Below are 55,390 nucleotides of genomic sequence, written 5' to 3' on the forward strand. Positions count from 1 at the left end.
TCACCGGCATTCCGCACTTCGCCCCGGAGCTGTTCAAGCGTGTGCAGCTCAGGGATCCGCTCAAGCTCAAGGCGCTGCAGAAGGGGCTCCAGCAGCTCTCCGAGGAGGGCGCCACCCAGCTGTTCCAGCCGCTGGACAACAACGACCTGATTCTCGGCGCCGTGGGCACCCTGCAGTTCGACGTGGTCGCCCACCGCCTCAAGGAGGAGTACAAGGTCGATTGCGTCTATGAGCCGGTCAACGTACAGACCGCGCGCTGGGTCTACTGTGACGACGCCAAGAAGCTCGACGAGTTCAGGCGCAAGGCGAGCGCCAACCTGGCCCTGGATGGCGGTGGCTACCTGACTTATATTGCCCCCACGAGGGTCAATCTGCAGATGACCCAGGAGCGCTGGCCGGAGATTCGCTTTGCGGCAACCCGCGAGCACTGAGTCGAGCAGGCCAGGTGGCGACTCAGTGTGAGGTTGGGGAGAGATTCCATGGCATCGAAGATGCTGAAGGAGTTCCGCGAGTTTGCGGTCAAGGGGAACGTGGTCGACATGGCGGTGGGCATCATCATCGGCGCCGCCTTCACCTCCATCGTCAACAGTCTGGTGCGGGATGTGTTCACCCCGCTGATCAGCCTGGCGACGGGTGGAATGAACTTCACCAACCAGTTCCTGGTGCTGCGTGACGGTCCTGGCGACGGGGTCTACCACACCCTGGAGCAGGCCCAGGCGGCCGGTGCGGTGACGCTCAACTACGGTCTGTTCCTCAATGCCGTACTGTCGTTCCTGATCGTTGCATTCGCCACCTTCCTGTTGATCCGCAACATCAACCGGCTCAAGAACCTCGCCTATACGCCCGAGACGGCGGCGGCGCCTACGGTCAAGGATTGCCCTTACTGCCTGAGCAAAATCCCCATACCGGCCACCCGCTGTCCGGCCTGCACCTCGCAGTTGCCTGCGATGCAACCCGAGTCGGAGTGACTCGGGCTTAAGCGTGGCCATTATCATGCAAGGGAGCACGACACGGATGTTGATCGACGCCCACTGTCATCTCGACTTCGAGGCCTTCGACGACGACCGCGAAGCAATGTTCGACCGCGCCAGGGCGGCCGGTGTCGGTCACTTCATGGTGCCGGGTACCACTCGCGAGCGCTGGCCCGACGTGCTGGCGCTCGGCCGGCGCGATGACGTCCACGTCAGCCTGGGTCTTCATCCCTATTTCATGCACGAACACGGCGAGGGCGACGTCGAGGCGCTGGCGCAAATGCTGGATGACCATCCCGAGGTGCGGGCGCTGGGCGAATGCGGCATCGACGCGCGCTTCGAGAAGACCCTGGACGACCAGTGGGAGCTGTTCAATGTCCAACTACGTCTGGCCAAGGCGCGCCACCTGCCGGTGGTGATCCACTGCGTGCACGCCAACGACAAGGTCTCGAAGCGGCTGCGCCAGCTCGATCTCCCGGCGGGCGGTTTGATTCACGCCTTTGCCGGTTCGCCGGATCAGGCCTGGAAGTTTCTCGACCTCGGCTTCGTGGTGGGGCTGGGTGGTGCGGTCACCTACCAACGCGCCCAGCGCCTGTGGCGCACGGTGAAGAGTCTGCCCGAGGATGGCTTCGTGCTCGAGACCGATAGCCCCGACATGCCGCTGTGCGGTTACCAAGGGCAGCGCAACGAGCCGGCACGCATCGTCCAGGTCTGCGAAATGGTGGCGACGCTGCGCGGCGAGACCACGGAGGCGGTCGCCGCCCAGAGTACGGCGACCGTCAAGCGGGTGTTCGGACTGCCTGACGCCTAGACCTGCGCCTGGGCCAGATTCTCCGGGTCGAGACGTTCGATGGGGTAGGGCAGCTTCAGCAATTTGACGGCCTGCCCATCGACGCTGAGCGGTCCGATATCCTCCCGGGTGGTGAGTACGGCAAGAATTTCGGCCTGACCGTAGGCATCGAGCTCCGCTGCCACGACCTCGCCTGCTGCCTTGCCATCGGCATCGACCACGCTGGCGCCCAGCGCGGGCAGCCGGCTTCCTTCCAACTGGGCGCGGGCCAGGCGCTTCTTCACCTGGCCGCGGAAGTGGGCACGTGCCACCACTTCCTGACCGGTGTAGCAGCCCTTCTTGAAGCTGACGCCACCCAGCGCCTCCCAGTTGATCATCTGCGGCAGCAGGGCGTCCTGATGGGCTGGCGTCAGCCAGGCGAGCCCGGCCTGGATGTCCTGCAGGCACCACACGGCGTTGCCAACCGGAGCCGCCTGTTCGCTGAGCCGAGTGGCGACTTCCCCGGCCTGCTCCAGCGGCAGGCAGGCCAGCAGCCGATGCTGTGGCCCGGGGTGGGCCAGCAGTTGGGTCTTCTCGTCCCCCGCCTGGTGCCAAACGGCGGGAGGGAGCACATCGAAGCGCACTTCCGCCAGTGCCTGGGCCTCCTTGCCGATCAGTCCCAGCAGCACCAGGTCGTCGCGTATGGTGAGTTCGCTCTTGTAGAACGGCGCGAACTTCTTCAGGTGGTCGCGCAGCGGTGCGAGCAGGCCGCGATGCAGGATCAGGCGGTAGCGCTCGGCATCGATGCGCAGCAACTGAGCGTTGGCCAGCATGCGCCCCTTGGCGCTGCAGAAGCAGGTCAACGGGGCAAAGCCGCCGTCGGCGAGATCGACCTGGGCGCTGGTCTGGCCTTGCAGCAGCTTGTCGGCACCAGGGCCGCTGAGATCCAGCACGCCAAGGTGAACGAGTGGGGTGATGACGGTACGCTCCATGGCCTGGCGGGCGGGCTCGGAGGTGTCGAACCTCACCCGCTCGTCGCTCAGGTATCGCCCTCCCAGGGCGGTTATCCAATCGTTCATGCCTATATGGCTCCGGGTCGTCATGTCAGGGATATGGCCAATGGTATGCGGGCAGGGCGGCGGGAATGCAAGCGGCTGCCGCTTCAGGGTTGCCATGTTAGACTGGTGCTTTCCTATTCCATGCCCCAGGAGTCAGGCAATGCCACAGCAGTCGCTTAATTTCAGTGGCGTGGAGAACGCCGACCAGGTCAACCGCATTACCACGGCCCTGATGATGGTGAATGGCGTGGAGAGCGCCGAGGTAGGGCGCCATGGGGCGGAAGTGGAAGGGCGCGTCAGCCGCGAGGCGCTGATTCGTGCCGTCCAGGCTCTCAAGCTTCCCATTGAGGTCAAGTAACCGGCGGAATCGTTCATGCACAAATCCATCGAGATCGTCAGCGAGCGCAACAGCATCTTTCGTCAGCGGATCCATATCGAAGGGTTCGAGGATCTCTACTCCGATGTGCCCGTGGCCTTCGGCGGCGAGGGTAATGCGCCGGATCCGCATGACTACTTCGACCTCTCGCTTGGTGCCTGCAAGGCGATCACCGCCCAGATGTACGCCCGGCGCAAGCAGTGGCCGCTCGAGGGGATCAGCGTCAGGATCAACCGCGACGACAGCGAGGAACGCAAGGGCGTTTACCGACTCGAAGTGGTGATGACCTTCCATGGCATCGGGGATGCCGAGCAACGGGCACGGCTGGAGGAGATCAGCGACAAGTGCCCCATCCATCGCCTCATGACCAGTGCCACCGTGGAGGTCACCACGCGCAGCGCCGCTATCGCCGGGGCGTAGCCTTTCTGCCTCACGCTGCGATACCGGTTACATTGGACGTTGACATCAGGCGCCCTTCGGCGCCTGAGCCTGTTGGGAGCTGCCATGAGCAAGCCGTTTCGCCTCAATGCCAACTTCAAGCCCGCTGGCGATCAGCCTTCCGCCATAGATGGCCTGATTCGGGGGCTCGAGTCCGGGCTGGCCCACCAGACGCTGCTCGGCGTGACCGGTTCGGGCAAGACCTTCACCATGGCCAACGTGGTGGAGCGGCTGCAGCGGCCCACCATCGTCATGGCGCCCAACAAGACCCTGGCCGCACAGCTGTACGGGGAGTTCAAGTCTTTCTTCCCCGATAACGCCATCGAGTACTTCGTCTCCTACTACGACTACTACCAGCCGGAAGCCTACGTTCCCTCGTCGGATACCTTCATCGAGAAGGACGCCTCGATCAACGACCATATCGAGCAGATGCGGCTCTCGGCCACCAAGGCGCTGCTTGAGCGCCGCGATGCGCTGATCGTGGTGTCGGTCTCGGCAATCTATGGCCTCGGCGATCCCGACCAGTACCTGAAGATGCGCCTGCACTTCACCCGCGGAGAGCTGATCGACCAGCGCAGCTTCCTGCGCCGCCTGGCTGAGCTGCAGTACACCCGCAACGACATGGATTTCAAGCGTGGTACCTATCGGGTGCGTGGCGACGTGATCGACATCTACCCGGCCGATTCCGAGGAAGAAGCGGTGCGGGTCGAGCTGTTCGATGACGAGATCGATTCGATCCGACTGTTCGACCCGCTTACCGGTGAAGTGCGCGGCCAGGTGCCGCGCATGACCATCTATCCCAAGAGTCACTACGTGACGCCGCGGGAGACGATCATCTCTGCCGCCGATGCGATCAAGGCCGAGCTGGTCGAACGTCTGGAGTGGCTGCGCAAGAACGACCGCCTGGTGGAGGCCCAGCGGCTGGAGCAGCGCACCCTCTACGATCTCGAGATGATGAACGAGCTGGGCTACTGCAACGGTATCGAGAACTACTCGCGCTATCTTTCGGGTCGCAATCCCGGAGAGCCGCCACCCACCTTCTTCGACTACCTGCCGGACGACGCGCTGCTGTTCATCGACGAGTCCCACGTCAGCGTTCCCCAGGTCGGCGGCATGTACAAGGGCGATCGCTCGCGCAAGGAGACCCTGGTCGAATACGGCTTCCGCCTGCCCTCGGCGCTGGATAATCGACCGATGACCTTCGAGGAGTGGGAGCGCATCTGCCCGCAGACGATCTTCGTCTCGGCCACCCCGGGGCCCTATGAGGCCGAGCACGCCGGGCAGGTGGTCGAGCAGGTGGTCCGTCCCACCGGGCTGGTCGACCCCGAGATCGAGGTGCGTCCAGCCTCGACGCAAGTCGACGACCTGCTCTCCGAGATTCGCGCCCGCGCCGAAGTGGGCGAGCGGGTGCTCGTCACTACCCTGACCAAACGCATGGCGGAAGACCTCACCGAGTACCTCGACGAGCACGACGTGCGGGTGCGCTACCTGCATTCCGACATCGACACCGTGGAGCGGGTGGAGATCATCCGCGACCTGCGCCTGGGCAAGTTCGACGTGCTGGTGGGCATCAACCTGCTGCGCGAGGGGCTCGACATCCCCGAGGTTTCACTGGTGGCAATCCTCGATGCCGACAAGGAGGGTTTTCTGCGCAACGAGCGCTCGCTGATCCAGACCATTGGCCGGGCGGCGCGCAATGCTCACGGCAAGGCGATTCTCTACGCTGATCGCGTGACCGACTCCATGCGCCGTGCCATCGACGAGACCGAGCGGCGCCGTGCCAAGCAGATCGCCCACAACGAGCAGCACGGCATCACGCCTACCACCGTGACCCGCTCGGTGGCCGACATCATGGAGGCGGCTCAGGCCCCGGGGCGCAAAGGCAAGGGACGGCGCAGCGAGCGCAAGGTGGCCGAGGGCGCGGCGATCTACGATCTCGGCGAGCTCTCACCGACCGATCTGGCCAAGGAGGTTTCACGGGTCGAGGATGCCATGTTCGAGGCGGCCCAGAACCTGGAGTTCGAGGAGGCGGCCAGGCTGCGCGACCGGCTGCATGAGCTGAAGGAGCGGCAACTGGCTCTTGGGTAGGCTCGTTGAGTGCCTGCTGCTCCCGCCATGTCCCATCTGAGGCCATGACAGTGGCAGTCGCCGTTGCGTCTCGCGCTTGAACGCTATTTCTTGCGCTTGAAAAACGAGCGTCCCATCTGCTTGGCCGACAGCTTGGCGCTGTGCAGGCCGCTGGAGTCGCCCTTGAGTATCGAGGCGAGATAATTCTTGGCCTGCTCGAGTTCGATATGGGGGGGTAGGGGGGCGATGTCGCCATCGGTATAGGCATTGATGACCACCGGGCGGTCGGCGGTGAGCGCCTCGTTCCACACCCGGGCGATGTCGTCGGGGGCGCGCATGACCAAGCCCTTGAAACCGAGTAACTCGGCGTACTGGTCGTAGCGGAACTCGGGCAGGTCCTGGGAGGCGTCGAACTTTGGGTCGCCCTCCATTACCCGCTGCTCCCAGGTCACCTGGCTCAAGTCGTGGTTATTGAGCACCAGCACGATGCAGCGGGGGTCTTCCCACTCCTGCCAATACTTGGCCAGGGTGATCAGTGCATTGTTGCCTAGCATCTGCATGGCGCCGTCGCCCACCATGGCGATGGCGGGGCGGTTCGGATGGCAGAACTTGGCGGCGATCAGGTAGGGCACGCCGTTGCCCATCGACGCTAGGCCGCCCGAGACCGAGCCCAGCATGCCCTGGCGGATCTTTAGGTTGCGTGCGTACCAGTTGGTTGCCGTACCCACGTCGCAGGTGAGCATGACGTTCTCGGGCAGCCGGGGCGAGAGGCTCTGGAACACTAGCTGGGGGTTGATCGGTGTGGCCTCCGTGGCGGCGCGGGCCTCGGTCTTTTTCCACCAGTCGTCGATCCAGCCCTGCACCTGCTTGCGCCACTTGTCATTGGCCTTTGGCTCGAGGCGTTCGGCCAGGGCGGCCAGGGTGGCGCCGGCATCGCCATGCAGGTTGATCTCGGTGGGATAACGCACGCCCAGCGCTTCCGGTACCACGTCGATCTGCACTGCGCGAGCCTGGCCTGGTTCGGGCAGGAACTCCACGTAGGGGAAGCGCGTGCCTACCATCAGCAGGGTGTCGCACTCTTTCATCATGCGGTCGCTGGCTTCGGTGCCGAGCAAGCCGATGGCTCCGGTCACGCCGGGCAGATCGTCGGGCACCATGGTCTTGGCCAGTATCGCCTTGGCAATCCCGGCGCCGGTGAGGTCGGCCACTCGGATGAGCTCCTCGACGGCGTGCTTGACCCCGGCGCCGGCGAGAATGGCCACCTTCTCGCCTTGGTTGAGTATCGCGGCGGCGGCGTCCAGGTCGGCTGGCTCCGGCAACTGCTGCGGGAAGCGATAGCCGACGCCGGAGAATACGGCGCCATGCTCCATGGGCGGATCCTCCATGGGCAGGTCCTGCACGTCGTTGGGCAGGATCACGCAGGTCACGGTGCGACGGGCGAGGGCGATGCGCATGGCCTGGTCGATGACATGGCGTGCCTGGGCCGGCTCGGTGACCATCTGCACGTATTCGCTGGCCACGTCCTTGAACAGCGCCATCAGGTCCAACTCCTGCTGGTAGTCGGTACCCAGGCTCTTGCGCGCCTGTTGGCCGACGATGGCCATTGTCGGCATGTGGTCCTTGCGCGCATCGTAGAGCCCGTTGAGCAGATGCACCGCACCGGGACCGGAAGTGGCGACACAGACGCCGACCTGGTCGCTGAACTTGGCATGCCCGCAGGCCATGAAGGCGGCCACTTCCTCGTGGCGCGGCTGAATCAGGCGTGGGTTGCCTTCGACACGGCGCAGGGCAGACATGAAGCCATTGATGCCGTCGCCAGAGTAGCCATAAAGGCGCTCCACGCCCCATTCGCGCAGGCGGGAAACGAGGAAGTCGGAAACGGTGGGTTGCATGATCGGCTCCTTGATCGTTGCGGGTTCGAATCCATGGTCGCGCTACAGGCAAGCGTAGAGCCGGCTCGGGAGGCAGACAAATGGAAACTTTTATACCGTTATCTATCGTGGCTGCTGCCACAGGAATTCGACCTTGGCGGCAAGACCTGTCTAGCAGGCTGCGATACGGTATAATTCGCCCCGTTCGAGCCCGCCGCTTCGCGCTCGCGAATCAGAAGCGGGCATGCCGACATTGCCGAGGAGTTCCTTGCACATGACCGTGATCCGCCAGGACGATCTGATCCAGAGCGTCGCCGACGCCCTGCAGTACATCTCCTATTACCATCCCAAGGATTTCATCGACGCCATGGCGGCGGCGTACGAGCGGGAAGAGAATCCGGCGGCCAAGGATGCCATCGCTCAGATCCTGATCAATTCGCGCATGTGCGCCATGGGCCATCGCCCGATCTGCCAGGACACCGGTATCGTGACCGTGTTCGTGCACGTCGGCATGAACGTGCGCTTCGAGGCCGACATGAGCCTCGACGACATGATCAATGAGGGCGTGCGTCGCGCCTACAACTACCCGGACAACGTGCTGCGTGCCTCGGTGCTGGCCGACCCGGACGGCAAGCGCAAGAACACCGGCGACAACACGCCGGCGGTGATCCACCACAAGCTGGTGCCGGGCGATACCGTCGAGGTGCACGTCGCGGCCAAGGGCGGCGGCAGCGAGGCGAAGAGCAAGTTCGCCATGCTCAACCCCTCCGACAACGTGGTCGACTGGGTGCTCGAGCAGCTGCCCAAGATGGGCGCCGGCTGGTGTCCGCCCGGCATGCTCGGCATTGGCATCGGCGGTACCGCCGAGAAGGCCATGGAGATCGCCAAGGAAGCGCTGCTCGATCCCATCGACATTCAGGAATTGCAGGCGCGTGGCCCATCCAACCGCGCCGAGGAGCTGCGCCTGGAACTGTTCGACAAGGTCAACAAGAGCGGCATCGGCGCTCAGGGCCTGGGTGGCCTGACCACGGTGCTCGACATCAAGGTCAAGGACTATCCGACCCATGCCGCCAACAAGCCGGTGGCGATCATTCCCAACTGCGCCGCTACCCGCCATGCGCATTTTACCCTGGATGGCAGCGGCCCGGCGGCACTGCCGGCGCCTAAGCTCGAGGACTGGCCCGAGATCACTCGCGAGGCTGGAGACAACGTCAAGCGCGTCAACCTGGATACCGTGACCCCGGAAGAAGTGCAGACCTGGCAGCCGGGTGACACCCTGCTGCTCAACGGCAAGCTGCTCACCGGTCGCGATGCCGCCCACAAGCGCATGGTCGACATGATCGCCAAGGGCGAGGAACTGCCGGTCGACCTGAAAGGACGCTTCATCTACTACGTCGGCCCGGTGGACCCGGTGCGCGACGAGGTGGTCGGCCCGGCCGGTCCTACCACCGCCACGCGCATGGACAAGTTCACTCGCACCATGCTGGAAGAGACCGGCCTGCTGGGCATGGTGGGCAAGGCCGAGAGGGGCCCGGCCGCCATCGAGGCGATCCGCGACAACAAGGCGGTCTATCTGATGGCTGTGGGCGGTTCCGCCTATCTGGTAGCCCAGGCAATCAAGAAATCCCGCGTGGTGGGCTTCGCCGATCTGGGCATGGAAGCGATCTACGAGTTCGAGGTCGAGGACATGCCGGTCACCGTGGCGGTGGACAGCCAGGGCACCTCGGTGCACCAGACCGGCCCCGCCAAATGGAAGGAGATCATTGCCGAGCGGGCTTGACGGCGCTCGAACCTAGGCCGGGAACAGGGTTGTTCCCGGCGCTTTTGTGAACCTCGATGGCCCATGATGCAAGCGGCTCCGCCAACTGGCGGGGCCGCCTTCGTCTGGGGTATGCTGTAGCGTGCTGTTTTTTCAGGGAGAGGTCATGGCATCCTGGCTGTTCGGCCTGGCGATTTTCCTGCTACACCTGCTGGGTTTCCTGTCGGCAATCCTGGCGCTGCTCTCGAGTCGTACCTCGCAGGGCGCGGTGGCCTGGATCATCTCTCTGGTCACTGTTCCCTACCTGGCGGTGCCTGCCTACTGGATCTTTGGCCGGCCACGCTTCTACGGCTACGTTTCCGCCCGCGGCGAGCGCGACACCGTACTGCGACGCATCCTGGCGCGCTATCGCGAGCGCCTGGAGCCGCACTTGGCGGATGCGTGCAATCCCAACATCCGCGCCGTGGAGCAGCTTGCCATGATGCCGCTGACCAGTGGCAACCAGGCTGAGCTCCTGATCGACGGCAAGGACACCTTCGACAGCATCTTTGCCGGTATCGATGGCGCCCGGGAGTACGTGCTGGTGCAGTTCTTCATCGTACGCCACGATGCGCTGGGCCATCGCCTCAAGGAACACCTGATTCGAGCGGCAGAGCGGGGCGTGCGGGTCTATTTCCTGTTCGACGAGATCGGCAGCCGCAAGCTGGCCGAAGGGTTTCTGCGCGAATTGAGCGACGCAGGCGTCGAGGTGAGCCCGTTCCGTTCCTCCCGTGGTTTCAAGCATCGCTTTCAGCTCAATTTCCGTAATCATCGCAAGATTCTGGTGGTGGATGGCCGCGAAGGTTGGCTCGGTGGCTTCAACGTCGGTGTCGAATACCTGGGCCAGCATCCCCGGCATGGCCCCTGGCGCGACACACACCTGAAGCTCACCGGCCCCAGTGTGCTGGGGCTGCAGGAGGCATTCTGGGAGGATTGGCACTGGGCCACTGGCGAGGTCATCAACCTGTGCTGGGAGCCACAGATCACCTGCGAAGAGTGTCAGAACGTAATCATCGTGCCCTCGGGGCCGGCCGATCGTCAGGAGACCGCCAGTTTGCTGGTGCAGCAGGCCATTCACAGCGCGCATGATCGACTCTGGGTCACCAGCCCCTACTTCGTACCCGACCAGGGCGTTCAGGATGCCTTGCGCCTGGCCGCCATGCGTGGGGTCGACGTTCGTATCATGATGCCCGAGCATCCCGATCATCTGCTGATCTATCTCTCCGCTTTCTCTTTCCTGCCCGACATGGTGCGTGCCGGGGTCAAGGTGTATCGCTACCAGCCGGGTTTCCTGCATCAGAAAGTGATCCTGATCGACGATGCCGCGGCAGCCGTTGGCACGGTGAATCTCGACAACCGCTCGTTTCGCCTCAATTTCGAGATTACGGCTTTCATTCCCGACCGCCACTTCGCTGCCGAGGTCCGCCTGATGCTCGAGCGCGACTTCGCCGACTGCCGCCGGATCAGCTACGACGAGCTGCAGCGTCGTCCGCTGTGGAGCAAGCTGGTGTCACGGGCGGCCTATCTCACCGCGCCGATCCAGTAAGGCGTGAATTCCTTGGGTTCAATGAGCGGCTGGGGTACATTAGGCGCTGCCTCAACAAGATGTCCTGGGGCACGATGAATTCCTTTCGAATCGTGATTGCTGGCAGCGGGAGTCCCGGTGAACCTCGAGACAAAGTGGCTGGAAGATTTCGTGGCCCTGGCCAACACCCGTAGTTTCTCCGCCTCCGCTCGGCAGCGCCATGTCACCCAGCCGGCCTTCAGCCGCCGGATTCGTGCCCTGGAGCAGGCCGTGGGCGTGACCCTCGTCGACCGCTCCACCACGCCCATCAACCTGACGCCGGAGGGGCAGCTGTTCCTGGTCACGGCGCGCAATCTGGTCGAGCAACTCAACGAGTGCCTGGGGCATTTACGCGGCGTCTCCATGGCACGGGAGGCGCTGGACATCGTTGCCGCCCATTCGCTGGCACTGAGCTTCTACCCTGAGTGGATATCACGCCTGCAGGAGGGGCTGGGCGAGCTGCCGACGCGCCTCGTGGCCATGAACGTGGGCGAGGCGATCCATGTGCTGCGCGAAGGCAACTGCGACTTGATGCTGGCCTATCATGACCAGTACGCCACCATGCAGCTTGATGCCGAGGTGTTCCCTTCGTTCTCCATCGGCCAGGTCAAGATGCTGCCGGTGAGCCTGCCGGATGCCAAGGGCAAGCCGCGCTTCAGCCTCGAGAGCAAGGATGCGATTCCCTACTTGGCCTATACCCAGGGCGCTTTCCTCGGCCGCAGCGTGCGCATGCTGCTCAAGAACGACCCGTTGCGCCTGCGCCTGCGTACCGTTTACGAGACCGCCATGGCCGAGGGCCTCAAGGGCATGGTGCTGCAAGGCGTGGGGTTGGCTTGGATACCGGATTTCTGCGTTCGCGAAGAGCTCAAGAGCGGGCGCCTGGTACGCGCTGGCGACGAAAAATGGGACGTGCCGCTGGAGATCCGTCTGTACCGCTGCTCACTGGTACACAAGCCGGGAGTCGAGAAGCTGTGGCGGCAGATGATGAAGCTTCCTCGGGACTTCCTCCAAGCCTGAAAAGCCTGGCTTTCCTGCTGCGCTCGCCAGGCCGCCCCCCGGCGGATCGTCGCTATCCTCATGTAGGCCACTACACTCCGGTAGCTCCGCTCCGGCGGTGACCGGCCTGCCTTCGCTCGCGACGGAAATCCCGTTCTTTTCCAAGCAAGAGTTTTAACGATCCCTGGCTTGGATATCAGATCCCGCCGAAATCGGCCGGCAGGCCGAGAAAGTTCTGGATGATGAAGAAGTGGTCCTCGAACAGGCTGTCGGGTTCGAGTTCGGCCAAAGGCACCCAGCGCGCGTGGTCACCGCCCTTGACTGGCTTGAGCCGGGGAAGCTGTTGGTCGGGGCGCAGGGCGAAGTAGAACGCTTCGGCCAGGGTGCGGCCGCGCCAGCTGCGGTGAGGTTCGTCGAACAATCGCTGGCCGCGTAGCGAGCCCTTGAGTACCGGCTCCGGCACTTTGAGGCGGACGCGCTCGCGCAGCTCGCGAAGGCAGGCGTCGAGCAATCGCTCGTGGGGGTTGATGAAGCCGCCGGGCAGGGCCAGTAGCCCCTTGCCGGGGGCGGCGGTGCGGCGTACCAATAGCACGTGGCCGGACTGAACCACCACGGCGTTGACAGTGACGAAGATCGGCGGGTAGGGGGCATTGCCCCACGCTTGGCGATACTGCTCGAGCAGCCGCTGCTCTTCCATCAACTGCTGGTGAGCGTCGCTGCCGGAAAAATCGCGTAGCGTCTCGCACACGCCTGGCGGCAGGTCATGGGTCGCACCGGTGCTGAGGTAGTCTTCGGTGGAAGAGGGCGAGCGGAACAGCCGCTCACGGATCTGGCTGGCGGAGATGCCATCGACCAGCGGTACGCTGACCGATTCCCACTGGGGGAACAGCGAAAGGTAGTAGCTCGATTGGCCACGACTGGCACCGATCAGGCCGATGCGAGGCAGGCGGGCATGGTGATGGCCAGCGATGTCGCGGACCTTGCGTTGCACATCGCGCACCCAGACGTCATCGTTGTAGAGCGCGTCCAGCAGCGGCACAATTTCCAGCCGTGCATTCTCTTCCTCGTCGAAGCAGCTGCGCAGCATCTCCTGACGCTCGTCGAAGCGCCATGGGTTGCGCAGTGAACGTGCCTGCCAGGCCGAGCCTACCAGCACGATCACCTGCCGCGCCTGACGCAGGGCTTGGTTGATGACGGCCAGGTGGCCCAGGTGAGGTGGCTGGAAACGCCCGATGAAGACGAGACAGTCGAATTCGTGAACGGCATCGCTCATCGGCGAATCCTTCGCTGGTGGCTCGAGGGCCTTATTATGGGCATCGCCCGGCGCCGTCGCAACGCATCCTGGCGGCAGCGCCCGCAGCGCGCCCGGGGTTTGATATGCTGATAAGCGCAACGAACCACGAACAAGGAGACACCGTGCGCCGATTCTCGATCCGCTTCTGGTGGAATACGCTCCAGGCGGCGATCAAGCTATGGCTGGAACGCAACGCTTTCAGCTATGCCGGATCGTTGGCCTTCTATACGCTTTTCTCGCTGGCTCCGACGGTGATCATCGCCGTCACCGTGATCGGTGTGGTGCTGGGCGAGGATGCTGCCCAGGGACAGATCGTCGCGCAGTTGCAGGACACCATGGGCCAGGATGCCGCGGTGGCCATTGAGCAGGCCGTGGCGCAGTCGCGTATCGAGGAGTCTGGCATCCTGCCGACCCTGATCGGGTTCGGTACCCTGCTGGTCGGTGCCACCACGGTGTTCGCTCAGATGCAGTTCTCGCTCAACACCATGTGGGGCGTGACAGCCAAACCCAGCCGTAACAGCCTGTTTCTGTTCCTCAAGCAGCGCCTGCTGTCGCTCACCGTGGTGCTTTCCATCGGTTTCATTCTGCTGGTGTCGCTGCTGCTCGGGGTGGTGGTGAGGGCCATGTTGCAGGCCGCCGACAATCTGTTCCCCTTCGTCGACCTGTTGGCCCGGGGCGTAGAGTTCGCCGTGTCGCTGGCCATGGTGGCGGTACTGTTCGCCACCATCTTCAAGGTGTTGCCGGATGTGGTGCTGAGCTGGCGGGATGTGCTGGTCGGCTCCATCGTCACGGCGGTGCTGTTCGCCCTGGGGCGTTCGGTGATCGCCGCCTATCTGGCCTACACCGCTACGGCCTCCACCTACGGCGCGGCAGGCTCGGTGGTGATGATATTGCTGTGGGTCTATTACAGCTCCCTCATTCTGCTGTTCGGGGCCGCCTTCACCCGCAGCTATCTGTTGGCCAGGGGACGCGAGATAGTGCCCCGCAATAGCGCCGTTCTCGTCAAGCGTGAGCTGGTGATGGGGTGACAAACAGGCAGGGAACGGCGACAGGCCGGGCGGACGTGCCGCCCGGCCTTGGCGTCAGCCGGCGAGGCGCTCGCGTGCCAGTTGATCCGCCACGGCGGCAGGGCTCTTGTCCTCGCTCTGTGCTCGGCTGAAGATCTCGCCCACCGTCTCGGCAATCCGCTCCACGTGGCGCATCACGGCATCGCGATCGTAGTTCTCGTGACACTGGGCTTCCACCTCGATGACGCCGCCAGCGTTGGCCACATAGTCGGGAGTGTAGAGGATTCCCCGGCGATGCAGCAGCTCCGCGACCACGGGGGTGGCCAGTTGGTTGTTGGCTGCCCCGCAGATCGCCTTGGCCCTGAGCCGCCTGGCTACGCCTTCCGTCAGCACAGCGCCCATGGCGCAAGGGGCGAATACGTCGACCTCGGCATCGAAGATTTCCTCGGGAGCGACACTCAACGCTCCCAGCTCATCGCTAAGCAGGCCAAGGCTATCGCGATCGACATCGGTCAGCACCAGTTGGGCGCCCGCCTCGTGTAGCTCCCGGGCGAGGTGGGCGCCGACATGACCGACGCCCTGGATGGCCACACGCAGGCCCTTCAGGTCGTCGCGACCGAAGCGATGGCGCACGGCGCTCTTCATTGCGCAGAACACGCCATGGGCGGTAAAGGGCGAGGGGTCGCCGGTTTCGCCGTCATGGCCAAGGCCGCTGACGTGGCGAGTCTCCTCCCGAATCAGCCGCATGTCTTCCTCGCCACTACCGGAGTCTTCGGCGGTGATGTAGCGACCGCCCAACGATTCGACGAGCCGGCCCATGGCACGTAGCAGCGAAGGGGTTTTGTCGGTGCGCGGGTTGGCAATGATGACCGCCTTGCCGCCACCGAGGGGCAGGTCGGCCAGGGCCGATTTGTAGGTCATGCCGCGGGACAGGCGCAGCACGTCGGTGAGGGCGTCGCCCTCGTCGGCGTAGGGGTAGATGCGCAGGCCGCCCAGGGCGGGGCCGCGGCGGGTGTCGTGGATGGCGATGATGGCTCGCAGTCCGCTGGCTTCATCGCAGCCGAAGACGATCTGCTGATGGTGGTCGAACTCGGGATGATCGAAGACCCGCATGGCGTTATCTCCCTTGTGAGGATGCTTTGTTGTGGTGTGGAGCGCGGTGGGTGGCACCGCTTCCGTTGGGGCGACCGTTGCTTATGGCGAGGCCGCATCCCTATTATCAAGATTAGAGCATTTGCAGGCCCGACTGGAATCGTGCCTGGATATCGGTGCGTTGATGGCAGCGTGCCAAGCCGGCTTGACGCGAAATGTGGGCTCGAACCGTTGAGGCGAGGAGGACGAATGAGCAAACGCTGTGTGAAGGCCCTGGTAGCCGGCAAGGTACAGGGTGTGTGGTATCGCCGTGCAGTGCAGGAGCAGGCGCTGCAACATGGCCTGACCGGCTACGCCAAGAACCTGGCCGATGGTCAAGTGGAGGTAATGCTGTGCGGCGACGGCGAGGCGGTCAACCAGGTTGCCAGCTGGCTATGGCAGGGGCCGCCGAATGCCCGGGTCACTCACGTCGAGCTAGAAGCGCTGGAGTGTCACGACCCGGACAATTTCGTTTGTCTCTAATGCCGAGGAAGCCTAGCCGAGGGTGTCGGCGATCCACTCCACCACGGCCTCACCGTCCACCTCGAGGCACACTTCCGCCAGGGGCGTCTGTGACCAGCGATCCTGAATGAAGCCGCGTCCCTCGGGGGCAAAGAGGGTTTGGCCCTCGGCGATGCCCTCGGTGACGACCGAAAGATGCCCTGGGGCGGTGGTGAACAGCTCCGGGCGCAGCAGCCAGGCCAGCGCGCAGCTGTCGTGGGGGCAGCAGCCGTCGATGCCGAGGAATTCGCGATAGAATTCGCGGTAGAAGGCGTAGCTGCCAGCCAGTACTTTGCCCAGCTCGCCCTGGCCCGCCTCGATGCGCTGCATGTGCGCCTGGCTGAGCACGCAGCGGTGGGTGACGTCGAGCCCGACCAGGGTCAGCGGCCAGCCGGCGTTGAGCACACGCTGGGCGGCATGAGGATCATTGAACATGTTGGCTTCGGCCACGGGGGTGACGTTGCCACCCTCGCGAATCGAGCCGCCCATGATCACCACGCGCTTGACCTTCTCGGTGAGCGCCGGGTCGAGCTGCAGGGCGGCAGCCAGGTTGCCTACCGGGCCGACCGCGACCAGCGTGACCTCGCCGGGGCGGGCGTTGACCGTATCGACGATGAACTGCGCGGCGTTGCGCGGATCTTTCTTCCCCTTCACATCGGGAAGCTCGATATTGCCCAGGCCATTGGCACCATGAATATGGGCCGGCGCCGGGTGGCGCGGATTGACCATGGGGCCGGCGGCACCCTGAGCAACGGGAATGTCACGACCTGCCAGCTCGCTCAGCAGCAGAGCGTTGTGGGTGGCGGTCTCGATGTCGACGTTGCCGTAGGTGGTGGTCAGGCCGAGTAGATCGATCTCGGGATGGCGCAACGCGATGGCGATGGCCTGGGCGTCGTCGACGCCGGGGTCGGTATCGAAGATGATCGGATGCGACACGTTGCCTCCTTGGGGTGTCAGTTGAGAAACCGCTCGACTTCGTCTCGCGACGGGATGCTGTCGGCGGCGCCGGGGCGTTGTACGCCGAGCGCTGCGGCATGAGCAGCGAACGCCAGGCAGTCGGGAAGGGAGCGCTGCTCCTGCAGTGCCGCCATGAAATAGCCGATGAAGGTATCGCCAGCGCCGGTGGTATCCACCGGCTCCACCGGCAGTGCGGGTTGGAAATGACGCTCGCTGCCTGACTGATACCAGGCGCCTTCGCTACCAAGGGTCAGCACCGTTGCTGTATTCGGCAGTCGCTCGTGCAATCCTTCCAGCAGAACATGAGCGTCGCTCGTCTCGGGCAGACCGGCGAGCCAGGCGGCCTCGCCGCGGTTGACGAACAGTAGTTGGCAGGCTTCCAGCGGCAGTGCCAGTACCGTGTCGCTCATCGGCGCGGGATTGAAGGCGATGGCGAGCCCCTGTTGGCGTGCGCATTCGAGCAGTTCGGGCAGGGCATTGCACTCGTTCTGCACCAGTAGCCAGTCATCAGGCTTGGCCGTCTCGCACAGTGCTTCGAGGTGGCGGCGGGTGAAGCCGTGATTGGCTCCAGGGCAGAGAATGATGGCGTTCTCGCCGTGGTCATCGACCTGGATGATGGCATGCCCGCTGGGTTCGTCCACCAGTTCGACATGAGTGACGTCGACGCCGGCGCGGGCCAGCCGGTCGCGTGCCCAGCCGTCCTGGCGACCCAGTCGGCCCCAGTGACACACCTGGCCGCCGGCCAGGGCCATGGCCAGCGACTGATTGGCCCCCTTGCCGCCCAGGCCGACCTGATAGCTGCGGCTGGCCAGCGTCTCGCCGGGATGGACCAGATGCGGCACCCGATAGAAGTGGTCGAGGTTGATCGAGCCGAGGTTGTGAAGCATGGAGTTGTGCAGCATGGTCATGCTCCGTCCCGCTGAGCCTTCCAGCGGCGCAGGTTGTCGCTGGTGAGTGCCACGATGCGTTGGCGTGCTTCGGGGGTGATCCAGGCGTTGTGCGGGGTCACGATCAGGTTCAAGGGCTCGTTCAGGGCGTCGAGCAGGGCGTGTCCATCACGCGGTGGCTCCGCCGGCAGCACGTCGACGCCGAGACCGCCGAGTCGCCCCTGTCGCAATGCGGCAAGTGCGGCTTCTTCGTCGATGATTCCCCCGCGGGCGCAGTTCACCAGCAGGGCATCGGGCTTGAGGGTCGCCAGCCGATCGGCGCCGATCAGGTGGCGAGTGGCGTCGGTGAGCGGGCAGTGCAGGCTGATGACGTCGGCTTCGGGGGCGAGTTCGGCGATGCCGGGACGGCTGTCGGCGGCTTCGTGGCCGGGGCGGGCGGCGAAGTTCACACGCATGCCCAGGGCTTCGCCGAGGGCGCCGACGCGGCTGCCCAGCTCGCCCTGGCCGACGATGACCAGATGCTTGCCTTCGAGCTGTAGCGTGCCGTGGTTCATCAGGCAGAAGAAAGGGCTCTCGTTCCAGCGTTCGGCCGCCACGTCGCGCTGGTAGAGCGGCAGGCGATTGGCCAGGGCCAGGATCAGCATCAACGTGTGCTGGGCCACGCTGGCGGTGCCATAGGCCGTGACGTTGCGCACCTCGATGCCCAAGCGCTCGGCGGTGGCCATGTCGATGTTGTTGGTGCCGGTGGCCAGCACGCAGATCAGCTTGAGTTCAGACAGCGCCTCGAGGGTGGTGGCATCGAGCACTACCTTGTTGACGATGGCTACCTGGGCGCCGGCCAGGCGCTCGCGACTCTGCTCGGTCGTACTGGCCAGGTGGACTTCGAGATCGTCGACCTGTTCACGGATGGCGGAAAGATCGATATCGGGCCCCAGGCTGGCGGCATCGAGTATCACGGCTTTCATGCTGGTTTTCCTTGTGCTGTCGCCGTGGCAAGGCCGGGACAGGCCATGCCAGGCACGTTATACTATCGGGCTTTCACGGCAGGCTTGGAATGTGCACCGCTCGACCCTATATCGCCGTTGGTTGCGCGCTGTCGAATCAGGAGTGAATTGAACCATGCCCATCTATGAATATCAGTGCAAGGCCTGCGGCCATCGTCTGGAGAAGCTCCAGAAGCTCAGCGCCGCCCCTCTGACCGACTGTCCTGCCTGTGAAGCACCGGCGCTTTCCCGCCTGGTTTCCGCAGCGGGCTTCCGTCTGGCCGGTGGCGGCTGGTACGAAACCGACTTCAAGTCCGGCAGCAAGAAGAATCTGGCCGGCGACTCCGCTGGCGGCGGCGGAGAGAGCAAAGAAAGCAAGGCGCCGACCAAAGACGGCGCTGCGGCCTGACCGCGAGACCCTTCAATCGATAACGTTACGAAACAGGATACGACATGCGCAGCCATTATTGCGGCCAGCTCAACGAGACCATGGTGGATGAGACGGTCACCCTGTGCGGCTGGGTTCACCGCCGCCGTGACCACGGGGGCGTGATCTTCCTCGACATGCGCGATCGCGACGGTATCGCCCAGGTTGTGGTAGACCCCGACACCGCCGAGGCCTTCGCCACGGCCGACCGCGCGCGCAGCGAGTATGTGCTGCGCATCTCCGGTCGCGTGCGGCTGCGCCCCGAAGGCACTCAGAACCCCAAGATGCCCACCGGGATGATCGAAGTGCTGGCCAAGGACGTCGAAGTGCTGAATACGGCGGCCACGCCGCCATTCCAGCTTGACGAACATGGCAAGGTCGGCGAGGAGGTGCGTCTCAAGCACCGCTACATCGACCTGCGCCGTCCGGAGATGATCGAGAAGCTGCGCCTGCGCTCGCGCATCTCCCACCATGTGCGCGCCTTCCTCGAAGGGCAGGGTTTCCTCGACATCGAGACGCCGATCTTGACCCGTGCCACGCCCGAGGGCGCCCGCGATTATCTGGTGCCGAGCCGTACCCATCCGGGCAGCTTCTTTGCGCTGCCGCAGTCGCCTCAGCTGTTCAAACAGCTGCTCATGGTGGCCGGCTTCGACCGCTACTACCAGATCGCCAAGTGCTTCCGTGACGAGGATCTGCGCGCCGATCGTCAGCCTGAGTTCACCCAGATCGATATCGAGGCTTCCTTCGTCGAGGAGAGCGATATCATGGGCGTGACCGAGGCCATGATTCGCGAGCTGTTCCAGGACGTGCTCGACGTTGAGCTACCCGAGTTCCCGCGCATGAGCTGGGCCGAGGCCATGGACCGTTACGGCTCCGACAAGCCCGACCTGCGCATTCCGCTGACGCTGGTCGACGTCGACGACCTGATGAAGAAGGTCGACTTCCAGGTCTTCTCCGGCCCGGCCAATGCCGCCGACGGCCGCGTCGCGGCGCTCAAGGTGCCGGGCGGGGCCAGCATGTCGCGTAAGGTGATCGACGACTACACCAAGTTCGTGGGCATCTACGGCGCCAAGGGGCTGGCCTGGATCAAGGTCAACGAGCGCGCCAAGGGCATCGAGGGGCTGCAGTCGCCGATCGTCAAGTTCATGGAGAACGTGATCGAGGAACTGCTCGACCGAGTGGGCGCGGCGGACGGCGACATCGTCTTCTTCGGCGCCGACAAGGCCAAGGTCGTCAACGAGGCCCTGGGTGCGCTGCGGGTCAAGCTGGGCGAGGATCTCAACCTCTATACCCGAGATTGGGCGCCGTTGTGGGTGGTCGATTTCCCCATGTTCGAAGCCGACGACAACGGTCGCCTGAGCCCGCTGCACCACCCGTTCACCTCGCCCTCGTGCAGCCCCGAGGAGCTCAAGGCCAACCCGGCCGGCGCGCTCTCGCGAGCCTACGATATGGTGCTGAACGGTACCGAGCTGGGTGGCGGCTCGATTCGTATCCACGACCAGCAGATGCAGAGTACGGTGTTCGAGATTCTCGGCATCGGCGAAGAGGAGGCCCGCGAGAAGTTCGGCTTCCTGCTCGACGCCCTGCACTATGGTGCGCCGCCCCACGGTGGCCTGGCCTTCGGTCTCGACCGCCTGGTGATGCTGATGGCCGGTGCGCGCACCATCCGTGAAGTGATCGCGTTCCCCAAGACCCAGAGCGCGGCCTGCCTGATGACCGACGCGCCGGGCGAGGTGAGCGGCGATCAATTGCGTGAGCTCAACATCCGCCTGCGCCAGAAGGCCAAGGCGGAAGGGCAGGAGTGAGTACGCCAGCCAGCTGTGCGATGAACGAGACCGGCGCCCCAGTGGCGCCGGTTTCACGACGCCTTCAGGGTGACCAGGCCGGACGCGTATCGAGTGCCCCCGTGAGGGAGAGTGTGTCATGCTGATCCTCGGAATCGATCCCGGCTCGCGCATCACCGGCTACGGCGTGCTCGATGTCGCTACGCCTAAACCACGCTACGTGGCCAGCGGCTGCATTCGCCTGCAGGACGCTGACTTGTCGCAGCGCCTGGCGCGCATCTATGCGGGTATCGCCGAGTTGATCGGCGAGTATCGCCCGGGTGAAGTGGCCATTGAGCAGGTATTCATGTCGAAGAACCCGGACTCCGCCCTCAAGCTCGGCCAGGCGCGTGGTGCGGCTATCGTCTGCGCCGCCAATCACGGCCTGGCCGTGCACGAGTACGGGCCGCGTCAGATCAAGCAAGCGGTGACCGGTAGCGGTGGGGCGACCAAGGCCCAGGTGCAGCACATGGTGGTGGCGATTCTGGGGCTGGACGGCTCGCCCCAGGCCGATGCCGCCGATGCACTGGCCATTGCCCTGACCCACGCCCATGCCAGGCTGGGCCTGGTCACGCAGGGCAGTTTCGGCGGACATCGCTCGCAACGCCGAGGCGGCTCCTGGCGTGATTACCGCCCTTGATGGCGGGTCGGCGGGCTGGGCAAAATAATTCTCGAACACCGTTTACCATGGGCTGGTCAGCCGCTTGAGCGACCAGTATAGTGGCGCCAGGAAGGGGCCTTCGGCCTGGACGTATTTCGGAACGGGATTTATCGGAATGGGACTGTAAGTCGCCATGATCGGACGCTTGCGTGGCACCCTGCTCGAGAAGCAGCCGCCCTGGTTGGTGGTGGACGTGGCCGGCGTCGGCTACGAACTCGAAGCCTCGATGACGACCCTGGTGGCGCTGCCTGGGACGGGGGAGTCCGTCTCCCTCTATACGCACCTCACCGTGCGCGAGGATGCCCATCTGCTGTTCGGCTTCGCGCGTGAGCAGGAGCGGGCGCTGTTCCGTGCGCTGATCAAGGTCAATGGGGTGGGGCCCAAGCTGGCCCTGGCGATTCTGTCCGGCATGGACGAGACGGCATTCATCCGCTGCGTGATGGAGGACGACGCCAAGTCGCTTACCCGCCTGCCTGGGGTCGGCAAGAAGACCGCCGAACGCTTGATCATCGAGATGCGGGATCGCTTTCCGCACTGGGGGCACCCTGGCGCGCCCGATCTTGCCGGTGCCACGGCGCCGACCAGCGAGACTCGGGAGCGGCAGGATCCGCTGGCGGATGCCGAGGCGGCACTGGTCAGTCTGGGCTACAAGCCCACCGAGGCGGCTAAGATGCTCTCGGGGCTGGAAGATGGCCTGACGACCGAAGCCTTGATCAAGGCCGCCCTGACCAGGCGTATGGCCGGCTAGGTCATGCCTTGTCGTGTCCGGCCAGCCACCCGTACCGGTCTGTCGGCTGAAACCGTACCGTTGCCCTGGATGTTTCATGAACGCCGCGAGTGTTCGACATGATGCACAATGACCGCTTGATCGCCGCCGACGAGCGCGAGGGCGAGAATCGCGTCGACCACGCGATCCGTCCCAAGCGGCTAGCCGAGTATATCGGCCAGCCCCGCGTGCGCGAGCAGTTGGAGATATTCATCAGTGCAGCACGTGGGCGTGACGAGAGTCTCGACCATACCTTGGTGTTCGGTCCTCCTGGGCTGGGCAAGACCACGCTTGCCAATATCATTGCCGCCGAGATGGGAGTGGGGCTCAAGTCCACCTCCGGCCCGGTGCTCGAGCGTGCCGGCGACCTCGCTGCCATGCTCACCAACCTGCAGCCGGGCGACGTGCTGTTCATCGACGAAATCCATCGTCTCTCACCGGTCGTGGAAGAGATCCTCTATCCCGCGATGGAGGACTTCCAGCTCGACATCGTCATCGGCGAGGGACCGGCGGCACGCTCGATCAAGCTCGACCTACCGCCTTTTACCCTGGTGGGGGCCACCACGCGTGCTGGTCTGCTCACTTCGCCACTGCGCGATCGCTTCGGCATCGTCCAGCGCCTGGAGTTCTACGACATCGATGAGTTGACCGAGATCGTCGCGCGCTCGGCCCGGCTGCTTGGCGTCGAGTCGGACCGTGAGGGCGCGCGCGAAGTGGCGCGTCGCTCCCGCGGAACACCGCGTATCGCCAACCGCCTGCTGCGTCGGGTTCGCGACTTTGCGCAGGTGCGGGGCGGCGGTTACGTGGATGCGGCCATTGCCGATCAGGCGCTGAACATGCTGCATGTCGACCATCATGGGCTCGATCACATGGACCGCCGCCTGCTGTTGGCCATGATCGAGAAGTTCGACGGGGGCCCGGTGGGCATTGACTCGCTGGCGGCAGCGATCGGCGAGGAGCGCGATACCATCGAGGACGTGATCGAGCCCTACCTGATTCAGCAGGGACTGATGATGCGTACCGCACGCGGGCGGGTGGTGACTCGCCAGGCGTGGCAACATTTCGGTCTGGTGCCCCATGAACAGGCCCTGGATGCGAGCGGCGAGGTGCGTCAGTGAACGATTTTTGCCTGCCGCTGCGTGTCTACATCGAGGATACCGATGCCGGGGGCATCGTTTATTACGTCAACTACCTCAAGTACATGGAGCGGGCACGCAGCGAGTGGCTGCGCCATCACGGTTTCACCCAGCGCGAGCTGCTCGAAGCCGGTATCCAACTGGTCGTGCATCGGCTGGAGTGTCGCTATGCCAAGCCCGCCCGCCTCGACGATGAACTCAACGTCTCGGCAGCCGTCCTGTCGCATGGGCGCTGCCGGTTGAGCTTCGTGCAGACAGTGATGCGTGACGGGGAACCCTTATGCGAGGCGAGGGTCGACATCGCCTGTCTGGATGCCGTTCGTCTCAAACCCACACCCTGGCCGCCGGCACTCGCCGCGGTTCTCAACGGTTAACTGCAAGATCAGCGAGGAAGCCCGTGAACGACTCCATGTCAATACCGCACCTGATCATGAGCGCCAGCACCGTGGTGCAGCTGGTCATGCTGATCCTGGTGATAGGCTCGATTCTCTCCTGGGTAGTGATTTTCCAGCGTACCTTCGTGATGCGCCGGGCACGTGCCGCGCATCAGACTTTCGAGGAGCGCTTCTGGTCCGGTGTCGATCTCAACGAACTCTATCGCGAAACCCCTTCGGAGCAGGAAACCCAGGGCGCCGAGCATGTCTTTCGCGCCGGATTCCGCGAATTCAACCGCCTGATGGCCAAGACCAAGAGCGCCGATGCCATCCTCGACGGCGTCCAGCGCAGCATGCGCGTGGCCTGGTCGCGGGAAGAGGAGCGCCTGACCATGCACCTGGTGTTTCTCGCCACGGTGGCCTCGGCGAGCCCTTATATCGGCCTGTTCGGTACCGTGTGGGGCATCATGGGCTCGTTCCAGTCGCTCTCGATGGCCCAGCAGGCAACGCTGGCCACCGTCGCGCCATGGATCGCCGAGGCACTGATCGCCACCGCCATGGGCCTGTTTGCCGCCATTCCCGCGGTCATCTTCTACAACCGCCTGTCGTCCGAGTCCGACCGGCTGCTGGGCAAGTACGAAGATTTCGCCGAGGAGTTCCACTCCATCCTGCACCGCAATCTGCAGGGGCGCAGCGAAACCGGCGCCGCCTGAGGGAGACGCGACATGCATGGACCGTTCAACCGCGGCGGCCGCCGCAAGCCGATGGGGGAAATCAATGTCGTTCCCTTCATCGACGTCATGCTCGTGCTGCTGGTCATCTTCATGATTACCGCGCCGATGCTGACCCAGGGCGTACAGGTCGAGCTACCCCAGGTGACCTCCGAGTCGATAGAGAGCCAGGAGGATCGCGAGCCCATCATCGTGTCGGTGGATCGTGAAGGTGGCTACTACCTGTCGATCGGCGGTGAAGAGATGAATGTCGACCTCGAAGAGCTGGGCGATCGCGTGATCATCCTGCTCGATCGCCAGCCGGGAACTCCGGTCATGGTGCGTGGGGATCGTTTCGTGCCCTATGGTGAAATCGTGACCCTGATGAGCACCCTGCAAGTGGCCGGGGTGGCCAACATTGGACTGATTTCCGAGCCGCCGCCGCGTGATTAAGCGCCTTTTGCACAAGAAGGTAGGAGACGTGATGGCCCGACGTCAGCGCGGACCTGCGCGTAGAAACGACAAACCTGTCGGCTATGGCGTGCCTGCGCTGCTTGCCATTGGCCTGCATGTACTGGTCGTGATACTCAGCGTGATCACCTTGCCCCAGCGGCAGCCGGTCGAGTCCGATTCGAGCTCGATCGTCCAGGCCACGCTGGTCAGCACCGAGACCACGACCGATCAGGCGCAGCGTGCCGAGGAGGCTCGGGCGCGGGCGGCGGCACGCCAAGCCGAGGAGGAGGCTCGTCAGGAAGAAGAGGCGCGGCAGGCTGAGGAGCAGGCGCGTGCGGAAGCCGAGCGCCAGGCAGCCGAAGAGCAGGCCCGCCAGGCCGAGCAGGAGCAGGCGGCGCGCGAGGAAGAGGCTCACCGGCGGGAGGCTCGTGAGGCCGCCGAGGCGGAAGCCCAGCGGCGCGCCGAGGAAGCGGATCGCCTGGCTCGCCAGCGTGAGGAGCAAGAGGCCGAGCGGCAGCGCCAGCAGGAAGCGGCGGCCGAAGCCGAGCGACAGCGTCAGCAAGAGGCCCAGCGTCGTGCCGAAGAAGAGGCGCGTCGCCAGCAGGAGGCCGAAGAGCAACGCCAGCGCGAGGCCGAAGAGCAGCGCCGCCGTGAAGAAGAAGCCCAGCGTCAGCGCGAGGCCGAGGAGCAACGCCGCCGCGAGGAAGAAGCCCAGCGCCAGCGCGAAGCCGAGGAGCAGCGTCGCCGCGAGGAAGAAGCTCAGCGCCAGCGCGAAGCCGAGGAGCAGCGTCGCCGCGAGGAAGAAGCCCAGCGTCAGCGCGAAGCCGAGGAGCAACGCCGCCGTGAGGAAGAGGCCCGACGTGCGGCCGAAGCCGCGTCCCAGGGGCTCGACCGTGCCATCGAGGGCGAGTCGGATGCAGTAGCCAATGCCCGGCAGGCCCAGGAGGCGGCCAACAGCTTCATCAACCTGGTCCGCCGTGCAGTGGAGCAGGCGTGGGTGATTCCTCCCGGAGCCAGTAGCGGCCTCTCTGCTACCGTTCAGGTGCAGTTGGGTCCCTCGGGTGAATTGTTTGGCGCTACCATTAGTCAGAGTAGTGGAGACAACAGCTTCGATCGCTCCGCTATCCAGGCAGTGGAAGCCGCCGCACCGTTCAACGAACTGCGCCAATTGCCGCCAGCGGCGCAACGTGATTTTCGACAGTTCAATCTGCGTTTCACACCGGGAGATGTACGCTGATGAAAGCCCTGATGACCACCTGGCTGGCTGCCTTGCTGCTGATGTTCGGCACGCTTGCCCATGCCCAGTCCGATCTGACCATCGAGATCACCCGAGGCAGCGATCGGGCGACCCCCATCGCGGTCGTGCCATTCGCTACCGACGGTGAAAGCCTGCCCGAAGACGTGGCCCAGATCATCAGTGACGACCTGGAGCGAAGCGGTTTCTTCGCTCCGCTGTCGCGCGACGCCATGTACGATCGCCCCAGCTCCGGCGATGAGGTCCGCTATGGTCAGTGGCGTGCGCTCGACGTCCGCTATCTGGTCGTCGGTAACGTCAGTCGTGGTGCCGATGGCTATCGCATTCGCTACGAGCTGATGGACATCAGCGGCCAGCGCCGTATGATCGGAGAGAGCGTCAGCGCGGGAAGTAATGAGCTGCGCGGCGGCGCCCACTACATCAGTGACCAGATATTCGAGGCCATCACCGGTATTCGCGGCGCTTTCTCGACCCGCATCGCCTATGTCACGGCACAAGGGGCGGACCAGGACATGCAATTCGCCCTGTACGTTGCCGATGCCGATGGGCATAACAGTCAGCAGGTGCTGAGTTCGCGTGAGCCGATCCTGTCGCCGGCGTGGTCGCCGGATGGGCGCAAGCTGGCTTATGTCTCCTTCGAGACGGAGCGCCCCGCCATCTATGTGCAGGACGTGGGCACCGGCCAGCGCGCCCGCTTGGCGTCGTTCGATGGCATCAACGGTGCGCCGGCCTGGTCGCCTGATGGCCGGCGTCTGGCCATGACCCTGTCGAAAGACGGCCAACCCGAGATCTACGTGATGGACGTGGGCTCGCGCAATCTCGAGCGCATCACCAACAACTCGAGCATCGATACCGAGCCCAGCTGGGCACCGGATGGTCGCAGCCTGATCTTCACTTCCGATCGCAGCGGCGGTCCGCAGATCTATCGTTACAGCTTCGGCGGCGGTCAGGTCGAGCGGCTGACCTTTACCGGCAACTACAATGCGCGGGGCCGCTTGTCGCCGGATGGGGAAGCACTGTTCCTGATTCACCGCAGCAGCAACGGGTTTCAGGTGGCACGTCAGGACCTGGAGTCCGGACGCCTGGTCGTTCTCAGTGACTCACGTTGGGATGAATCGCCTAGTGTTGCGCCCAACGGGACCATGGTAATCTTCGCCACCCAGCAAGGTAACAGCGGGGTGTTGGGGGCCGTGTCGGCCGATGGACGGGCGTCCTACCGGTTGCCTTCGGCGCGTGGTGACGTGCGCGAACCCGCGTGGTCACCATTCTTGAACTAAAAGCAACTACGTGTCATTCGAAATCCTTTGAGGAGTTTGACGATGCAACTCAAGTCGCATGCCAGAACCCTGGCAATCGCCCTGTCCCTGGCTCTGATTGCCGGCTGTTCCAGCACCGGTGGCAGCCGTGATGGGTCCATGGATGGCACACGCACCGATGGCGGCGTCGGTACCGGTGTCGCCGGTTCCGGCCAGGTCGGTGGCACCGGTGTCAGCGGCGACCGCGCCGGTCAGCAGGCCGATGGCCGTATCCCCGAAGTCCGTACCATTTACTTCGATTTCGACCGTGACACCATCCGTCCCGAGTTCGAATCCGTACTGGTGGCGCATGCTCGTTACCTGCGCTCCAACGGCAATGCGCGTGTCGTGCTGCAGGGGCACACCGACGAGCGTGGTACACGCGAGTACAACATGGCGCTGGGTGAGCGTCGTGCCAACTCGGTGAAGCGCTTCCTCGAGGTGCAAGGTGTCTCCCCGTCGCAGCTCGAGGTGGTTAGCTACGGCGAAGAACGCCTGGCGGTACGTGGCAACGGCGAGGACGCCCATGCCCAGAACCGTCGCGTGGTCTTTGCCTACTGAGCGAACTGGCGCAATTGCGCGCCTATGGAGTGAAGCATGAGACACAGTCTGAAAAGGCTGTGCGGCGCGGGAGCCCTGGTGCTCCCGCTGTCCGTGATGAGCCTTGCCGAAGCACAGCAGCGTCCGATCGTGGAAGACCGTACCGCACAGCCGCGGGGCTTTCTCGAACAGGCCGAGGTGCGTGAAGAGGCCGGCGGCAGCCTGGTGATGTACAACCAGTTGCAGGAACACCAGCGCGAGATCCAGCAACTGCGAGGCCAGATCGAGGAGCTGCGTCATCAGCTCGAGCAGTTGCGCAACCAGACCCGTCAGCAGTATCTCGATCTCGATGAGCGGCTGATGGCAGGCAGTGCTGGTATCGAGGCCAATCCGCAGGTCGATGAGGAATCGGCCAGGCAGGTAGCCCAGACGCCCTCGCCGAGCGGTAACAGCCCCGATGCCCAGGCCGCCTACCAGGCTGCCTTCGCCAAGGTCCAGGCGCGCCAGTTCGGTGAGGCGATCACGGCCTTCGAGGCGTTCGTGGCCGACTATCCCGATACCAGCCTGACTGCCAACGGCTATTATTGGTTGGGGGAACTGCACTCGGCCGAGGCCAATCTGGACCAGGCGGAAGGCGCGTTCCGCCAGGTCATCGACAACTACCCGCAGAGCAGCAAAGTGCCTGATGCGCTTTACAAGCTCGGCTTGATCAAGGCGCGTCAGGGCGAGCTTGAGGAGAGCCGTTCCCTGCTCGAGCGCGTGCGTGACGACTATCCGGACAGCAGCGCTGCCGGGCTTGCCAACGATTTCCTGCGCCAGTCCCTGTAACGGGCTGGCCCCCGCTCAAGGAGCCAAGATGACCTGCAAGATCGACTATGCGGCGCCTGCCGACCTGCTTCGCGACCGTATCATCCTCGTGACGGGGGCCGGCGATGGCATCGGCCGTGAGGCTGCCCTGGCCTTTGCCCGGCATGGCGCCACAGTGATACTGCTGGGTCGTACCATTGCCAAGCTGGAAAAGGTCTACGACGAGATCGAGGCTGCAGGCGGCCCGCAACCGGCCATCTATCCGCTCAATTTCGAAGGGGCCACGCTCAAGGATTACCACGACATGGCCGAGACTTTGGACAAGGAGTTCGGTCGGCTCGATGGCATTCTGCACAATGCCGGACTGCTGGGGCGTATCACCCCGTTCGAGCAGTACAATCCAGAGCTGTGGGAGCAGGTCATGCAGGTCAACATCAATGGACCGATCTGGATGACCCAGGCCTTGTTGCCCTTGCTGCAGTCCTCTCTTGATGCCTCGGTCGTCTTCACTTCATCAAGCGTGGGGCGTAAAGGCCGTGCCTTCTGGGGCGCCTATGCCGTTTCCAAATTCGCTACCGAAGGGTTTGCCGAGGTGCTGGCCGACGAGGTCGAGCATCTTGGGACGCTGCGCGTGAACACGATCAACCCTGGGGCCACTCGCACCAAGATGCGTGCCAATGCCTATCCGGGAGAGGACCCCGAAACCCTGCGTACACCGGAAGAGATCATGCCGACCTATCTGTGGCTGATCGGGCCGGAGAGCAGGGGGGTTAACGGCGAGCGCTTCGACGCCCAGCCGAAGTAACAAATGGCTGCGCGGGCGAATCGCGGTGTTGCCCAGATGCTCGCATTCCTCACGTATAACCCCATACGCTCGGATTGCTGTGCTCCGGGCGCCTAGCGCTTCATCCCGCTCGCCAATTTGCGCTAGCTTGGCTGCACCCGCCTGATGCGTTTCAGGCGGTCTGTAGCAGGGCCTCGACCAGCGTCTCGCAGGTCTCGAACCACAGGTCGGCCGGCCACTCCCGGTAGTCGTCTCCCTCCTCGATGTAGCCGTAACCGACAGCGACGGCCACCATGCCGGCGGCGCGGGCCGCTTGCATGTCGCGCAGGTGATCGCCGATATACCAGCACCGCGATGTCGGCACGTCCAGTTGCTCGGCGGCGGCCCATAGTGGCTCCGGTGCCGGCTTGCGCTGCGGCAGGTCGTCGGCACACAGCAGTGCACCGGGAACCAGTCCCAGCGCCTCGACGAGCGGTGCCGCATAGGCGCGGGGCTTGTTGGTGACGATGCCCCAGGGCAGCCCGCGAGCCTCCCAGCTCTCCAGCAGCCGGTCGAGGTGAGGGAACAGGCAGCTCTCTTCCGCCACGGCCTGGCCGTACGCGTCGAGCAGGAACTGGCGCGCCGCGTCATGGTCCCGATGCGCCTTGTCCAATCCCAGTGCCAGAGCAACCAGCGCGCTGCCGCCGTTGGAGACCTGAGCGCGGATCACCGAATAGGGTAGCGGCTCGAGGCCATGGTGAGCGCGTAGCGCGTTGGTGGCGCGGGCCAGGTCCGGCGCGGTGTCGACTAGTGTGCCGTCGAGGTCGAACAGCAGTGCACGAGGCAAAGACGTCATGCCGCCGGCTCCCGGCGGCAGTGCACCATGTAATTGACCGAGACATCCCGGCTGGAGAGACGGTAGTGGCGCGTCAGCGGGTTGTAGGTGAGGCCGTTCTGCTCGCGTACGGAGAGTCCATGCTCACGGCACCAGCCGGCAAGCTCCGAGGGGCGGATGAACTTTCGATACTCATGAGTGCCACGGGGCAGCATCCGCAGCAGGTACTCGGCACCGACGATGGCCAGGGCATAGGCCTTGGGGTTGCGGTTGATGGTGGAGAAGAACAGATGGCCACCGGGCTTCACCAGTGCCGCACAGGCCTGGATGACCGAGCCGGGATCGGGGACGTGCTCGAGCATCTCCATGCAGGTCACCACGTCGTATTCGCCAGGCTGCTCGGCAGCCATGGCTTCGGCGCTGGCCTGACGGTATTCCACCTCGACGCCACTCTCCAGCGCATGCAGGCGTGCCACGCCAAGCGGCGCCTCGCCCATGTCGATTCCGGTGACGCGAGCGCCGCGATGCGCCATGGCCTCGGCCAGGATGCCGCCGCCGCAGCCCACGTCGAGCACCTTGCGGCCGGCGAGCCCGCAGCGGGCATCGATGAAATCCAAGCGCAGCGGGTTGATGTCATGCAGCGGCTTGAACTCGCTGTGCGGGTCCCACCAGCGGCTGGCCAGGGCTTCGAACTTGGCAATCTCGCCCTGGTCGACGTTGTGATGGAGGGTTGCGCTCATGTGGTCTCTCCGTGTCATTTGGTCTGGCACCCTGGCAACATTCTTTACCTTCGGTATCATGCACATTGTACCCGTAGCTGCCCGGGCTTTCCCATGACGGAATCAAGGACAGACCCGGGAAGCGATATTCACCAACTTCCGTTCATCAACCGACAAGGAAGGCACCCATGATTCGCAAGGTCGTACTGCCCGTGGCCGGATTCGGTACCCGCTGTCTGCCGGCCTCCAAGGCGATTCCCAAGGAAATGATCACCATCGTCGATCGCCCGGTGATCCAGTACGTGGTCAGTGAGGCGGTGGCTGCCGGCATCCGCGATATCGTGCTGGTGACGCATGCCAGCAAGAGCGCCATCGAGAACCACTTCGACACCCACTACGAGCTTGAGGCCACTCTCGCCGCGAAGAACAAGCAGGAGCTGCTCGACGAGTTGCGCGCCATCGTACCTGCCGACGTCAACATCATCAGTGTACGTCAGCACGAGCCGCTCGGCCTGGGCCACGCCGTGCTCTGCGCGCGTTCCGTCATCGGCGACGACGAGCCCTTCGCGGTGCTGCTGCCCGATGTTCTGGTCGATGACGATGGACTCGAACGCAACGACCTCGCCGGCATGATCGAGGCCTTCGAGTCGACCGGGCGGTCGCAACTGATGGTCGAGGACGTGCCATGGGAGAACGTGCACAAGTACGGCATCGTGAGCCCCGAAGGCGAGCCGCCTGCCGCTGGCAAGTCCTGCCCCCTGGCCGGCGTGGTGGAGAAGCCCGCACGCGAGGAAGCGCCTTCCAACCTGGCGGTAATCGGCCGTTACGTACTGCCGGGCAGCATCTTTTCCTTGCTGGCAGAGACCCCGCCGGGGGCCGGCGACGAGATCCAGTTGACCGATGCCATCGAGACGCTGCGCCAGCGCGACGGTGTCGATGCCTGGCGCATGCGCGGCAAGACTTATGACTGCGGCCATCAGCTCGGCTATCTCGAGGCGACGCTGGTCTATGCTCGTCGGCATCCGCGCTTCGGCGAAGGCTTCCGCGAGCTGCTCGCTCGCTATAGTCAAGCGGGGTGAGCGACATGCGCATCGAGATACATGGCAGCGAACTGGCGGCGGCTACGGCCGCCGCCGCGCTCTCCTGGGTTGGCCATCAGGTGCGCTGGGTGCCGCACGAGAGCATGCGCTGGCCGGCACTCCAGGCGGCCGACTGGCTGCGGCGAGAACCCGATCTGCTCGACCGCCTCGAAGAGGGGCGGGAACAGGGCACCCTGCATCTGGCCAACGGTGATGACTCTGCCTTGGCGGAGAGCATCGACATCCTGTGGCTCGCGTTGTCTCCTGAGCAGCGTGAGGAAGCCGATGAGCTGGTGGCCCAGGTCGCTTCGTGCCACCAAGGACCGCTGACCCTGGTCAACAACTCGACCTTTCCCGTGGGCGAGACGGAACGGCTGGAAGCGCGGCTTGGCGGTAACGGTCGACGTGCGGTCGCCCTGGTCGACATGATCGAGGAGGGGCGGGCATGGGCCAGCTTCACGCGCCCCGGCCGCTGGCTGCTAGGTTGCGACGATGAGCGTGCCGAGGCCCAGGTGCGCGAGCTGTTGCGCGCCTTCAACCGCCGTCGCGACGTGATCCAATTGATGCCTCGTCGTGCGGCGGAGCTGACCAAGCTGGCGACGATCGGCATGCTCGCCACGCGCATCAGCTATATGAACGAGATTGCCGGGCTCGCCGACAGCCTGGGGGTCGACGTCGAATACGTGCGTCAGGGCATGGGGGCGGACTCGCGTATCGGCTATGAGTATCTCTATCCCGGCTGTGGCTTCGGTGGTCCCCATCTCTCTCGCGACCTGATGCGCCTGGCCGATGTGCAAGAGGCCAGCGGCCGGCATTCAGCACTGCTGGAGCAGGTGCTGGACATCAACGAGCAGAAGAAGGAGACGCTCTTCCGCAAGTTGTGGACCCACTTCCATGGACAGCTAGGAGGACGAACCCTGGTGATCTGGGGGGCGGCCTTCAAGCCGGGCTCAGCGCGTATCGATCATGCGCCGGTGCTGACGCTGCTCAGGGCGCTGTGGGCCCAAGGCGTTCACGTCCGGCTGCATGATCCCGCGGCCATCCCGGCCGTGCGCGCCGAGATAGGCGACCATCCACTGCTGAGCCTGTTCGATGGCGACCCCTATGTCGCTTGCGAAGGTGCCGATGCGCTGATGCTGGTCACCGAGTGGAAACACTACTGGAATCCGGATTGGCCGCGCCTGGCCGAGCTGTTGCGCGAGCGGCTGCTGCTCGACGGGCGTAACATCTACGATCCCTGCCATGTGGCCAGTTGGGGACTGACCTACCGCGGTATAGGTCGAAGGGCCGATCCCGCGGAGTCAAACGCGACGCGTTGAGGCAGCCATGTGTGCGCAGGCGCTGGACCTGCTTACAATGACAGGCGCCTGCCGCACCTGCCTAGAAGGAGTTTGACATGCCCGAAGCGCGTCCCTCCGAGCGACGTCCCATCGTGCCCGACCCGGATTCCAGCTTGACAAGGCCGAGACGTGTTTCCCAGCCGCAACCGCGCCTTTGGCCCTTGAAATTTGCCGTGCTGCTATTGCTGGCCATGCTGCTTGGCATGGCATGGCTGGGGTGGCAGGAGATTCAGCGCTTGAGCGCCGAGGTGCAGCAGGTCACCTCGGGAATGTCCAACGTGCATGCTCGCTTCGATGCGGAGGAAGGACGCGGCGATCGTCTCGAGAACATCGAGTCGCGGCTCTCTTCTACGGAAGAGCATGCCGAGTCGGTAGTGGCTCGAATGGCGGGCCTGGAAGTCGAAGTGCAGCATATTGCCGAGCGGGATGCTTCACGCTTCGAAGCGCTGGACGAGCGCATCGACGACGTTGTCTCCGGGCTTGAGCGACTCGACGGCGAGGCCGAAGATCGCGATGCTCTGCTCGAGGCGGTGCGAGCCTCACTCGATTCGCTCGAGCGTGTCGCGGAGGAGGGGCGTGAAGTCCTGGTCGTCAGGATCGAGGCGTTGGCCGAGGCCAGCGAGCGCCAGGGGGAGCGTCTCGCTGAATGGGAGTCGTTACAAGATGAACTGGCGGAACGTCAGCAGGATGTGAGAGCATCCCTTGATGAACGGCTCGAAGCCGTGGATGAACACGTTCAGCAACTCCTGGAGCAAGAGCTCTCCACGCTGGAAGAGCGCCAGCAGGCTCGCACGGTGGCCCTGGAGACACGTCTCGACGACCTCGCCGGGGCGATCGAGGCGACCGCCGAGGGTGATGAAGCCTCGCAGGCGATCGAGAGTCTTCGGACTCGCCTGGCGTCGATGGAGGCTGAGTTGCGCGAGTTGCGTCAGGAACAGTTGTCACTCAGCGCAGGGCTGGAGGCCCTGCGATAAGGTTGCCTTGGTCCTTGCGGGCCGGGCGGGTGTCGAGTCGGGAAGCCGTTTATATGGGAAGAGGCGTGATCTCACGCATGGGGGCGGCGGCCTTGTGTCTTGGTATGGCACATGGAGCGCTGGCACTGGAGGCACGCATCGACGGTATCGAAGGAGACGTGGCCAATAACGTTCGCCACTACCTCGGCAGCGTCGATGCCGAGCGTTACAGCCGTAGTCGTGTGGAAGGCGAGGTGCAGCGACGCACCCGCGAGGCGATGCGGGTCTACGGTTACTACGAGCCCCAGGTGCATCACCACCTCGATCCGAGCGACCCGCCCCGCTACGTCGATCTGACCATCGAGCCCGGGCCCCGGGTACGCATCGAGAGCATCGACTTCCAGGTGCGCGGCACCGCCAGCGTGGACCCGCCGTTCCAGCAGGCCATCGACGACTTCTCCCTGGAGGTCGGCGATCCCCTGGTGCACGCGCCCTACGATAGCCTGCGCAACCGCTTGGCCAACCTCTCGCTGGAGCGTGGCTACTTCGACTGGGCCTTCACCGACCGGCGCATGGAAGTGCGGCCCTTCGCCGAGAGTGCGCGTCTCTACCTGGCCCTGGCGAGCGGGCCGCGCTACGATTTCGGTGACATCACCATCCGCGGTAACCATATCGTCACCGAGCGCCTGCGCCAGATGTCGCCCTTCGAGCCGGGCGACCCCTATCTCGCCGGACAGGTGGCGCAGTACGCCCAGCGGCTCGGGCAGACGGGCTGGTTCGGCTCGGTCAGCGTGCGTCCGCGCCTCGATGCGCGGCGCGAGCTGGCCCTGGGGGAACCGGCGCGGGGCTGGTGGAATGAGGTGAGCACCGAGGGCGAGGCGGCACTACCGAGCGATGCCGCCGAGCGCCGCCAGCGAGCCGAACGACCGCGTATTTCGGCCCTGGCGCTGGCCGGCAGCCGGCAGTTGCACGCTCTCGAACGGCCCGACATGCCGGTGGATATCGTCGTCGAGCCCGCTCACCGGCATCGCTTCGAGACCGGCATCGGCTATGCCACCGACGTGGGGCCGCGGCTGCGTTTCAGCTGGCATCAGCCGTGGATCAACAGCTACGGCCACAGTCTCGATCACGACTTCTTCATCTCGCAGCCGGAGCAGCACCTGTCCGGTGTCTACACGCTGCCGCTGGCTGACCCGCTGCGCGATCAATATCGCTTCCAGTACGGATTGCGCCATCGTGACAATGAAGACACGCGCTCCAGCGAAGCTACGGTGGAGCTGGCCCGCCGCTGGGAGTTCGACAACGGCTGGATTCAGACCCTTTTCGCCCGGGCCACCTACGAGGATTTCACCCAGGGCGGCGAAGCCGACAGCGTGCTGCTCTACTATCCCGGAGTCAGTTGGGCGCGCACTCGCACCCGCAACCCGCGCTTCCCCACCTGGGGCGATCGCCAGCGCATCTCCTTCGAATACTCCGATACCCTGTGGGGCTCCGACGCCGACTTTCTGCGCATGACCGGGGAAACCGAATGGATCCGCATGTTCGGCTCGGACCTGCGTTTCCTCACCCGCCTGAGCGTGGGCGCCATGGAAACCAACGATTTTTCCAAGATTCCTCCCTCGCTGCGCTTCTTCACCGGGGGCGATCGCTCGGTGCGCGGCTACGCCTACGAGAGCCTGGCGCCACGCAACGAAGAGGGGCGTCTGCGCGGTGGCCAGCAACTCCTGACCGGCAGTGTGGAACTGCAACGGCGCATTCGCGGCGACTGGTGGGGCGCGGCCTTCGTCGATACTGGCGACGCCTTCGATGACTGGGGCCCCGATTCGCTCAACACCGGCGCCGGGCTGGGAGTGCGCTGGGTTTCCCCGGTGGGGCCGATTCGCTTCGATATCGCGCACCCCTTCGACGATGAGGACAATGCGTGGCGCCTACACTTCGCCATCGGTCCCGAGTTCTGATGCTGCTCTGGGTCCTGTTACGCCTGCTGATCGTGTTTCCCCTGTGGCTGCTGGGCCTGGCGTTGCTGCTGCTGGGCCTGGCGCTCTCGCCTTGGGGCAGCGGCTGGCTGCTGCAGGAGGGCGCCAAGCGCGGGTTCTATGAGCTGGGCGCTGTCGAGGGGGCACCCCTGGATCATCTGGTGCTGCGGGAACTGCGCCTGGAGGCGGGGCCCGCACGGATCGAGGCCGATCACCTGGAGTTGGCCTGGGCCGACGATTGCCTGCTGAGCGGCCGCTTGTGCCTGGACACGCTGCGTGTGGAGGGCGCGCGCATCCGGCTGAGCGCCGGCGAGGCGGATGACACGCCGCCGGACCCCGAGTCGGGCGAGCCGATGCAACTGCGCCTACCGTTGCCGCTGGAGATACGCGAGCTGTCCCTCGACGACGTGGAGGTGCAACTCGCCGACGGCACTCGGGTGGGCTGGGAGAGTTTCACCACCGGGGCGGTGGCCGAGGGCGACACCGCCAGGCTGTTGCCAACCCGCCTCGCCGGTACTCGCATCTGGTTGCCGCCTTCTCCCGGACGCCAGCTCGTGCCACGGGATGACGACGCCCCGTTGCGGGCCGCCGCCATCGATGCGGCCATCGCCGTGGATGGTGTCCGAGCCACGCCGGATGCGGCGCGGGATGAGAGCCTGCCATTGGCCGAGCGCCCCCGCCTGGCACTCCCGGAGGTGGTCCTGCCGCTACGCGTGGAAGTGCCGGAGCTGCGGATCGAGGATACCCGCCTGGAGGGTGCGTTCGAGTACGCCATCGATCGGCTCTGGCTCACCCTGGAGGGAGAGGGGCACGATATCGCGTTGCACAGTCTGGAAGCGCGTAGCGTGGATGTCGACGCCCGGCTCGAGGCACATGTCTCCCTGCGCGACGATTATCCGCTACGGGCGCGCCTGGAGAGCGCCCTGTGGTTGCCGGAATTGATGCCGGAGCTGGCCGGCGAACGGGTGTTGCTGGACCTCGAGGGCTCGCTTGCCGATCTGCATGTGGCACTGGACTTGAGCGGCCCCGTCGAGGCCAGCCTGGAGGCGCGCCTCGACGCTCTGGATCCGACACTGCCGCTGGAGGCCTCCCTGCGCAGCGACTTCCTGCGCTGGCCGTTGCCCGGCGCCGTACCGGCGGAGGATGAGGAACCCGCCGAGCCCTGGCTGGTGGAGGATCTGAGCCTGGAGGTGCGTGGCAGCCTGCTCGACTACCAGGTGGCCGCGACGCTGCGGGTAGAAGGACCGGAGCTGCCGGAAACCGGCGTCGCGCTGAGCGGCACGGGCGACCTGGAGCACTTCGTATGGCAGCCGCTGACGGTCGACCAGGGGGAGGCCGGCGTGGTGAGCGAAGGCCGGGTGGAGTGGGCCGAAGCGCTGCTGGTGGAAGCGCGCCTGCGCCTCGACCGTGTCAATCCCGGGCAATTCGTCGAGGGGATCGACGGTGAGCTGGAGGGCGATATCGAACTGAGCTTCGCCCAGCACGACGAAGGTTGGACGCTGCAATTGCCGCAGTTGGCCATCGACGGCGAGCTGCAAGAGCTGCCCTTGTCGCTGCGCGCACGGCTGGCCGGCGACAGCGACATGCGCTGGCAGGTGGAAACCCTGGATTTCCGCCAGGGCGACAATCGCATCCTCGCCACCGGCACGGTGAGCGAACAGGCCATCGACCTGGCGGCGGAGATCGAGCTGCCGGCGCTGGGCAGCCTGCACGAGGAACTGGCAGGCACGCTGAGCGGCCATATCGACGCTGCGGGCAGCCTGGAAGCGCCGCGGATCGACCTCGACCTGACCGGGGACGGCCTGCGCTTCGCCGAGAATCGCCTGGAACGCTTACGGCTGCGGGGGAGGGTCAGCGGCCTGGACGACCCCGATATGGACCTGGCGCTCGATATCGCCGGCATCGACGCCGGTGGCCAGCGTGTCGAAGCCCTCGCCCTGGCCTTGCAGGGGCGGCTCTCCGGCCATCGTCTGACCCTCGAGGCCAGTGCTGGAACGGGCATGCCGCTGTCACGCGCCGCGCTGGCCCTGGAAGGGGCCATGGGCAGCGACCGCGAGCGCTATCGCGGGCGACTGACACCGCTGGAGGTCGACAGCGAGTATGGCGACCTGCGCCTGGACGACCCCATGCTCTTCGAGGCCGACCTGAGCGCCGGCAGCGCCCGGGTGCAGCCGTTCTGCCTGCGCCGCGTCCAGGGCGGCGTGGTCTGCCTCGAATCGCCGTTGGTCGCTTCCGTCGACCAGGGCCAGGCGGCCTTGAGCCTGCGCGAAGTGCCGATGGAAATGCTTGAGGAGTGGTTGCCGGAGGAGTGGCGCGTAAGCGGAGCCACGGAGCTGCAGCTGGCCGCTCAGTGGAGCCAGGGCGGCAACGCTTGGCGGGCCGAGGTGGAGCTGCTGAGCGAACTGGCCCTGGCCGGGCTCGATGCCTACGGCCAGCCCTGGGAGTTGCCGCCCTCGCGCTTGAGCGTCGACCTCCAGGCCACCCCCGCGCGGGCCGACCTGGCGTTGTCGCTGGATATCTCGCAGGCCGGCGACCTGGATCTGACGCTGGGCATCGAAGACCCCATGGGCGAGGGGCGCATGGCGGGAAGCTTGGTGCTGAGCCAGGTGCGTCTGGATGGCTATCGCACCCTGGTGACCGGCATGGAGACCCTGGAAGGGCAACTGAACGGCGAAGTGCAGATCGCGGGCACTACCCAGGCGCCGGTGCTGAATGGCGGGCTGCACCTGAGCGGCTTGCGCGTGGTTGGCTACGACATGCCGCTGGAGGTTCGCGACGGCGAACTGAACGTGAGCCTGGCCGGCGACCAGGGGCAGATCCAGGGCTTCATCGCTGCCGAGGAGGGGCGCCTGAACGTGACCGGCAACGCCAGTTGGCCCACCCCCGACGACTGGCGGATCGCCATCGACCTGGAGGCTCGTGAGCAACCCTTGCTGGCGACGCTGCCGGCCTTCGGTCAACTGCGTGTGGCACCCGATCTGCGCGTGCGCATCCGTCCCGATCTGCTGCAGGTGCGCGGCGACGTGCGGGTGCCCTGGGCGCGCCTCGAGGTCGGCGAACTGCCGCCTTCGGCGGTATCGCCCAGCCCCGACGAAATCATCATCACGCAGCGCGACGAGGAGCGGGCGCAGCGCGAGGCGGAACGCCGCGCCGCCCAGGTGGCCGCCGGTGAGCCCGGCGAAGACGCTGCCGAGGCCCTGGCCGCTGCCGGGATGGAGATCGACGTACGTATCGAGCTGCACCTGGGGCCCGACATGCACCTGTCCGCCTATGGCCTCGAGTCGGGCCTGGCCGGCACGCTGGAAGTGCGTCAGCAGAACGGTCCGGTGCAGTTGTTCGGGGATGTCAGCCTGGTCGACGGGCGCTTCCGCGCCTATGGCCAGGATCTGCTGATCCGCGAAGGGGAAATTCTGTTCGGCGGGCCGGCGGACCAGCCGCTGCTCAACTTCGAGGCCATCCGCAACCCCAGCATCACCCAGGATGACGTGATCGCGGGCCTGCGCGTGACCGGTACCCCGGACGCCCCCGAACTGCGGGTATTCTCCGAACCCTCCATGGACGAGGCCCGGGCGCTCTCCTACCTGCTGCGCGGCCGGCCTCCCGGTGACGGCGATGCCGACGGCGCCCTGACCTCGCTGCTCATGGGCATGGCCTTGGGTCAGGCGGGCGGCACGGTGGGGGCCATCGGCGAAGCCTTCGGCATCTCCGACCTGACGTTGGAAACCGCCGGCGCCGGCGACGAAAGCCAGGTGGTGGTGGCCGGCCAGTTGAGCGACGATCTACGCATCAGCTATGGCGTGGGTGTCTTCTCGCCCATCGCCGAACTGACGCTGCGCTACACCCTGTGGCGCAACCTCTACCTGCAGGCGGTGTCGGGAGCCGCCCAGGCGGTGGACCTGATCTACACTTTCACCCGACCCGGCCAGCCGGTGATTCTGGAACCCTAGGGAGGGCCGTCATGAAGACACCCATCATCGAACCTGCACGCGCCCTACCGGGGCGCGCAACCCCGCTGGCCGTTAGCGGTGTTCACGCGGTGAGCGGCCGTACGATGTTTCCGCCGTTCCCCGCCGGACACGAGGAGATCGTCCTCGGGCTGGGCTGCTTCTGGGGCGCCGAACGGCTGTTCTGGGAATTGCCCGGGGTGTATGTCACGGCGGTGGGCTACGCCGGCGGCGTGACGCCCAATCCCACCTACGAGGAAACCTGCACCGGACGGACCGGCCATGCCGAAGTGGTTCAGGTGGTGTTCGACCCGCGTGAGGTCGACCTGGAGACGCTGCTGAGGGTCTTCTGGGAGGCGCACGATCCGACCCAGGGCATGCGCCAGGGCAACGATGTCGGAAGCCAGTATCGCTCGGCGATCTATACCACCGACGATACCCAGTTGAGTGCCGCCAAGCGCAGTCGCGACGCCTACCAGTATGCTCTGGCCCAGGCCGGGCGAGGGCGGATCACCACGGAAATCAGCTCGCTCGATACCTTCTATCTGGCGGAGGAATACCACCAGCAGTATCTGCACAAGAACCCCGCGGGATATTGCGGGCTGAAAGGTACCGGGGTCAGCTGTCCGATCGGCTGAGGTGGCGGTGCATGGCCGAGCGCCATGACGCCCCGGTATCGGCCCAACAGGCCAGTTCATGGGCCAGGCGTCGCGCCAGCCACGGGTGTAGGCGCCGACCATGCCACTCCATGAAGCCGACATGACCGCCATGGCGGCTGATCTCGAGACGCACCGCATCGGCGGGGCGCGGCAAGCGTTCGAACAATCCCGCCGGCATGAACGGATCGTCGGCAGCATGCAGGACCAGGGTGGGAAGCTCGATGTCGCCAAGCAGGCGTCCAGCGGAAGCGCGTCGATAGTAATCGGCGGCATCCTGAAAGCCATGTAGCGGTGCGGTGATTGCATCGTCATAGCCACGCAGGCAGCCGATTCGGCCGATTGCCACAGCCACGAAAGTGCATCAGCAGCGTCCGCCAGCCCATCTGGTTGGCCGTTGCCAGCAGCCAGTGGGCGTAGGGCGAATGAAACGAACCCTCGAGACCATGAAACAGCACGAAGATCGGTGCCGTATCGGCGAGGGGGCTCGGACGGATCCAGTTGAGCTCGACGAAGTCGCCGTCGGGAAGCTCCAGGATTTCAACATCACGGGCGAGCCGTGGCCGGGGCAACAGGCGTGGCAGCAAGGTCTGCACGTGCGGGTTGGTCATCCCGCGCGGGGGAGCAAAGTCGGCTGGTGGCCGCCGTTCACTCATGTCGCATACTCGAAGGTCGTTTACTCGAAGTCTGCTGTCAGATTCCTGGCTGAATCCCTCGTTACCGCTACGTTATCCTCGCTGCGAATGCCGCCATGAGGTGCCAGGCGCTCGACCAGCGTCCAGTTCACTTCACGGCCGACAGGGCTTGCCTTTAGCGGCTCGAGCAGCATGGGGATGACATACAGTCCCGGTTCTATGGTGACCATCATCCCCGTTTCCAGTTCCCGTGTTAACCGCAGTGCGGGGTGCTGGGCGGGGGGCGGCAAGGCAGTGCCATCCCTTGCCCGGCGGCCGGCAACGTCGTGCACCTGGAGGCCGAGCAGATGGCCGATTCCATGGGGGCAGAAGGCCCGGGTGATACCACTTTCGACGGCCATCTCGGCGGACCCGGTGACCAGTTCGCTCGCTACCAGCAGTTCGCCGAGCAGATGGTGCATCCGCTCGTGTAAGGCAACGAACTCGATGCCTGGTGCCACTGCCGCAACGAGGCGCTGCTTGATGTCGTGCATTCCTGCGATCAGGCCGGTGAAGAGCGGGTCGGTGTCGGTTCCCGGCCAGGTGCGGGTGATGTCGGCACAGTAGCCGCGAAAGCGATGCCCCGCATCCACCAGCAGGCTGGGGCGGGAACACGGCGGTTCACTATCGTAATGCTGGTAGTGCAGCACTGCGGCATGCGGACCGATCCCGACGATGTTGCCATAGGGCAGCTCGCTTTCGCGTTGCCGTGAGGCCTGCAGATAGGCGAGCTGGATATCGAGTTCGCTGCCGCCGGCGAGAAAGGCCTCGTGGGCAGCGCGATGGCCGAGCACGGCCATACGATTGGCCTCGCTGAGGCAGGCGATCTCGTACGCGCTCTTGCGCACGCGGCCTTCGTCGAGGGCGGTCAGCAGATCCGCTGGGTTGCACTCCACTCCAAGGGCCTGGGCGGTTGCGCGATCGACGTCGCCTATTACGGCGAAGCGGCCAGCGCCGAGTTGCGGTGGCGTAGCGTCGCGCACTACCACGACCTCAAGGTGTTCGGTCCATGCCTGATCGGGCAACTGGGGCGGCAGATGCCAGAAGTCGTCCGGCGCATGAAAGAAGCAGCGGGTCGGTTGGCTCGGTTGGACCAATAGCCAGCTGTGGGCGAGTCCGGATTGTCCCGTCCAGTGCTGAAAATGGCCATAGCTGCAAAAACTGGCGTACTGATCGTCGCCGAAGTGAAGGGTTGGCCGGCCGCTATAAATCAATACGCCATCGTAGCCGAGGGCGGTCAGTGTTTCGGCATAGTAGCGTTCGAGGTGCTGAAGATGTTCGCGCTGAAGCGCGGCAAGTGGGTCGGACATGTCATGTTCCCAGCGCTGAATGTCGCTCGCGGTATGAGGTGGTGTGGCGGCGCCCCGGCTCAGCTGGCATCGGGCGTCGCTTCGATACGATCGATACGATAAAGCGTAGCTACCTGATCCAGCCCCTTCACGGTGCACTCAAGATCCTTAATCCGGCCATCTACCAGGCCGTAGACCCAGCCGTGTATCCACAGGGCCTGGCCGCGCTGCCAGGCGTGCTGGATGATTTTGGTGCGGCACAGATTCATTACCTGAGCCTTGACGTTGAGTTCGCACATGCGGTCCACCTGGTCGTCCAGTGGCAGCTCAGCGAGGGTATGGCGATGTTGCTGGTAGAGTTCGCGCACCGAATGCAGCCAGATGTCCACCATGCCGTTGTCGCCGCCGCCGACCGCGGCCTTCACGCCGCCACAGCCGTAGTGACCGACGACCATGATGTGCCTGACCTGCAGCACCTCCACGGCATACTGCAGTACCGAGAGGGCGTTGAGGTCGTTGTGGTGCAGCAGGTTGGCGACGTTACGGTGAACGAAGACTTCCCCTGGTGGCAGCGACACGATCTGGTTGGCCGGCACGCGGCTATCCGAACAGCCGATCCAGAGATAATCGGGATTCTGCTGACGCGACAGACGTGTGAAATAGTCTGTGTCCTCCTCGCACATCCGCTCTGCCCATGCGCGGTTATTGTCGAGCAGGGTCGCTATTTCCTTGTCCATGATGAGGTCCGTTGGCCAGGGGTGTTGGATAGAGCGCCTCTTTTACCGCTGCATGCCTTGGCGGTCAACCGGCTGCAGCGGAGAGGCCGGCTCTACACACCGGCATGGCACTGGTAAAATCGCCCGATTGGACCGGTCCTGTCATCCATGGCCCGGCAAGACGAGGAGAATCGAGTGTCTGATTTCGACTATGACCTGTTCGTCATTGGCGCTGGCTCCGGTGGGGTCCGTGCCGCCCGCACCGCTGCGGTGACAGGCGCCCGGGTGGCCGTCGCCGAGGATCGCTATCTGGGGGGGACTTGTGTCAATGTAGGCTGCGTTCCCAAGAAGCTCTACTCCTATGCCGCGCATTTCCACGATGCCTTCCAGGATGCCCGTGGCTTCGGCTGGGAATTGCCCGAAGCACCGCGCTTCGATTGGGCCACGCTACGTGACAACAAGGTTAGCGAGATATCACGGCTCAACGAGATTTACGGTCGTCTACTGGAAAATGCCGGAGTACGCCTGATCAATGGCCGGGCAAGCGTGGTAGATGCCCATTGCGTTGAGGTTGCCGGACAGCGCTTCTCCGCCGCCAAGATTCTGGTCGCCGTCGGTGGCTGGCCCTGGATCCCCGACTTTGCCGGCCGTGAGCTGGCCGTGACCTCCAACGAAGTGTTCGATCTGGAGCGTATGCCGCGACGCTTCCTGGTACTTGGCGGCGGCTACATCGCCGTGGAGTTTGCCAGCATCTTCAATGGATTGGGCAGTGAAGCCCACCTGGTCTATCGCGGCGAGTTGTTTCTGCGTGGCTTCGACCGTGAAGTTCGTGAATTTACCCGGGAGCAGATGGCCATCAAGGGGGTCAACCTGCACTTCGAGACTAACATCGAGCGTATCGACAGGGCCGAGGACGGCCTGAGAGTGACGCTGACCAACGGCGAAACGCTTGCGGTGGATACCGTGCTGGCGGCAACCGGTCGTAAACCCAATCTCGAGGGGCTCGGGCTCGATGCTCTGAACGTCGAACGCAATGCTGACGGTACCGTCAAGGTAAATGACCGCTTCGAGACGTCAGTGCCCTCGATCCTGGCGCTGGGCGATGTTACCGGCGGGCCGGAGTTGACGCCTGTGGCCTTGGCGGAAGCGATGCACTTGGTGCAGCAGCATTTCAGCGATGCAAGACCGGCGCCGATGGATTATCGCAACATTGCCACCGCAGTCTTTTGCCACCCCAACATCGGAACGGTGGGGCTATCGGAAGAGCAGGCGCGTAAGCAATACGAAGCCATCCGTGTCTACCGCACCGATTTCCGCCCCATGAAACATACTCTTTCCGGCAGCCAGGAGCGCTGTCTGATGAAGCTGATCGTCGACGACGTCAGCGACGTGGTGGTTGGTGCCCATATGGTAGGAGAGGAGGCCGGTGAGCTGATCCAGGGCATCGCCGTCGCCGTGAGGGCCGGCCTGACCAAGGCAGACTTCGATGCCACGGTTGGCATCCATCCAACGGCTGCCGAAGAGTTCGTCACCATGCGTACGCTGTCGCGTCACTGAACGGCGCGTCGAGCCGCCTACTTTCATCGGGCCACCATCAGGTGGCCCGATGTCGTTTCAGGCCCTGCCTGCCGTGACATTCTGGACTAGACTCATTCGGGTGAATGGCCGATTCCTTCGGGGAAGAACAAGCGCCAGTGACGAACAAGGCGGGAATAGTGGTGAATTGCGTGGCATTCCGTCAGCAATGATAATTTTTTGTTATGCAATTGTGGTGTAGCCATAACCCCAATTTTGATTTGCCGGCAAGCCCTGTTATCATTATTCGCAACATCGCTACAGCGAAGCCTTACCATGAACGTGACACCGCAGCCTTTTACGCCCTCTGCTGACCTGGCCCGCCCCAGTGTGGCCGACGCCGTGGTTGGTAGTGATGCCTCGCCACTGTTCATTCGCAAGCCCAACCCAGACGACGGCTGGGGAATCTACGAACTGGTCAAGTCCTGCCCCCCGCTCGACGTCAATTCCGCCTACGCTTACCTGCTGCTGGCTACGCAGTTCCGCGATACCTGTGCCGTTGCCACCGACGAAGAGGGCGAAATCGTCGGTTTCGTATCCGGCTACGTGAAAAGCAATGCCCCTGATACCTACTTCCTGTGGCAGGTCGCGGTGGGTGAGAAAGCTCGCGGCACCGGTCTGGCCCGGCGCCTGGTCGAGGCCGTCATGAGTCGCCCCGAACTGGCCGAGGTTCATCACCTGGAAACCACCATCACACCTGATAACCAGGCGTCCTGGGGGCTCTTCCGCCGCCTCGCCGATCGCTGGCAGGCGCCCCTCAACAGCCGTGAATACTTCTCCACGGATCAACTCGGCGGTGAACACGATCCCGAGAATCTCGTGCGTATCGGCCCCTTCGACACGCGCCGCATCTAAATCCTATCCGAATCGCAGGATGGCCGAACCCAACCGGTCGTCCATGCTCTCCTTCGCCCCGATTATCTCGACAGGAGGTCGACATGCAGACCCAGACACTCGAACGTCTCGAATCCAACGTCCGGACTTATTCCCGTTCTTTCCCGGTGGTGTTCACCAAGGCCAAGAACGCTCGCCTGACCGATGAAGAAGGGCGGGAATACATTGATTTCCTGGCCGGTGCCGGCACCCTCAACTATGGCCACAACAATCCACACCTCAAGCAGGCTCTGCTGGACTACCTGGACAGCGATGGCATCGTCCACGGCCTCGACTTCTGGACCGCCGCCAAGCGAGACTATCTGGAAACGCTGGAAGAGGTGATCCTCAAGCCGCGTGGCCTGGAGTACAAGGTGCACCTGCCGGGACCGACCGGCACCAACGCTGTAGAGGCCGCGATTCGCCTGGCCCGAGTGGCCCAGGGGCGACACAACATCGTCACCTTCACCAATGGCTTTCATGGTGTGACCATGGGGGCGCTTGCCGCCACCGGTAATCGCAAGTTCCGTGAAGCCACTGGTGGTATTCCGCTACAAGGCAGTGCCTTCATACCTTATGACGGCTACCTGGGCGAGCATGTCGACAGCCTGGACTATTTCGAGAAGTTACTGGGCGACAACTCCAGCGGCCTGGACCTGCCGGCGGCGGTGATCGTCGAGACCGTGCAGGGTGAGGGCGGCATCAACGTGGCCGGTATCGAATGGCTCAAGCGCCTGGAGCGGATCTGTCGTGACAACGACATCCTGCTGATCGTCGATGACATCCAGGCCGGTTGTGGCCGCACCGGCAAGTTCTTCAGCTTCGAGCACGCCGGTATCAAGCCCGACATCGTCACCAACTCCAAGTCGCTGTCCGGCTTTGGCCTGCCGTTCGCTCACGTGCTGATGCGCCCTGACTTGGACAAGTGGAAGCCCGGCCAATACAACGGCACCTTCCGCGGCTTCAACCTGGCCTTTGCCACGGCCGCTGCCGCCATGCGACAGTACTGGCGGGACGATACCTTCGAGCGTGATGTCCAGCGCAAGGGCAGGGTGGTCGAGGATCGCTTCCAGAAGCTCGCGGCCTGGATCAGCGAGCAGGGCGTGCTGGCTTCCGAGCGTGGCCGCGGCCTGATGCGCGGCATCGACGTGGGCAGCGGCGAACTGGCCGACAAGATTACCGCCAAGGCATTCGAGAAAGGTCTGGTGATCGAGACCAGCGGCCAGGCTGGCGAAGTGGTGAAGTGCCTGTGCCCCTTGACCATTCCCGACGAGGACCTGCTCAAGGGGCTGGATATCCTCGAGGAAAGTGTCAAGGAGGTCGTCGCCTAGGTTCGCGAATCTGGCTAGACGAACTAGCGGTCGGCTGCGCCTGCAGTCGGCCGGTCTATGGATTGAACGGAGATACGAGAAAGATGATCGTTCGCAATCTCGAGGAAGCGCGCAAGACGGATCGGCTGGTGAAGTCGGAAAGCGGAACCTGGGACAGTACGCGCCTGGTGCTCGCCAATGACGGCGGCGGCTTCTCGTTCCACATCACGCGGATCTACGAAGGCACCGAGACGCATATCCACTACAAGCATCACTACGAATCGGTGTATTGCATCGAAGGTGAAGGTGAAGTGGAAACTCTGGCCGACGGCAAGATCTGGCCGATCAAGCCCGGCGACATCTACATACTCGACCAGCACGACGAGCATCTGCTGCGGGCTCACAAGACCATGCACCTGGCCTGCGTGTTCACGCCGCCGATCACCGGCAAGGAAGTGCACCGCGAGGATGGTTCCTACGCGCCGTCCGAGGAGATTTGACGAATCTCGGTGGTTCGCGGTGAATATGGAGAACCCTGGCCCGTGCCAGGGTTCTTCGCGTGAGCGTGATGCATGCGCCTCCTCGGGCGTGACAGCCCAGCGCACGAGCATATTGGTAGGACTTGAGTTCGCATAATGTATATTATGTTAAATAAGGTATCTGTCGCGACGTTGGACAACGCCACCTCGAAATCCTTATCATCCTCCGTCATGTTTCGAGCAACGAAGCCCGAGCCCATCAAGCAAGCCCACTGCCGCTGCGCCTAGTCCGTAGCCCGACCGGAGGCTGTCGACCCACATGCGACCGAGAACGCTATCCGCACCCATACCCTGGTTGCTGAGTTCATTGTTGATCAGCGGATGCGCCCTCACGCCCGGTTCCCATTCCGAGCCCGAACCCACGTTGAGTCCCGATGCCTTCGAGACTCGCATCGGCCAGCTCGAGGAGCGGATCGCCCAGAGTTGCGACCGCTCCGGCGCCCTCGCTGTCAATGACCGTCACCAGGCCGAACTGCTCGCCGAGTTGCGCGATGCCGGCATTACGCTGCGTCATCTACGTGGCGATATCGAACGGCTGGAGCAACTGTATGGCGACGAGCCGGTGCTGGTACCCGCAGAGTGCAACACTGAGTTCAGCGAAACGCTTGCGGCCAAGGAAATGGTCGGCCGCGCCGAATGGATCGGGCTGCCTGACGTAGGCACCTATCTACGCGCGCGGGTGGATTCGGGTGCCAATACTTCCGCTCTGTCGGCCACGGACATCACGCGCTTCGAGCGTGATGGCGAGGATTGGGTGCGTTTCAAGCTGGGCCTGACCGACGACGACGTCTTCGTCGAGCATGTTCGCGGCGAATGGATCGAGCGCCCGGTCGAGCGCCGGGTTCGCATCCTGCAGGCCGCAGGCAGCGAATCGCGTCCAGTGGTCAGCCTATTGATGACTCTTGGACCCATTCGCGAAACGGTGGAATTCACCCTGAGCGACCGTACTCATCTCAACTATCCGGTACTGCTGGGACGTCGCTTCCTGATGGATATCGCCTTGATCGACGTGGCGGAAAACTTCATTCATCCACGCCCAGAGTTCCCAGGGGGACGTCCGGCCTCCGAGGCACCGCAGGACGAAGTCAACGACCGGGATGAAGAAGAAGGCTGATACCGAGCCTGATCGCTGCCCTATCTGCAAGGAAGAGAAATGTCACGACTGCCCTTCTATCTCATCGTGGGTCTGCTGATTGTGCTAGGTATCGGTACGAGCCTGCACCGCCATATCCAAATGGAAGTGCCTTGGACCCCCGGTGAGCAGCGCCAAGTATGGGAGGTCGAGGCCATCGTCGACTTCACGGCCATGGGTGATCCGGTACGCGTTGAGCTGGCACTGCCCTCGCATCAGCGCGGCTACCGGATCCTGACCGAGAATACCGCCTCACCGGGCTATGGGCTGTCGTTCCTGCAGGACGAAACCGGTCGTCGCGCGCAGTGGTCGATTCGGCAGGCAACAGGCAGCCAGCAGCTCTATTATTCCGTGCGCACGCAGGTGACCGATGACCGGCGACAGCAGCAGATCGCCCGTCCCGCACTGCGTGAAGTCAGTTGGGAGCGCCCTTACGACACAGCGGCGGCCCAGGTGATCGAACGCGCCTGGGCGCGCAGTGCCGATCCCTATACCTTCACTCGGGAATTGATCCGGGACTTCGACGAAGAGCGTCAAGGTGAGAACGCCCGCCTGCTGCTGACCCAGTTCGATCGCACCCCCCTGCTGGTGCGCCTGCTCAACCAGGCCGGGGTGCACGCGCACGAAGTGAGCGGGCTCGTGCTCGAGGATGGGCGCCGGCGCCAGACCTTGACGCCATGGATCATGGTCTTTGCGGACGAGGAGAACTGGGCGCTGTTCAACCCGCGTACCGCCGACCAGGGCCAGCCGGAAAACCTGCTGCTGTGGGAAACCGGCGGCCGTGCCGTGCTCGAGGTACAGGGCGGCACCAACTCACGGGTCACCTTCTCCATGCTTTCGCGCAGTCAGCCCGCTGCGGCTGCGGTACGTAGCCAACTGGTCGACGACACCCTGCTCAACTTCTCGATCCACAGCCTGCCGCTGGAGGAACAGGCGCTGTTCCAGACCATCCTGCTGATTCCTATCGGGGCGCTGGTAGTGGTGTTCCTGCGAATTCTCGTCGGGATCAAGACTTCAGGCACCTTCATGCCCGTGTTGATCGCGCTGGCTTTCATCCAGACGACCCTGCCCACTGGCTTGATCGGCTTCCTGCTGATCGTTTCGGTGGGGCTGGTGATACGCAACTACCTGTCGTATCTCAACCTGCTGTTGGTGGCGCGGGTCTCGGCGGTGATCATCACGGTCATCGCCATCATCTCGATCTTCTCCGTGCTCTCCTACCGGGTGGGCCTCAATGCGGGACTGACGATCACCTTCTTTCCGATGATCATTTTGGCCTGGACCATCGAGCGCATGTCGATCCTATGGGAAGAAGAAGGACCCAAGGAGGTCTTGATTCAGGGCGGCGGAAGCCTCATTACTGCCGTACTGGCTTATCTCGCCATGAACAACCCGTGGATACGCCATATCACCTTCAACTTCCTGGGCGTACAGCTCATCATCATGGCGTTGATCCTGCTGCTGGGTAACTATACGGGATACCGCCTGCTCGAGCTGAGGCGCTTCAAACCGGTCACCGAGGACTGACATCATGTGGGCACGGCCTAGCCAGCTTCTGAGTCGCGGTATCATCGGTATGAACCGGCGTAACATTCGCTACATTGGACGTTACAACAATCGACGCCTATACCCGCTGGTGGACGACAAGCTCAAGACCAAGCTGCTGGCCGAGCAGTACGGTATCACCACCCCTGCCCTGATCGGTACCGTGACCACCCAGTTCGAGGTCAAGGGCGTGGGCGACATGATCGCGGGACACGACGGTTTCGCCATCAAGCCGGCCAAGGGCAGCGGTGGCAAAGGCATCCTGGTCATCGAGCGGGTCGACCATGACGGCTTCGTCAAGCCCAGCGGTGCCAAGCTGAATCTCGAGGATCTGCATCGCCATATCTCCAATATCCTGTCGGGTCTCTACTCCCTGGGTGGTGCGCCCGACGTGGCGATGATCGAGTCGCTGATCAATTTTGATGAAAAACTCTCCGAGTACACCTATGAAGGCGTGCCCGACATTCGCGTGATCGTCTTCCGCGGTTACCCGGTCATGGCCATGATGCGTCTGTCGACAGCAGCCTCCGATGGCAAGGCCAACCTGCATCAGGGGGCGGTGGGCGTCGGGCTCGATATCGCCACGGGAACGGCGGTGCGTGGCGTTCAGTATGATCGTTCCCGGCGCGACCATCCGGATACCGGCCACGAGCTCGCCAGCCTGCGCATCCCCGATTGGACGAGTCTGCTCGAGCTGACGGCGAGCTGTTACGAAATGACCGGGCTGGGCTACCTGGGTACCGACATGGTGATCGACCGTAACCAGGGTCCCATGCTGCTCGAACTCAACGCCCGTCCAGGGCTTGCCATCCAGATGGCTAACGGCGAGGGACTGCGCCCGCGCCTCGATCTGGTAGAGAAGCAGTCCGATGGCCTGAACGTCAAGGAGCGGGTCGCTTTTGCCCAGCGTCATTTCGCCCGGCGTGGCGAGCTCAAGGACCTGCCTGCACCTGAGCTGGCCCCGGCCTGTGTCAGCACGTAGAATGGACGCTGTTCCCGAGATACCGGTTCGCCCATGACCGACGCCACTGCCCTGCTTGCGCAGGCCGAGAGACAATGTCAACTGCGCGGGGTTCGCTTTACCCCGATACGACGCCGTGTGCTCGAAATGATTGCCGGGGCCAGCGGAGGCCTGAAAGCCTACGAACTGCTCGATCGGCTCGCCGTCGAGCATGCGGCAGCCCGCCCGCCGACGATTTACCGAGCGCTCGACTTCCTCATCGAGCAAGGGCTGGTGCATCGCATCGAGTCGCTCAACGCCTATGTCGCCTGCCCCTGCCCCGAGCATGCACATGGCTTCCAGCTCTTGATTTGCCGTCACTGCGGGCGTGTCGAGGAGCTGCATCTGGACGACGTCAACGCTCAGCTCAGCGCCCAGGCACGCACCTTGGGCTTTCGCGTCGAGCGTCAGACCATCGAGCTGCTGGGCAGTTGTGACGCCTGCCTGAATGCAGCGGTGCGTGCCTGAAACTACGCGACGGATATGCCATGACCGATACCTTCAAGCAACTCGAGCGTGCCGAGCTCGACTCCCGTGTGCCGCTAGCCGAGGTGCTCGAGGCCGTGCGCTTCAACGGCGATGGCCTGATTCCCGCCATCGCCCAGCAGCATGACAGCGGCGAAGTGCTGATGATGGCCTGGATGAACCGTGAGGCGCTGGAAGAGACCCTCGCCACCGGGCGTGTCTGCTATTGGTCGCGCTCTCGCGGCAAGCTGTGGCGCAAGGGAGAATCCTCGGGCCAGCAGCAGCATCTGCGCGGAGCCAGCCTCGATTGTGACGGCGACACGCTACTGCTGCAGGTCGAACAGACCGGCCCCGCATGCCATACCGGGCGGCGCAGCTGTTTCTATGTGGCCCTGGAAAACAGCGAAGCGCGCATTACCAGCGAGCCGTTGATCGACCCGGAAACCCTCTACCGCAAGCCGGCGGAGGGGCGCTGAGCCGTGCCCCGCCTGGCGGCCTGGCTCGCCCGCCTTGGCCGGTGGCTACGCGGCGCCCTTGGGCTCGCGATGATCGGCCTGGTCAGGCTCTACCAGCTGGTGATAAGCCCCCTGCTGGGCCCACGCTGCCGCTTCTGGCCCAGCTGCTCGCACTACACGGTGGAAGCCATTCAGGTCCATGGCCCGCTGCGCGGCGGCTGGCTCGCCGTCAAGCGCATCGTGCGCTGCCATCCGGGTAGTGACGGAGGCATCGATCCTGTACCCGGCGGGCCCAGCGAGCGGCTCTGCCGCGAAGATCCCGAACTCGACGAGCATTTCCGCTGCCGCCATCATCATGACGCATGCCAGAGCGCCGAAGCCAAGACCGGCCGCCTGTAGTAGCCCGCTACCACCCTCCTCCGGCTCATCGGTGACAGACTGATCCGTGGCACACCCACCACAACGAGTCGATGAGGAGACACGCCATGCCTGCCAAGCGACTGCTCTTGCTGTGCGGCGACTTTGCCGAAGACTACGAAACCATGGTGCCGTTCCAGGCCCTCCAGGCCGTGGGGCATCGCGTCGACGCCGTGTGTCCCGACAAGCGGGCCGGTGACAGCATTGCCACCGCCATTCATGATTTCGAAGGAGACCAGACCTATAGCGAGAAGCCGGGGCATCGCTTCACCCTCAACGCGGATTTCGCCGCGGTGGATCCGGCCGATTATGACGGTCTGGTCATCGCCGGCGGACGAGCCCCGGAATACCTGCGCCTGAACGATAAGGTCATTGGCCTGGTGCGTCATTTCTTCGAGGCCGACAAGCCGGTAGCGGCAATCTGCCATGGCGCCCAGTTGCTGGCGGCTGCCCGGGTGCTGGAGGGGCGTACCTGCTCGGCCTACCCAGCCTGCCGTCCCGAGGTGGAACTGGCCGGCGGGCGCTATGCCGACATCGCGGTGGACGATGCGGTCACCGACGGCAAGCTGGTCACCGCTCCGGCCTGGCCCGCCCATCCTGCATGGCTGGCCCAGTTCTTGGCCGTGCTGGGTACCCGAATCGAACATTAGGCTCCCCGCGACACCGCCTTGCCCTGGCCCGTGCCTGACACCATGATGAAGAGATCGGCCGGGCCAGCAAGGGAGGGAAAGGTATGTGCAGGCTTTTCATCGGTGCCGAACCGCAGCTCTGGGAGCCCCAGACGCGCTCCATGCGCCTCGACGGAGTCTCCACCAGTGTGCGCCTGGAGCGCTTCTTCTGGGCGATACTGGAAGAGATCGGCCGGCGCGACGGGCTCACCTTGAGCCAACTGGTGGCGAAGCTTTCGCGGGAGTGCGCGGAGGCTGGGCACGATCCTGCCAACTTCGCCTCTTTCCTGCGCGTATGCTGTGGCCGCTACCAGGCACTGCAATTGTCGGGAGAAATCCCTGTGGCGCGGGATGTCTCGATTGCCAGCCTGGATAGCGAGCGTATTCTCGAGCGTGAGCGTCGGCGCCATGTCGCCGCGCTCACACCGGGCCGGCGTCAGGCCGAGACGACCTCTTTCTCGGCAATCTCGTAGATCTTGCCGAGCATGGCATGCAGCCCGTTGCTGCGCGTCGGCGAAAGGTGCTTGTCCAACCCCAGGTCCTCGAGGAAATGCGGGCTGGTATCGCGAATCTCGGTGGCAGGCCGATCGTTGTAGATGCGCATCAGTACCGCGATCAGGCCGGAGACGATGGCAGCATCCGATATCGCATCGAAGTGCAGTACGTCACCTTCGCGACGGTGGTGCATCCAGACGTTCGACTGGCAGCCCTGAATCTTGCGTTCCGGGGTCTTCCACTCTTCGGGAAATGCCGGCAGCTGCTTGCCCATGTCGATGATGTACTGGTAGCGATCCATCCAGTTGTCGAACATCTCGAACTCTTCCAGCAGCGCTTGTTGAGCCTGTTCGGCCGTGGCTTCGGTAGTCATGTCGTCTCCCGTATTGGCTTGTCCACCATTATACCGGGTCGGCCGCCCTGCCGGGCAATCCATGGGCCGACTGTTGGCGATGCCACTCCTCATCTTCGGTATGGAGGTATTGTGCGGTGGTGTCCAGCCGGGCATGGCGGGCGGTGCTGGCCAGATAGCGTAGCTCCACGCCGGCCTGGGCCTGATGCGTGAGCGCGGTATGGCGTAGCCAGTGAGGGGTGGCGCTGCGCAACCGCGCCACCTGTGCCGTCGCCGTATCGCCGGCCTCGGTTTCCAGGGCCGAGGCGGCCTGGCGAAAGGTGTCGCGTATCAGGCGGTAGAGCTGGTTGTCGCCCAGGCCACGCTGGCCGTCCAGACCGCGCAGCACGGGGCCTGCCTCCCCGGGCGCAGGCTCGACGGTTAGGCCGAGTTCACGCCGCCACTCGCGTAGCAGGAGCAGCATGTCGTCGGGCACCGGTATCCGGGCAGCCTTGTCGCCCTTCCCCACCACGCGCCACCACCAGCGTCCTTCGCGCTGAAAGAAGTCGCCCATCTCGGCGCCGGCCATCTCGCCGATACGCGGTGCCAGCAGGTAAGCGAAGCCGAATATCACGCGCCGACGCTGCCATAGATAGCGCTCGCGAGCGCTGGCGCCGTCTTCCAGGGGCTGGGTGAGCCACTGCCAGAACCACTCCCACAGCGGGC

57 protein-coding genes (2 of these 57 running past the window's edge) are annotated in these 55,390 nt (G+C 64.3%); 42 read left to right on the forward strand and 15 right to left on the reverse strand.

Annotated elements, in window-relative coordinates:
* The 3 genes in view from HOP51_RS02675 to HOP51_RS02685 are tightly spaced (at most 48 nt apart) and all read left to right on the forward strand, a layout consistent with a single transcriptional unit that may run on beyond the window.
* Positions 1 to 431 carry the 3' portion of a peptide chain release factor 3 gene (locus HOP51_RS02675; RefSeq protein ID WP_234272398.1) on the forward strand. It extends 1,159 nt beyond the left edge of the window, so only the last 431 of its 1,590 coding nucleotides appear in the window; the start codon falls outside the window, past its left edge; its stop codon occupies positions 429 to 431.
* Between the two features lie 48 nt (positions 432 to 479).
* Positions 480 to 968, forward strand: a complete 489-nt coding sequence (gene mscL, locus HOP51_RS02680) for a large conductance mechanosensitive channel protein MscL (protein ID WP_234272399.1) — start codon at positions 480 to 482, stop codon at positions 966 to 968.
* Positions 969 to 1,014: 46 nt separating this feature from the next.
* The gene (locus HOP51_RS02685; protein ID WP_234272400.1) at positions 1,015 to 1,782 is read left to right on the forward strand and encodes a TatD family hydrolase; all 768 of its coding nucleotides are present in this window, start codon (positions 1,015 to 1,017) and stop codon (positions 1,780 to 1,782) included.
* Here the strand turns inward: HOP51_RS02685 and ygfZ are convergent.
* Positions 1,779 to 2,819: a CAF17-like 4Fe-4S cluster assembly/insertion protein YgfZ gene (ygfZ, locus tag HOP51_RS02690; protein ID WP_234272401.1), complete on the reverse strand. Its 1,041-nt coding sequence runs from the start codon at positions 2,817 to 2,819 to the stop codon at positions 1,779 to 1,781. The two genes, HOP51_RS02685 and ygfZ, sit on opposite strands and share 4 nt — an antisense overlap.
* 139 nt (positions 2,820 to 2,958) lie before the next feature.
* Between ygfZ and HOP51_RS02695 the strand changes: the two genes are divergently transcribed.
* The 3 genes from HOP51_RS02695 to uvrB all read left to right on the forward strand — a co-directional run bounded on the left by HOP51_RS02695 (position 2,959) and on the right by uvrB (position 5,700).
* Positions 2,959 to 3,156: a hypothetical protein gene (locus HOP51_RS02695; RefSeq protein WP_234272402.1), complete on the forward strand. Its 198-nt coding sequence runs from the start codon at positions 2,959 to 2,961 to the stop codon at positions 3,154 to 3,156.
* Between the two features lie 15 nt (positions 3,157 to 3,171).
* Positions 3,172 to 3,594, forward strand: coding sequence for an OsmC family protein (locus tag HOP51_RS02700; RefSeq protein ID WP_234272403.1), 423 nt, complete (start codon positions 3,172 to 3,174; stop codon positions 3,592 to 3,594).
* An 84-nt stretch (positions 3,595 to 3,678) separates the two neighbouring features.
* Entirely contained in the window at positions 3,679 to 5,700 is a 2,022-nt protein-coding gene (gene uvrB / locus HOP51_RS02705) for an excinuclease ABC subunit UvrB (RefSeq protein ID WP_234272404.1), read from the forward strand.
* A gap of 83 nt (positions 5,701 to 5,783) precedes the next feature.
* On the opposite strand, the gene HOP51_RS02710 is transcribed toward uvrB, so the two are convergent.
* Positions 5,784 to 7,571 carry a thiamine pyrophosphate-requiring protein gene (locus HOP51_RS02710; RefSeq protein ID WP_234272405.1) on the reverse strand — a complete coding sequence of 596 codons (1,788 nt, stop codon included), beginning with the start codon at positions 7,569 to 7,571 and terminating at the stop codon, positions 5,784 to 5,786.
* Between the two features lie 253 nt (positions 7,572 to 7,824).
* On the opposite strand from HOP51_RS02710, the gene HOP51_RS02715 reads away from it, so the two are divergent.
* From HOP51_RS02715 to HOP51_RS02725, 3 genes are all read left to right on the forward strand, one after another.
* Positions 7,825 to 9,330 (forward strand): fumarate hydratase, encoded by a 1,506-nt coding sequence (locus HOP51_RS02715; RefSeq protein WP_159552173.1) that lies wholly within the window; start codon positions 7,825 to 7,827, stop codon positions 9,328 to 9,330.
* A 145-nt stretch (positions 9,331 to 9,475) separates the two neighbouring features.
* A complete protein-coding gene (gene cls, locus HOP51_RS02720; protein WP_234272406.1) occupies positions 9,476 to 10,894 on the forward strand; it encodes a cardiolipin synthase in 1,419 nt (472 codons plus the stop codon).
* 117 nt (positions 10,895 to 11,011) lie between these two features.
* The gene (locus HOP51_RS02725) at positions 11,012 to 11,929 is read left to right on the forward strand and encodes a LysR substrate-binding domain-containing protein (RefSeq protein WP_234272407.1); all 918 of its coding nucleotides are present in this window, start codon (positions 11,012 to 11,014) and stop codon (positions 11,927 to 11,929) included.
* Between the two features lie 175 nt (positions 11,930 to 12,104).
* Here HOP51_RS02725 and HOP51_RS02730 read toward each other — a convergent pair whose 3' ends face one another.
* Positions 12,105 to 13,181 (reverse strand): bifunctional nicotinamide-nucleotide adenylyltransferase/Nudix hydroxylase, encoded by a 1,077-nt coding sequence (locus HOP51_RS02730; protein WP_234272408.1) that lies wholly within the window; start codon positions 13,179 to 13,181, stop codon positions 12,105 to 12,107.
* 104 nt (positions 13,182 to 13,285) lie between these two features.
* On the opposite strand from HOP51_RS02730, the gene HOP51_RS02735 reads away from it, so the two are divergent.
* A complete protein-coding gene (locus tag HOP51_RS02735; RefSeq protein ID WP_267957582.1) occupies positions 13,286 to 14,230 on the forward strand; it encodes a YihY/virulence factor BrkB family protein in 945 nt (314 codons plus the stop codon).
* Between the two features lie 54 nt (positions 14,231 to 14,284).
* On the opposite strand, the gene HOP51_RS02740 is transcribed toward HOP51_RS02735, so the two are convergent.
* Positions 14,285 to 15,322 (reverse strand): Glu/Leu/Phe/Val family dehydrogenase, encoded by a 1,038-nt coding sequence (locus tag HOP51_RS02740; protein ID WP_234272410.1) that lies wholly within the window; start codon positions 15,320 to 15,322, stop codon positions 14,285 to 14,287.
* A 228-nt stretch (positions 15,323 to 15,550) separates the two neighbouring features.
* On the opposite strand from HOP51_RS02740, the gene yccX reads away from it, so the two are divergent.
* Positions 15,551 to 15,823: an acylphosphatase gene (gene yccX / locus HOP51_RS02745; protein ID WP_234272411.1), complete on the forward strand. Its 273-nt coding sequence runs from the start codon at positions 15,551 to 15,553 to the stop codon at positions 15,821 to 15,823.
* A gap of 12 nt (positions 15,824 to 15,835) precedes the next feature.
* Here the strand turns inward: yccX and HOP51_RS02750 are convergent, their stop codons facing one another.
* From HOP51_RS02750 to HOP51_RS02760, 3 genes are read right to left on the reverse strand one after another with little or no spacing between them, the layout of a single operon-like run.
* Positions 15,836 to 16,777 carry a nucleoside hydrolase gene (locus tag HOP51_RS02750; protein ID WP_234272412.1) on the reverse strand — a complete coding sequence of 314 codons (942 nt, stop codon included), beginning with the start codon at positions 16,775 to 16,777 and terminating at the stop codon, positions 15,836 to 15,838.
* A gap of 17 nt (positions 16,778 to 16,794) precedes the next feature.
* Positions 16,795 to 17,706: a ribokinase gene (locus HOP51_RS02755; protein WP_234272413.1), complete on the reverse strand. Its 912-nt coding sequence runs from the start codon at positions 17,704 to 17,706 to the stop codon at positions 16,795 to 16,797.
* A complete protein-coding gene (locus HOP51_RS02760) occupies positions 17,703 to 18,650 on the reverse strand; it encodes a D-2-hydroxyacid dehydrogenase (protein WP_234272414.1) in 948 nt (315 codons plus the stop codon). Before HOP51_RS02760 ends, HOP51_RS02755 begins: the two co-directional genes overlap by 4 nt.
* Before the next feature lie 154 nt (positions 18,651 to 18,804).
* On the opposite strand from HOP51_RS02760, the gene HOP51_RS02765 reads away from it, so the two are divergent.
* The 13 genes from HOP51_RS02765 (at position 18,805) to HOP51_RS02825 (ending at position 29,720) form a co-directional block, all read left to right on the forward strand.
* A complete protein-coding gene (locus HOP51_RS02765) occupies positions 18,805 to 19,077 on the forward strand; it encodes an FmdB family zinc ribbon protein (protein WP_234272415.1) in 273 nt (90 codons plus the stop codon).
* A gap of 44 nt (positions 19,078 to 19,121) precedes the next feature.
* A complete protein-coding gene (gene aspS, locus HOP51_RS02770) occupies positions 19,122 to 20,900 on the forward strand; it encodes an aspartate--tRNA ligase (RefSeq protein ID WP_234272416.1) in 1,779 nt (592 codons plus the stop codon).
* 118 nt (positions 20,901 to 21,018) lie between these two features.
* A complete protein-coding gene (gene ruvC, locus HOP51_RS02775; RefSeq protein ID WP_234272417.1) occupies positions 21,019 to 21,558 on the forward strand; it encodes a crossover junction endodeoxyribonuclease RuvC in 540 nt (179 codons plus the stop codon).
* A gap of 154 nt (positions 21,559 to 21,712) precedes the next feature.
* Positions 21,713 to 22,327 carry a Holliday junction branch migration protein RuvA gene (ruvA, locus tag HOP51_RS02780; protein ID WP_234272418.1) on the forward strand — a complete coding sequence of 205 codons (615 nt, stop codon included), beginning with the start codon at positions 21,713 to 21,715 and terminating at the stop codon, positions 22,325 to 22,327.
* Between the two features lie 98 nt (positions 22,328 to 22,425).
* A complete protein-coding gene (ruvB, locus tag HOP51_RS02785; protein ID WP_234272419.1) occupies positions 22,426 to 23,463 on the forward strand; it encodes a Holliday junction branch migration DNA helicase RuvB in 1,038 nt (345 codons plus the stop codon).
* On the forward strand, positions 23,460 to 23,855 hold the full coding sequence (ybgC, locus tag HOP51_RS02790; protein ID WP_338073029.1) for a tol-pal system-associated acyl-CoA thioesterase: 396 nt from the start codon (positions 23,460 to 23,462) through the stop codon (positions 23,853 to 23,855). Before ruvB ends, ybgC begins: the two co-directional genes overlap by 4 nt.
* Positions 23,856 to 23,890: 35 nt before the next feature.
* Positions 23,891 to 24,568: a protein TolQ gene (gene tolQ / locus HOP51_RS02795; RefSeq protein WP_201297121.1), complete on the forward strand. Its 678-nt coding sequence runs from the start codon at positions 23,891 to 23,893 to the stop codon at positions 24,566 to 24,568.
* A 12-nt stretch (positions 24,569 to 24,580) separates the two neighbouring features.
* Positions 24,581 to 25,018 carry a protein TolR gene (tolR, locus tag HOP51_RS02800; protein WP_234272420.1) on the forward strand — a complete coding sequence of 146 codons (438 nt, stop codon included), beginning with the start codon at positions 24,581 to 24,583 and terminating at the stop codon, positions 25,016 to 25,018.
* Between the two features lie 31 nt (positions 25,019 to 25,049).
* Positions 25,050 to 26,255: a cell envelope integrity protein TolA gene (tolA, locus tag HOP51_RS02805; protein WP_234272421.1), complete on the forward strand. Its 1,206-nt coding sequence runs from the start codon at positions 25,050 to 25,052 to the stop codon at positions 26,253 to 26,255.
* The gene (gene tolB / locus HOP51_RS02810) at positions 26,255 to 27,550 is read left to right on the forward strand and encodes a Tol-Pal system beta propeller repeat protein TolB (protein WP_234272422.1); all 1,296 of its coding nucleotides are present in this window, start codon (positions 26,255 to 26,257) and stop codon (positions 27,548 to 27,550) included. The genes tolA and tolB overlap by 1 nt, the downstream gene beginning before the upstream one ends.
* Before the next feature lie 42 nt (positions 27,551 to 27,592).
* Positions 27,593 to 28,129, forward strand: coding sequence for a peptidoglycan-associated lipoprotein Pal (pal, locus tag HOP51_RS02815; RefSeq protein ID WP_234272423.1), 537 nt, complete (start codon positions 27,593 to 27,595; stop codon positions 28,127 to 28,129).
* Between the two features lie 36 nt (positions 28,130 to 28,165).
* Positions 28,166 to 28,936, forward strand: coding sequence for a tol-pal system protein YbgF (gene ybgF, locus HOP51_RS02820; protein ID WP_234272424.1), 771 nt, complete (start codon positions 28,166 to 28,168; stop codon positions 28,934 to 28,936).
* A 28-nt stretch (positions 28,937 to 28,964) separates the two neighbouring features.
* Positions 28,965 to 29,720 (forward strand): YciK family oxidoreductase, encoded by a 756-nt coding sequence (locus HOP51_RS02825; RefSeq protein WP_234272425.1) that lies wholly within the window; start codon positions 28,965 to 28,967, stop codon positions 29,718 to 29,720.
* Positions 29,721 to 29,871: 151 nt separating this feature from the next.
* Here the strand turns inward: HOP51_RS02825 and HOP51_RS02830 are convergent, their stop codons facing one another.
* Both HOP51_RS02830 and ubiG read right to left on the reverse strand, forming a co-directional pair.
* Positions 29,872 to 30,534 carry an HAD-IA family hydrolase gene (locus HOP51_RS02830; RefSeq protein ID WP_234272426.1) on the reverse strand — a complete coding sequence of 221 codons (663 nt, stop codon included), beginning with the start codon at positions 30,532 to 30,534 and terminating at the stop codon, positions 29,872 to 29,874.
* On the reverse strand, positions 30,531 to 31,253 hold the full coding sequence (gene ubiG / locus HOP51_RS02835) for a bifunctional 2-polyprenyl-6-hydroxyphenol methylase/3-demethylubiquinol 3-O-methyltransferase UbiG (protein WP_234272427.1): 723 nt from the start codon (positions 31,251 to 31,253) through the stop codon (positions 30,531 to 30,533). Before ubiG ends, HOP51_RS02830 begins: the two co-directional genes overlap by 4 nt.
* 167 nt (positions 31,254 to 31,420) lie before the next feature.
* On the opposite strand from ubiG, the gene galU reads away from it, so the two are divergent.
* From galU to msrA, 6 genes are all read left to right on the forward strand, one after another.
* Positions 31,421 to 32,311, forward strand: coding sequence for a UTP--glucose-1-phosphate uridylyltransferase GalU (gene galU / locus HOP51_RS02840; RefSeq protein WP_234272428.1), 891 nt, complete (start codon positions 31,421 to 31,423; stop codon positions 32,309 to 32,311).
* Positions 32,312 to 32,316: 5 nt separating this feature from the next.
* Positions 32,317 to 33,630, forward strand: coding sequence for a UDP binding domain-containing protein (locus tag HOP51_RS02845; RefSeq protein ID WP_234272429.1), 1,314 nt, complete (start codon positions 32,317 to 32,319; stop codon positions 33,628 to 33,630).
* Between the two features lie 77 nt (positions 33,631 to 33,707).
* Positions 33,708 to 34,625, forward strand: coding sequence for a coiled-coil domain-containing protein (locus tag HOP51_RS02850; protein WP_234272430.1), 918 nt, complete (start codon positions 33,708 to 33,710; stop codon positions 34,623 to 34,625).
* A 53-nt stretch (positions 34,626 to 34,678) separates the two neighbouring features.
* A complete protein-coding gene (gene tamA / locus HOP51_RS02855; protein WP_455423581.1) occupies positions 34,679 to 36,562 on the forward strand; it encodes an autotransporter assembly complex protein TamA in 1,884 nt (627 codons plus the stop codon).
* Positions 36,562 to 40,527 (forward strand): autotransporter assembly complex protein TamB, encoded by a 3,966-nt coding sequence (gene tamB, locus HOP51_RS02860; protein ID WP_234272431.1) that lies wholly within the window; start codon positions 36,562 to 36,564, stop codon positions 40,525 to 40,527. Before tamA ends, tamB begins: the two co-directional genes overlap by 1 nt.
* An 11-nt stretch (positions 40,528 to 40,538) precedes the next feature.
* The gene (gene msrA / locus HOP51_RS02865) at positions 40,539 to 41,162 is read left to right on the forward strand and encodes a peptide-methionine (S)-S-oxide reductase MsrA (protein WP_234272432.1); all 624 of its coding nucleotides are present in this window, start codon (positions 40,539 to 40,541) and stop codon (positions 41,160 to 41,162) included.
* Here the strand turns inward: msrA and HOP51_RS02870 are convergent.
* From HOP51_RS02870 to can, 4 genes are read right to left on the reverse strand one after another with little or no spacing between them, the layout of a single operon-like run.
* Positions 41,143 to 41,535 (reverse strand): alpha/beta fold hydrolase family protein, encoded by a 393-nt coding sequence (locus HOP51_RS02870; protein ID WP_234272433.1) that lies wholly within the window; start codon positions 41,533 to 41,535, stop codon positions 41,143 to 41,145. The genes msrA and HOP51_RS02870 overlap by 20 nt on opposite strands.
* Positions 41,492 to 41,836 (reverse strand): alpha/beta fold hydrolase family protein, encoded by a 345-nt coding sequence (locus tag HOP51_RS02875; RefSeq protein ID WP_234272434.1) that lies wholly within the window; start codon positions 41,834 to 41,836, stop codon positions 41,492 to 41,494. The genes HOP51_RS02870 and HOP51_RS02875 overlap by 44 nt, the downstream gene beginning before the upstream one ends.
* A 20-nt stretch (positions 41,837 to 41,856) precedes the next feature.
* Positions 41,857 to 43,164 (reverse strand): Xaa-Pro dipeptidase, encoded by a 1,308-nt coding sequence (gene pepQ / locus HOP51_RS02880; RefSeq protein WP_234272435.1) that lies wholly within the window; start codon positions 43,162 to 43,164, stop codon positions 41,857 to 41,859.
* A gap of 59 nt (positions 43,165 to 43,223) precedes the next feature.
* Positions 43,224 to 43,880 carry a carbonate dehydratase gene (gene can / locus HOP51_RS02885; RefSeq protein WP_234272436.1) on the reverse strand — a complete coding sequence of 219 codons (657 nt, stop codon included), beginning with the start codon at positions 43,878 to 43,880 and terminating at the stop codon, positions 43,224 to 43,226.
* 174 nt (positions 43,881 to 44,054) lie between these two features.
* Here can and gorA point away from each other — a divergent pair, with 174 nt between their 5' ends.
* The 12 genes from gorA (at position 44,055) to HOP51_RS02945 (ending at position 54,311) form a co-directional block, all read left to right on the forward strand.
* Entirely contained in the window at positions 44,055 to 45,416 is a 1,362-nt protein-coding gene (gene gorA / locus HOP51_RS02890; protein ID WP_234272437.1) for a glutathione-disulfide reductase, read from the forward strand.
* A 294-nt stretch (positions 45,417 to 45,710) separates the two neighbouring features.
* Positions 45,711 to 46,289, forward strand: coding sequence for a diaminobutyrate acetyltransferase (gene ectA, locus HOP51_RS02895; protein WP_234272438.1), 579 nt, complete (start codon positions 45,711 to 45,713; stop codon positions 46,287 to 46,289).
* Between the two features lie 83 nt (positions 46,290 to 46,372).
* Entirely contained in the window at positions 46,373 to 47,638 is a 1,266-nt protein-coding gene (ectB, locus tag HOP51_RS02900) for a diaminobutyrate--2-oxoglutarate transaminase (RefSeq protein ID WP_234272439.1), read from the forward strand.
* An 83-nt stretch (positions 47,639 to 47,721) separates the two neighbouring features.
* The gene (locus HOP51_RS02905; RefSeq protein WP_234272440.1) at positions 47,722 to 48,117 is read left to right on the forward strand and encodes an ectoine synthase; all 396 of its coding nucleotides are present in this window, start codon (positions 47,722 to 47,724) and stop codon (positions 48,115 to 48,117) included.
* Between the two features lie 403 nt (positions 48,118 to 48,520).
* Positions 48,521 to 49,270, forward strand: coding sequence for an ATP-dependent zinc protease (locus HOP51_RS02910; protein ID WP_338073031.1), 750 nt, complete (start codon positions 48,521 to 48,523; stop codon positions 49,268 to 49,270).
* A 39-nt stretch (positions 49,271 to 49,309) separates the two neighbouring features.
* A complete protein-coding gene (locus HOP51_RS02915) occupies positions 49,310 to 50,815 on the forward strand; it encodes an inactive transglutaminase family protein (protein WP_234272442.1) in 1,506 nt (501 codons plus the stop codon).
* 4 nt (positions 50,816 to 50,819) lie between these two features.
* Positions 50,820 to 51,815, forward strand: coding sequence for an alpha-L-glutamate ligase-like protein (locus HOP51_RS02920; protein ID WP_234272443.1), 996 nt, complete (start codon positions 50,820 to 50,822; stop codon positions 51,813 to 51,815).
* A gap of 33 nt (positions 51,816 to 51,848) precedes the next feature.
* On the forward strand, positions 51,849 to 52,301 hold the full coding sequence (locus tag HOP51_RS02925; protein ID WP_234272444.1) for a transcriptional repressor: 453 nt from the start codon (positions 51,849 to 51,851) through the stop codon (positions 52,299 to 52,301).
* 20 nt (positions 52,302 to 52,321) lie between these two features.
* Positions 52,322 to 52,774 (forward strand): phosphoribosyl-AMP cyclohydrolase, encoded by a 453-nt coding sequence (gene hisI / locus HOP51_RS02930; protein ID WP_234272445.1) that lies wholly within the window; start codon positions 52,322 to 52,324, stop codon positions 52,772 to 52,774.
* Positions 52,775 to 52,786: 12 nt separating this feature from the next.
* Positions 52,787 to 53,152, forward strand: a complete 366-nt coding sequence (gene yidD / locus HOP51_RS02935) for a membrane protein insertion efficiency factor YidD (RefSeq protein WP_407061775.1) — start codon at positions 52,787 to 52,789, stop codon at positions 53,150 to 53,152.
* A gap of 86 nt (positions 53,153 to 53,238) precedes the next feature.
* The gene (locus HOP51_RS02940) at positions 53,239 to 53,820 is read left to right on the forward strand and encodes a DJ-1/PfpI family protein (RefSeq protein WP_234272446.1); all 582 of its coding nucleotides are present in this window, start codon (positions 53,239 to 53,241) and stop codon (positions 53,818 to 53,820) included.
* 83 nt (positions 53,821 to 53,903) lie between these two features.
* Complete coding sequence (locus HOP51_RS02945) at positions 53,904 to 54,311, forward strand: ribbon-helix-helix domain-containing protein (protein ID WP_234272447.1); 408 nt, start codon at positions 53,904 to 53,906, stop codon at positions 54,309 to 54,311.
* Here the strand turns inward: HOP51_RS02945 and HOP51_RS02950 are convergent.
* Both HOP51_RS02950 and HOP51_RS02955 read right to left on the reverse strand, forming a co-directional pair.
* Entirely contained in the window at positions 54,275 to 54,706 is a 432-nt protein-coding gene (locus HOP51_RS02950) for a SufE family protein (protein WP_234272448.1), read from the reverse strand. The two genes, HOP51_RS02945 and HOP51_RS02950, sit on opposite strands and share 37 nt — an antisense overlap.
* A gap of 28 nt (positions 54,707 to 54,734) precedes the next feature.
* Positions 54,735 to 55,390, reverse strand: the 3' portion of a protein-coding gene (locus HOP51_RS02955; RefSeq protein ID WP_234272449.1) for a tyrosine-type recombinase/integrase. The gene runs 589 nt beyond the window's last position; 656 of the gene's 1,245 nt are visible here — the last part of the coding sequence; the start codon falls outside the window, past its right edge; its stop codon occupies positions 54,735 to 54,737.

The organism is Billgrantia zhangzhouensis, from assembly GCF_021404465.1.
In the GTDB taxonomy this organism is placed as follows: Bacteria; Pseudomonadota; Gammaproteobacteria; order Pseudomonadales; family Halomonadaceae; genus Halomonas; species Halomonas zhangzhouensis.

Excerpts from the sequence above, each read along its gene's own strand:
- mscL (WP_234272399.1), top strand. The coding sequence starts at position 480 with ATGGCATCGAAGATGCTGAAGGAGTTCCGCGAGTTTGCGGTCAAGGGG.
- HOP51_RS02685 (WP_234272400.1), top strand. The coding sequence starts at position 1,015 with ATGTTGATCGACGCCCACTGTCATCTCGACTTCGAGGCCTTCGACGAC.
- ygfZ (WP_234272401.1), bottom strand. The coding sequence starts at position 2,819 with ATGAACGATTGGATAACCGCCCTGGGAGGGCGATACCTGAGCGACGAG.
- HOP51_RS02695 (WP_234272402.1), top strand. The coding sequence starts at position 2,959 with ATGCCACAGCAGTCGCTTAATTTCAGTGGCGTGGAGAACGCCGACCAG.
- HOP51_RS02700 (WP_234272403.1), top strand. The coding sequence starts at position 3,172 with ATGCACAAATCCATCGAGATCGTCAGCGAGCGCAACAGCATCTTTCGT.
- uvrB (WP_234272404.1), top strand. The coding sequence starts at position 3,679 with ATGAGCAAGCCGTTTCGCCTCAATGCCAACTTCAAGCCCGCTGGCGAT.
- HOP51_RS02710 (WP_234272405.1), bottom strand. The coding sequence starts at position 7,571 with ATGCAACCCACCGTTTCCGACTTCCTCGTTTCCCGCCTGCGCGAATGG.
- HOP51_RS02715 (WP_159552173.1), top strand. The coding sequence starts at position 7,825 with ATGACCGTGATCCGCCAGGACGATCTGATCCAGAGCGTCGCCGACGCC.
- cls (WP_234272406.1), top strand. The coding sequence starts at position 9,476 with ATGGCATCCTGGCTGTTCGGCCTGGCGATTTTCCTGCTACACCTGCTG.
- HOP51_RS02730 (WP_234272408.1), bottom strand. The coding sequence starts at position 13,181 with ATGAGCGATGCCGTTCACGAATTCGACTGTCTCGTCTTCATCGGGCGT.
- HOP51_RS02735 (WP_267957582.1), top strand. The coding sequence starts at position 13,286 with ATGCTGATAAGCGCAACGAACCACGAACAAGGAGACACCGTGCGCCGA.
- HOP51_RS02740 (WP_234272410.1), bottom strand. The coding sequence starts at position 15,322 with ATGCGGGTCTTCGATCATCCCGAGTTCGACCACCATCAGCAGATCGTC.
- yccX (WP_234272411.1), top strand. The coding sequence starts at position 15,551 with ATGAGCAAACGCTGTGTGAAGGCCCTGGTAGCCGGCAAGGTACAGGGT.
- HOP51_RS02755 (WP_234272413.1), bottom strand. The coding sequence starts at position 17,706 with ATGACCATGCTGCACAACTCCATGCTTCACAACCTCGGCTCGATCAAC.
- HOP51_RS02760 (WP_234272414.1), bottom strand. The coding sequence starts at position 18,650 with ATGAAAGCCGTGATACTCGATGCCGCCAGCCTGGGGCCCGATATCGAT.
- HOP51_RS02765 (WP_234272415.1), top strand. The coding sequence starts at position 18,805 with ATGCCCATCTATGAATATCAGTGCAAGGCCTGCGGCCATCGTCTGGAG.
- aspS (WP_234272416.1), top strand. The coding sequence starts at position 19,122 with ATGCGCAGCCATTATTGCGGCCAGCTCAACGAGACCATGGTGGATGAG.
- ruvC (WP_234272417.1), top strand. The coding sequence starts at position 21,019 with ATGCTGATCCTCGGAATCGATCCCGGCTCGCGCATCACCGGCTACGGC.
- ruvA (WP_234272418.1), top strand. The coding sequence starts at position 21,713 with ATGATCGGACGCTTGCGTGGCACCCTGCTCGAGAAGCAGCCGCCCTGG.
- ruvB (WP_234272419.1), top strand. The coding sequence starts at position 22,426 with ATGATGCACAATGACCGCTTGATCGCCGCCGACGAGCGCGAGGGCGAG.
- tolQ (WP_201297121.1), top strand. The coding sequence starts at position 23,891 with ATGTCAATACCGCACCTGATCATGAGCGCCAGCACCGTGGTGCAGCTG.
- tolR (WP_234272420.1), top strand. The coding sequence starts at position 24,581 with ATGCATGGACCGTTCAACCGCGGCGGCCGCCGCAAGCCGATGGGGGAA.
- tolA (WP_234272421.1), top strand. The coding sequence starts at position 25,050 with ATGGCCCGACGTCAGCGCGGACCTGCGCGTAGAAACGACAAACCTGTC.
- tolB (WP_234272422.1), top strand. The coding sequence starts at position 26,255 with ATGAAAGCCCTGATGACCACCTGGCTGGCTGCCTTGCTGCTGATGTTC.
- pal (WP_234272423.1), top strand. The coding sequence starts at position 27,593 with ATGCAACTCAAGTCGCATGCCAGAACCCTGGCAATCGCCCTGTCCCTG.
- ybgF (WP_234272424.1), top strand. The coding sequence starts at position 28,166 with ATGAGACACAGTCTGAAAAGGCTGTGCGGCGCGGGAGCCCTGGTGCTC.
- HOP51_RS02825 (WP_234272425.1), top strand. The coding sequence starts at position 28,965 with ATGACCTGCAAGATCGACTATGCGGCGCCTGCCGACCTGCTTCGCGAC.
- HOP51_RS02830 (WP_234272426.1), bottom strand. The coding sequence starts at position 30,534 with ATGACGTCTTTGCCTCGTGCACTGCTGTTCGACCTCGACGGCACACTA.
- ubiG (WP_234272427.1), bottom strand. The coding sequence starts at position 31,253 with ATGAGCGCAACCCTCCATCACAACGTCGACCAGGGCGAGATTGCCAAG.
- galU (WP_234272428.1), top strand. The coding sequence starts at position 31,421 with ATGATTCGCAAGGTCGTACTGCCCGTGGCCGGATTCGGTACCCGCTGT.
- HOP51_RS02845 (WP_234272429.1), top strand. The coding sequence starts at position 32,317 with ATGCGCATCGAGATACATGGCAGCGAACTGGCGGCGGCTACGGCCGCC.
- HOP51_RS02850 (WP_234272430.1), top strand. The coding sequence starts at position 33,708 with ATGCCCGAAGCGCGTCCCTCCGAGCGACGTCCCATCGTGCCCGACCCG.
- tamA (WP_455423581.1), top strand. The coding sequence starts at position 34,679 with ATGGGAAGAGGCGTGATCTCACGCATGGGGGCGGCGGCCTTGTGTCTT.
- tamB (WP_234272431.1), top strand. The coding sequence starts at position 36,562 with ATGCTGCTCTGGGTCCTGTTACGCCTGCTGATCGTGTTTCCCCTGTGG.
- msrA (WP_234272432.1), top strand. The coding sequence starts at position 40,539 with ATGAAGACACCCATCATCGAACCTGCACGCGCCCTACCGGGGCGCGCA.
- HOP51_RS02875 (WP_234272434.1), bottom strand. The coding sequence starts at position 41,836 with ATGAGTGAACGGCGGCCACCAGCCGACTTTGCTCCCCCGCGCGGGATG.
- pepQ (WP_234272435.1), bottom strand. The coding sequence starts at position 43,164 with ATGTCCGACCCACTTGCCGCGCTTCAGCGCGAACATCTTCAGCACCTC.
- can (WP_234272436.1), bottom strand. The coding sequence starts at position 43,880 with ATGGACAAGGAAATAGCGACCCTGCTCGACAATAACCGCGCATGGGCA.
- ectA (WP_234272438.1), top strand. The coding sequence starts at position 45,711 with ATGAACGTGACACCGCAGCCTTTTACGCCCTCTGCTGACCTGGCCCGC.
- ectB (WP_234272439.1), top strand. The coding sequence starts at position 46,373 with ATGCAGACCCAGACACTCGAACGTCTCGAATCCAACGTCCGGACTTAT.
- HOP51_RS02905 (WP_234272440.1), top strand. The coding sequence starts at position 47,722 with ATGATCGTTCGCAATCTCGAGGAAGCGCGCAAGACGGATCGGCTGGTG.
- HOP51_RS02915 (WP_234272442.1), top strand. The coding sequence starts at position 49,310 with ATGTCACGACTGCCCTTCTATCTCATCGTGGGTCTGCTGATTGTGCTA.
- HOP51_RS02920 (WP_234272443.1), top strand. The coding sequence starts at position 50,820 with ATGTGGGCACGGCCTAGCCAGCTTCTGAGTCGCGGTATCATCGGTATG.
- HOP51_RS02925 (WP_234272444.1), top strand. The coding sequence starts at position 51,849 with ATGACCGACGCCACTGCCCTGCTTGCGCAGGCCGAGAGACAATGTCAA.
- hisI (WP_234272445.1), top strand. The coding sequence starts at position 52,322 with ATGACCGATACCTTCAAGCAACTCGAGCGTGCCGAGCTCGACTCCCGT.
- HOP51_RS02940 (WP_234272446.1), top strand. The coding sequence starts at position 53,239 with ATGCCTGCCAAGCGACTGCTCTTGCTGTGCGGCGACTTTGCCGAAGAC.
- HOP51_RS02945 (WP_234272447.1), top strand. The coding sequence starts at position 53,904 with ATGTGCAGGCTTTTCATCGGTGCCGAACCGCAGCTCTGGGAGCCCCAG.
- HOP51_RS02950 (WP_234272448.1), bottom strand. The coding sequence starts at position 54,706 with ATGACTACCGAAGCCACGGCCGAACAGGCTCAACAAGCGCTGCTGGAA.